Origin of the sequence: Bdellovibrio sp. ZAP7, from assembly GCF_006874645.1 — a bacterium.
GTDB lineage: Bacteria > Bdellovibrionota > Bdellovibrionia > Bdellovibrionales > Bdellovibrionaceae > Bdellovibrio.
The window spans coordinates 3,113,106-3,170,776 of the sequence record NZ_CP030082.1; the positions used below are offsets into that span (position 1 = coordinate 3,113,106).

Genomic DNA, 57,671 nt, shown 5'->3' on the forward strand with positions numbered 1-57,671 from the left:
ATTCTTTAAAAAAGGCGCGATCTTTAATAATCCCCGCAACCAGGAAAAGAACGGCCATCCCTAAGGATAACCAGCAAAAAGGAACCCACTCGCCCAAAAGGTAGCGAGTGATGGTCATACAAACCAAAGAGATCCCCGCCATTAGAAATGAAATTTTACTAATCTTGCTCATCACTATCTCCAACGGGAAGATTCAACCACACGCTCTGCCAGGAAGCAGAACAACACAATCAAGCTGCCAAAGAAAACCAAACCATTGGTACGGATGGTGCCTTCGACCAGGCTCGATAAATGCGTGCTTAAAGAAACGTGTTCAAATATTTTACGGGCAACTTCACTATCCACGACTTCAGCACCGATTCCGATAAACCAGATCGATACATTCAAGATCACTGACATCACGTAAGCAACCAAGCTGTTTTCAGTTAAAGCCGAGCAAAATAAATTCATCGCAGCGTAAACGCCGCCGACGATAAAGATTCCCAGGAAGGCTACCAGCAAGGGCCCCCAGTTCAGTTTTGCCAACGCCGCCGTCGCCAACGGATAAGTCAAAGCCAAGAATACAATCCCCGCCACGGCCCCAAGAGCTGCAAGATACTTGCCCAGGACGATCTGCAAAGAAGTCACTGGTGATGTCAGAAGCAAATCAAATGTGCGAAGCTTTTTTTCTTCGGCAAACAACTTCATCGTCAAAGCCGGTACCACGAAGATCAATATTAGATTCAAATAAGAAAGCTGACGTAAGAACACCCCATAGTGAATGTTCAATTGATTTGCGGGAATTCCCTGTTGCGCCACGTAGTTCATCAAGAGCTGCGCGAAACCGTAAAGCTGCAACGGATAAATCCAGCTAAAGACCAAGCTGACTAAAAAACAGATGATCCAATAGGTCGGATTGAAATAAAAACCCTTCAATTCTTTTTTAAGGATGATCATTGAACCGTTCATGACTCACCTCTTTCTTGGCCGTAAGTGAGCTTTAAGAAGACATCTTCCAAATCCATTTTGCTGGGGCTGAATTCCAAAAGCCCCAGGCCTTGATTCACCAAGCGCGAAGAAACTGCTGCCACTATGTCATCCCCACCGCGCACATCAATGCGCCACTCTTTGTGAGAAATGCCTTCTTGAACCGATATCACTTCACGGATATCTGAGAGTACGGCCTTCATATCAGGAACGTCCTTGGCGACACGAACAAGCAAGCGGTTTTGCCCTTGCTCCATCGAAGCCAAGTGTTGAATGCTGTCTTCAACTACGATTTTACCTTTGTTGATGATGATGATCTTTTCGCAGGTCGCTTGAACTTCAGGCAGGATGTGAGTCGAAAGAATAATCGTATGCTGACCACGAAGGGCTTTGATCAAATCACGGATCTCGGCCACTTGTTTGGGATCAAGTCCCACCGTCGGCTCATCCAGAATCAGAACTTCAGGATCAGAAACGATGGCCTGGGCAATTCCCACACGTTGTTTGAAACCCTTGGACAAATGTTGAATCAAACGCTTTTGAACTTCGCCCAAATTTGTTTTTTCAATCGCCAGGTCCACAGACTTTTCGATTTTATCTTTAGGAACCTGCTTCAAGGCCGCCACATAGCGCAGATAATCTCGCACATACATGTCACCATACACAGGTGGAGTTTCTGGCAGGTAACCGATACGCTTTTTTACTTCGATAGGATTTTCAAAAACATCGAAACCTGCGACTGAGGCCGAGCCATGGCTTGGCGCCATAAACCCCGTGATGATTTTCATGGTTGTGGATTTTCCAGCACCGTTCGGTCCCAAAAAGCCGACAACGTCACCTTTGTTAACTGAAAAGTTCAGATGATCGATTGCTCTGCGTGGTCCGTAATCTTTGGTAAGATCTTTTACTTGAATCATAGTGAAATTTTAGACTCCACCACGATTCAGTCAAGACTCCTCAAGATTGACGCAAAGAAAAATGAAAGGTCTTTTCCGAGTGATAAGTCACGCGACCCAGTTTATCTCCCTTGATGGGACGAACAAAACGACACTCCACCATCACCACAGCGACTTTTTGCCCCACCATAAGGGATTTGGACGACAAAGATTCCCTTGCCACCCAGGAGGCGACTTCCTGGATTTCAGCTTGGGAAATCTCCTGATCTCTTTGACGATGAATGATAGCGTGCGCTCCAGGATAATCTTTTAAATGCAGCCAGTAGTCCCATGCCTTGGCTTGTCGTAACAATGCCAAGTTGTCGGCAGCTGACTTTCCACAATAAGCTAAAGCCCCCGAGTCCAAAGTAAACTTTCGGCCTCTGGCATCTGCCTTATGCATTAAATCCACAAGGCCCGGCTTAACGGATTGCTTTTCGCGGTATTGGGATTTTTCTAACTTCGCAATTTCAACAATGAGCTCTTCCAAACGTTCCCGGGCACCGTCTTTTTTAGCCACCAGCTGCTTGGATTTTGCGAAAGCATTTTCGATATTCCAATTGATGGACTCGCGACGATTAACGAATGGCTCCAAATGAGCAGGAACTTCGAGCGTACGATGCGCGACCAGAAAATTTCCGGCTTCTTGCCATTCCAAATGCTTTTCGGCATTGATTTGCTTTTGAATTTCATCCAGAGCTTTGCGCTTTTTATCCAGGTCTTTTTGCTTTTGTTTTTCCCATTGCACCACAGGATCCAACGATGGTTTTTTGTCGTGCTTTTGCTCTGAAAGCCATTCTTCGTGTAGCTCCACTAAAGTTCGCGGCTCTGGAGGATTTTCTACGGGTGGGGCTTCTTTAAGATCGAGGGGTTTTTCCCACGCAATGGTTTTGCCTTGGGCTCGCACGATCAGGTTGCATTGCTTGGGAATCAGGCGAATTTCGAGCTCACACTTAAGCGTCGTATTGGCTAAAGTTAACACCGCAACCCGTCCATATTCTGTCAGTACTTTGAAATCATGGACGTAAAGATTTTTAGCGTTGGAATTTAGGAAAAGCCCCAGTGGCTTTGGCTTTGGCCCTTTTTTAAATGGACAGTGATTTTCAAAAACCAGCATCATGGGAGTGTTCGGAACAAGGTCCAGGATCAGCCAAAACTGTGTGCGATTGTGAAACGATAAAGCCAGACCCCGGTCATTCGCCAGGACCTCTTGCAACTGGGCTCCTTTAAGAACTTGCTCAAAGTGATTCACGAAGTTGTTCAGTTCTTGTTGGGTTATGGCTTTCATCCTGAATATTGTGTCATCCTTTGGGCCAAATTTCCAACTAGTACTTAGGTTCCAAGATGGCGTTCCGATAATTTCTTTATGAAAAATGATGCTTTGCTAAAGATCGTCGAAACTCAACTTCAAGAAACTAAGTACATGCGTGAGAAAACGTCTGATTTTATCAATCGCGTGGTGCAACTTTACACTTTGCAATTGATGGGTCAGGGCAATATCCCTTTAGACTACATGGAAGAAGTTTTGGCCGACGTCGAAGCAGAAGCGATCGAAATGTACCGCAAAAAAACCTACGGCTTCCTGACTTTGGAAGAATACCGCCGCCACAAATTCCGCCAAGCCGACGACAATTAGTTTTTCGTTATCAAGTTAACTTTTCAAAGCCAGGCCCACACCCCTGGCTTTTTAATTTTTCCCGCCCTGGGCCAACCCAACGCCCCACCATTTCGGGGTATCGGTCATGACACCTCTCTACCCAACTAACACCAATCGTTTTCGGGGTACCGGTCACCTCACACCCATCCGCCCCTGAACTCCACTCCACTCCACTCCACTCCACTCCCCCGTCAGTCCTTCGAAATTTGGGTACCGGTCATCACTCAGGTTTCTTGGGTTTATTGGGGTATCGGTCATATAAAAAGACTTCGCTAAAATACGGTTCCTCGTCCAATCGCCGGACACCTCGGTGCGGGAGAACACGCCCATTCCACCTTATTACTGCTTTAAAATTGCAACCGTATTCCAAGCATGACCGATACCCTGTCAGGAATCAGGACAGAACGGTTGAGCTCATGGGACCGCTCGTGAGCTTCGAACAATCGAGCCCACGGCATATTTGAATGTGGAGATACTTTTGAAACAACAAACTTTTTCTGGAATGCATACGCATTGGAAATATAGACACTGTCATGGAGGATCTTTGCGGAAATCTCTAAAGGGCCGAGGTGCGCGCCCGCTTTCCAGTAAGGAACCGATTCACCTGGTTTTTAAAGTGAATAAAACGGCGGTTCACGGTGGACTGCGCAGTCCTCGGACATTTTCTCTGATCAATAATCTACTGAGAAAATATTCGCGTAAATTCTTTGTCAGTGTTGAGCAACACTCTGTTCAAAAAGATCACATCCATATTCTTTTGCGCGGAGGAAAACGTTCTCAGCTACAGAGCTTTTTTAGAGTGTTGGCTGGGCAATTCGCGCAGAGATTGACCGATACCTTCAGCACCAAACATGAGGGAGAAAAAATCTGGAAGCATCGGCCATTTTCTCGTGTCGTCAAAGGCTACAGGGCGTACAGGATTGTTCGAGACTATATTCAGCTCAATGAGTGTGAGACTAAGGGCCGTCCCTATTCAAAATCGAGATTGCGGGGATTGACTCAAGAACAGCTCATAGAGCTTTGGAACTAGAAGTAGTTAATTCGCTTTTGTATTGTCAGGCGAAGGATTCGACTGGGGAGAAATGTAAACTCGGATGGAACTATTTTTTGAGAAATATTCAACGCACATGAGATGCCGCAAATATTCTCCATGAACTAGCCCGTATCTACTGCTAAGGCCGAAGAACTCGCAGCTACCGCGTACTACTACTCAACCTTCTCAACCACGGCGAAATACAGCGGGCCGAAACCACACCGATCTGGCATGTATGCTACGCCGAATTCGGTGGCTTCACCACCGACGCCCAATTCTGCAGGCAAAAGTTTAACTTCGCCTTTTTTCTTTTTTAATAGTTTGCGAATCACTTCGTCATTTTCGGTAGGACTGATAGAGCAAGTTGAATACACGATGCGACCGCCAGGTTTTACGGCCAACAACGCCGCACTCAACAAAGAATACTGACGAGTTGCCAAATGCTCTGTGCGACGTGGACTCCATTCGTCCTGGGCTTTGGGATTTTCCAAAATATGGCGTTCACCGGAACAAGGAGCATCCAACAAAACGCGATCAAAACTGTTTGGCTCTTTCAAACCGAATTGCACACCGTCTTTACCAGTGACCCACACACGATCACGCACCTGTCGGGGCACATATTGTTGAATAACTTTTTTCAAACGCTCGCGACGTTCTGGCGAAAGGTCGTTACAAAAGATTTCGCCTTCTTCTGCAATGGCTTCAATCATGATCAAACTTTTTCCACCCGGAGCCGCACACATATCCAGCAGGCGATCACCAGGCTGAGCATCCAGGGCGCGAGCCACCATGACACTGGCCGGGTCCATCACATAGGTATCCAGCAATTCATCAGAACGACGCTCAGGATGACTGCCCTCGCCCGCAGGAATCCAAAAACATCCCGGAAGCCGTTCCTTTGTTTCAAAACTTTTCCAACGAGTTGCGGTGTCATCTTGCTTCCCAAGATTATTGACGCGTGCCACTTGCTGTTCAGAATTTTGTAATGCCGCAAAAAGTGTGGACCAACGGTCACCATAAACTTTTTGGAAATGCAGATAAAAAGGATGTGTGGTTTGCATAGAGTTCGTTTTATAGGGCATTTTTCCCTCTGCGTCATCGGAAAAGTGTCTAAATGACTCCGATTTGGTTAGGCACGCTATTCGCATTAGTGATTGCTGGAACGAAGAAATCGTCATAACGACACCACTAACAAAGGAAAAGTTCATGAATAAATTTATGCTATCCCTGATCGCACTTTGCGCGTTTGCACACACTGCTCACGCTAATGATTTTGATGGTTATCAATCTGAAGAATCTGCTTACAGCCAAGAATCTGAAATGAGCCAAGACGAAGCGGCGATGATGTCTGATGACGTAGCAGCTTACGGTCGTGGTGGCGGCCGTGGTGATGGTCGCGGCCCCGGTCGCGGCGGCCCAGGTTGGGGTCGTCCTGATTACGGCCCAGGTCATGGTGGCCCTCGCCCTCGTCCCTATCCTCCAGGACATGGCGGCCCAGGTCACGGGGGCCCAGGTTATCCTCCTCCAGGTCACGGCGGTCCCGGTCATGGCGGCCCAGGTTACCCTCATCCAGGCCCTGGTTACCCACCACCTCCACCGCACCAACCAAGCGTTGAGTATGTTACTTGTGAATCTTACGGCAACCGCTACAACACGTGCTACGTGAACCCATACGGTATCCGCAGAGTTTACTTGGCGAGACAAATCTCCAACACTCGTTGCGACGCTAACAGAACTTTCGGTCTTTCTGGAAACTACATCTGGGTTGATCGTGGTTGCCGCGGAGTCTTCGCAGTCGAGCGCTACTAATTATTCAAAATTTCCAAGGATAGTGTTCCCCACAATACTAGTCCCTGTGAAAATTCAAATAAAAGCCCCGTGCCAAAACACGGGGCTTTTTACTTTTATTGCCACACTTGCATTAAACTTCTGACATCATATTTGCCAAATTACGTGACCTTCATTACGTTAGAATCCATCACGGCTCTGGAGTATAAATTTGTGCGGATATGAATTGGGAATGAAAATGTCCCACACTTATAATCAAGATCTTGTAGCCTTGTCGGTTTTGATTGCGACAGTGGGCGCCTATGTTGCCCTCAACATTGTACTTCGCATAAAAGAATCTTTAGGAAAAAATAATCGCCTCTGGTTACTGGGCGGAGCCGTTGCGATGGGCCTGGGAATTTGGAGTATGCATTTCGTCGGCATGCTCGCGATGCAAATGCCAGGAATAGCGATTGGCTATGATCTGCCTCTTTCGATTATTTCTCTATTCGTTGCGATTGGTGCTTCGTTAGTTGCGTTCTATATCGTCAGTCGAGTTCAAGTTTCTCTTATGGGTGTGATCTTTGGTGGAATCTCCATGGCCGTGGCGATCTCCGGAATGCACTATATTGGAATGGCCTCGATGCGGATGGCGGCGCGAATTGAATGGCACTGGGATCTGGTTGCCCTTTCTGTCTTCATCGCGGCTTTTGCATCGTTTGCAGCACTTGGGGTTTCTTTACTTTTTAGAACCACAAAACGAGTGACTCTATTGCATATTCTCTCAAGTCTTTTAATGGGAGCCGCCGTCTCCGGTATGCACTATGTTGGTATGTTCGCCGCGGACTTTATTCACGAAGAACAACCACTTCCCCCTCACCAAGGAATGGTTTTAGGAACGCAGACTGTTGCTTATGTTGTGACTGCCACCACGTTCATGATTTTGCTTGTAGCGTTGATTGCCTCAGGCTTTGCCCGGGTTCTGATTCGTCGTTCGAATGAAGCTAAAGACGCCATCAACAGCCGGGATATCCTTTTGAAAGAAGCGCAGGAACTTGCCCACCTGGGAAGCTGGGAAAGATCGATCCATGGCACTGAGGTCAGCATATCTGAAGAAATGTATAACATTTATGGTCTTGATAAAAACACTCACGTCACAGCTGAATTGCTTTTAAGCTATACGGACGCTGTCAACCGCGAAAAAATCAGAACGGCCCTCGAGAGCGCCATTACAACCAAGTCTCCGCATAATTTTGATCATGTGATTCGCCTTAACGATGGGACGACAAAATACGTTCAAACCCGTGTTCAGGTCGCTTTGGATGATCAAGGTGAAGTTGTAAAAATATTCGGCACGACCCAGGATATTTCCGACCTGAAGACCATTGAAAATGAACTTCTGAAAACTCAGGCGGAATTAGAATCCCGGGTTCAAGAAAGAACTGCGGATCTGGAACAAGCTCTGATCCGCGAGAAGAAAGCTAAAGAAATCGCCGAAGAAGCGACAAAAGCTAAAACGACTTTCCTGGCAAACATGAGCCATGAGATTCGCACTCCTATGAATGCGATTTTAGGATTTGCAGAATTATTAAGTTCCGAAGATCTAACCACGGAACAAGAAGAATACTTAAATCGCATCCAAGCGAATGGTGAACTTTTACTGCGAATCATTGATGATATTCTTGATTTAACAAAGTTTGAAGCGGGCAAAATGCCCATTGAAAAAAGCTTGTTGTCTTATACTGAGCTGGTGAACGAAGTCGTTAGTTCACTGTCATTGATGGCACTAAAAAAACATATCAAAATCGAAGTCGAAAAAACCAGCCAGATGCCCGACAACATTTACTCAGATCCCGTGCGCTTGCGTCAGATCCTTGTGAATCTGATTGGAAATGCCGTGAAGTTTTCGAATAAAGGTCCGATAAAAATCAGAATTTATTCCCAAAAACTCGAAGGTAAAACTCTGATTTCTACAGAGGTGCAGGATTTTGGTATCGGGATTTCCGAAGAAGGTCAGCGTCAGATCTTTCAAGCTTTCGGACAGGCTGACACCTCCATCATCCGAAAATTCGGGGGCACGGGACTCGGATTGGTTTTATCTCGTCATTTTGCTCGTGCTTTGGGCGGCAACTTATCGCTTCTTGAAAGCAAGGAAGACGTCGGAAGCACCTTCCTATTCACCATAACTTCTTCTGACGAAGAGCAAGCCAAGGCAACAGCGCCAAACAAAGCGCTGGCACCTCAAGCCCCTGTGAGCTTGGCGGATTTTGAGGGGAAAACTATCAAAGTCTTGTTGGCCGAGGATTTAAAGGATAACCAAATTTTAATTGGAATTTATCTTCGCTCAAAACATTTCATCGTTTCTTACGCCAACGATGGTTTTGAAGCTGTGAAAATGGCGACCGAAAATGATTACGATATCATCTTGATGGACGTGCAAATGCCAGGAATGGACGGCCTGCAAGCGACCAGAACTCTGAGAGCTCAAGGATATAAAAAGCCCATCATCGCACTGACCGCCCATGCCCTGCGCGAAGAAGTAAAAAAGTCCCTAGACGCGGGCTGCGACGCCCACCTGACTAAACCGATCAATCGCCCCGATCTTCTCGGAGCAATTAAAACTTTTGTTTCTTGAAAGGTCACCCCTTAGGGCTATATTTAAACATTCCCCGCCCCCCATACCCATACTCCGTTAAGAGCGCTCAAAAAGGTACAAATGCAAGGCGGAGATGCGAACCGTAGCGCAGGCGTGCCCCAGGCACGTCGAAGCGAGGACTCGCACCGATAGAAATCGCAGGAAGCGATTTCTACGCGACAGCCCGAAGGGGTTGGGGCAGGAGCCCCAACCACAACGCAGCAGTTGTGCCTTTTTCAGCGCTATTACTTAATTGGGAAGGCGCAGATGAACTCTGTGCCTACATCTAATTGGGATTTTACCGCGACGGTGCCGCCGTGGCTTTGCATGATGTGCTTAACAATCGCTAGGCCCAAACCTGTGCCACCGGCGTCTCTTGTGCGACCTTTATCGATGCGATAGAAGCGTTCAAACAAGCGATCCAAATGTTCAGATGGGATACCTGGGCCGTCGTCGATCACGCGCAAGATAATGTATTCTTTGATGTCGCGTTCCCAACGGATTTGCACAGTCTTATTGTTTGGAATGAACTTCACCGCGTTTGATACGAGGTTGCGCAGGACTTGTTCCACTTTACGCGAATCCGCTTTGAACGGAGGAACTTCGCCCACCACACGGATGGCGATGCTTTTTTCGGCGGCCAGGACGGCCATTTCAGAAACCACGTGTTCTGAAATTTGCAGAGGATGAATCAATTCTAATTTCAATTCTGAATTTGAAGATTCCATGGACGTCAACGACAACAAGTCATTCACCAAATCCATCAAGCGATCAATGTTGCGAGAAACGATATTGATGAACTTACCGGCCTGCTCCGTTTGGCCGTTGTTGATGTCTTCTTTCAAAGTATCAACATAACCTTTGATTGATGTCAGTGGTGTGCGCAATTCGTGAGAAGCATTACCGACGAATTCGATGCGGATTTGCTCGGCACGTTTCAGCTCCGTGATATCATGGAAAATACCCACGATACCGTAAACCTCGCGGGTCTTCTCGTTGCGGATCGGATTGACCGATACCGAGAAAAAGCGCGGTTGGTTGTCGATCAGGGTTGGCAATTTCACTGTGAAGCGTGTGCCCTTACCTGTTTTGATCGTCGTCGCAAAACCTTCCAGAACATCAGATGAGCGAATCGCATCTTTCAGGCGCAGATTTTCAGTGGAAAGCTGCGGACCTTTCAAAAACTGCGCCGCAAACTGAGAATTGAAATAAAGAATTTTTTCATCAAGGCTGACGCTAACCAAGCCTTCCGACACAGAACTCATGAAAGCCTGGGACTCCTCCTGCGCTTGCAGGAAGTTCGCCTTACGACGTTTCATCTTTTTATGGATTTTATCCAAAGCGACTTCAAGCTCTGACAGGTCATCCGCATCGTCATCCAAAAGATCATCGGCATCTGATGCCGAAAAGATCTCGCCATAAGCGCGCTTGTTGGAAATACGCAAAGCTTTCAAAATAACTTTATGAATTGGACGAACAAAACGGAACGCGATGATCAAAGATACCAAAAGACTGAACATGAAAAAGTTCAGCAGGAAGTCCGTGTACACGAAATCAGCCATGCGATGTTGCGAATCCAAAGAAGCCGCAATAACGAAGGCCAAGATATTAAAAACAACGACTTGAAAGAAAAATAACTTCCAGAAAAGACGTGACGGAAAACGGATGAAACTCTTCATCATGCCTGTTCCATTTTCACCCGGTAGCCCACGCCACGGATGGTTTCAATGCGATCGCCCCATTCGCCTAATTTTTTACGAAGTCCAAAGACGTGAGTGTCAATCGTACGACCAACAACACTGATGCCCTCGCCCTGAATGTTTTCAATCAGCTTTTCACGAGTCAAAACCACGCCATGATTTTGCACCAATGTACCTAATAGTTTGAATTCAGACGGCGTCAAATGCAGAGGCTCATTTTTATAAGAGATCTCGTAGGTTTTAAAATTCATTTTCAAACCGTGGATGTTGATTTCGCTGTCATCTTTGATGACTTCGTCAGCCTTAGGACTTGCACGACGAAGCAATGCCTTTGCACGCGCAATCAAAACGGAAGGATTGAAAGGTTTCGTCAAATAGTCGTCAGCGCCGCGCTCAAGACCCATAACGATATCTTGAGGCTCGGTTTTCGCTGTCACCATAAGAATAGAGGCGTTTTGATTTTTAGCTTTAATACGATCCAGGATGTCGACACCGTGAAGTCCTGGAAGCATCCAATCCAACACGAATAATTGGTAGTTTTTGGCATTCATTTCAGCGAGGGCTTCTTCGGCAGAGGCACATTCAGTCACGCGGTAACCTTGACGTAGCAAATGCAAAGCCATCAGTTCGCGGATCTCTTGTTCGTCCTCAACCACCATCACCTGAATTGAATTTTCAGCCAAACTTGCCCCCATGTCGAACATCTTTCCCGGTAAATGCGAAGATCACGTCTTCCGCAATATTAGTCGCATGGTCACCCAGGCGTTCCAAATTACGTGCGATCAAAATAAAATCCATGCTTGCTTCAACGTCGTCTGGATTGCTTTTCATGTGTTTAATAGCGTCGTTGAAAACTTTATTTTTCAACGTGTCGATCTCATCATCCATCAGCAAAATGTTTTTTGCTTCGACAGCGTCACCACGAACAAAACAATCCAAAGAACCCTTCACCATGCGACCTGCGATTTCAGACATTTTCTGAATATCACCGGTTTGCGCCTGGATGGGTTTACGACCCAAATAATCTTTACCGGAATAAGAGATATTCACAGTCTGGTCACCCATGCGCTCAAGGTCGTTGTTGATTTTCAAAACAGAGATAATCAAACGAAGATCTTTTGCCACCGGGCCTTGTTTTGCCAGGATGTGCATGCAGTGATTATCAACGCGAATGTGATCTTCGTTGATGCGCTTTTCGATTTCATGAACTTCTTGAAAAGCATTCACATCACGGGAAAGCAAAGCGGCTGTGACTTGAGAGAGGGCTTTTTCAACATGACCACCCATTACCAAAATCATTTTCTTAAGGTCTTCAAGTTGAGTGTCGATGGCACGTTCCATACGTATTCCCCGTTTGTTGGTTGTATAAAGGTTTTCAGAGTAAAAGACACCGCTTAACACGGCTCTCAAAGCAAAACTAACAGAATCTTAACAGATCACGAAGTCGCCCTGGTCCCTTAGAATAGGACTTGGGCGGCTAGCTCTACTTTAGAGGCATCGCGGATGCCTTTTCCATAGTTATCAGCATACCACGTGTGATCCACAGCCAAAGCAGTTTTTACATCTTCAGTGACTTGGTAAGCAAAAGACACGATTCCCGTTTGAAGGTTTTTATCAGGCTCTCCCACCGCGGCGTCCAAATAATCATAGCGAAGCATCACTTCAGATTGAGGGCCCACACCGAAAATCGTGAAGGCGCTGCCACCAAATCCATGAACTGCTTGCCCCGCCAAGCTTACGACATCGACACCGTCGGCCATTTTGCCGTCCGTGATGGCCCCTGCCGGATCATGCGTGTCCAAAAGCTCGATGCCGATTTTAGTTTTGCTGTCTTCAGGTTTGTAAAGGAATGAGGCCTGAATACGTTCTTTCGCCGCAACTTCATCCCCATATTGTTCGTAAGTTCCGTGGATGTATTGCAATGTGATGGCAAACGGATTCCAGCTTGTAAAACGCAGGAACAACGCGCCCTCTTTGTGAGGTCCCGCTGAATCCTGATCGCGCCCTTCACCGTTTACAACTGACAAAGACCACTCCCCCAAATCCCCAGGGAGTTCAGACATAAAACCCGCCCCCAGGTCCGAATAAGTCTCGTACTTCCATTTTTCTGTCAGACCGTAGGCAGTTTCACCCAAAAAACGATAATTCACGTCTTCGTACTGAGCTTCCAACCACGGTTGCGGCACCACACCCATGCGCAGAGCAGATACACCTTCAAAAATGCTGACTAAGTCCAAGTAGGCTTCACGGGTATTGACCATGAAACTTTCTGAAGTTTCACTGCGCTTTTGTGCGCCTTCAAATGAGACATACAAAAGATTGCCCTCTTTCAAAGGCACACTGAAATTCAAAAGCAACGAAGGAACGCGAAATTCACTCTCACCCGCCTCGCCTGTCGGCAGCAAATGAACCAAGGCATTCAGGTCAGCCTCCCCGGAAATTTCTATATCCGTCAAAGCCCAAGCTTGCCCACAAACAAAAATACTCAACAAGGTGATAAAAAATGATTTTTTCATGTCTATGATGCTCGCATTTTTATATACTATTGCCAAAGGAGAACTTTAGCCGTGTCACGTCGAGTTTCAGCCATCGATATCGGGTCCAACGCCATTCGTATGATGGTCGCTGATATCAATGAAACAGCCCCCTTTATCCGTGTAAATAAAAAGCAGCGAGCTCCGGTTCGCCTGGGGCACGATGTATTTACGACGGGCACGATCACTCCTGAAACCATGGAAATCGCCAAAGCCACCTTTCGTCGTTTTGCTGAAACCAACGCAAAGCTGAAAGTCGAAAAATGCCGTGCTGTCGCGACCAGCGCCTGCCGCGAAGCCAAGAATAAAAAAGAGTTTCTGGAAACCATTAAGAAAGTTTCCGGAATCGATATCGAGATCATCGATGGCACCGAAGAAGGCCGCCTGATCCATCTTGCCGTCCGCAAAGAAGTCCAATTGGATAGCAAAAAAACCATGCTGATTGATATCGGTGGCGGCAGTGTTGAGGTGACTTTTTCTAAAGGCGGCAAGCTTTTAGCAACCAAGTCTTTCCCGATGGGTACGGTTCGGGTTTTAGAAAACTTAAGCAAACGCCGCATGAACGAAAGCCATTTAAGTATTATAATGGGAGAGTTTTTGTCAGACCTGGGACCCCACATTTATCCCAACACTGAGAATGATCCTGTGGATTTCGCGATTGGGACCGGTGGTAACCTGGAGTGCATGGCGGAGCTTAAAGTTCGCTTACTTAAAAAGACTCCCAATACATTTGTAACTCTTTCAGAACTTGCAGAAATCATCGCTCGCCTGAAAGCCATGTCGATTAAAGACCGCATCGATAAACTCGAGCTGCGACCTGACCGCGCCGACGTGATTATGCCCGCCTCCATGCTGGTGGAAACCATCATGCGCCAAGCAGAGGTGGAAAAAATCGTTATCCCCGCGGTTGGCCTCCGTGATGGCCTTATTTGGTCGATGGTTTAAGACTTTCAAAATTTAGAACATAACCTTCCAAAACATCTAATTTTCATTTGTCGCTCAGCGCGATAGATCCCTTTTCAACGAAACTAACTAACTTGAATCGGAGATCACATGAAACTAGCTATTTTTTCTATGAGTCTGTTCCTTTCTTTCACAAGCTTGGCTCAAGCAAAAACTGTTGCCGTTCAAGGCGACGCTGCTCGCTCTATTATGGAAGCACTTTACTCTGCTGGCTTCCCAGTGAAACACATTGATGACGATCAGTACGGCACAAACCCAATGACGGTTAATGTATCTAACTTAACTTGCCGCTATTCAGCTGCTGATGGTCCTGATGAATGGATGAGTGCAGTTGAGTGCTACACACAAAATGACCAAACAGCTCGTCAAAACTCTTTGGCTTTGGCTAAAGCTTTGGCTCCGTTCGCTGCTTTCGAAGGTGCTGCGGGAAGCCGCTACCTAACTGCAAACAATATCCAGTGCGTGCTCAACTACAATGAACGCGCCTATCAATGTCAGTTAGACGTTGATGATTTTGAATAGTTTTTGAATCGGTTTTTAATCGAAAATCTTCGGCGGGATGGAGTACATCAGCTCTGCTCCGCCGGCGCTTGCCTGAGCAAAAGATTCCAGCTCCAACGACAGGACACCGCTTTTTCTAAGATCAATAAAGCTCTCAGCCTTACCCGTTAACATATAACTTGCGAAGACACTTAAATGCGGCTCATGCCCCACGATCATGATTTTTTTATGATTGCGACCTTGAGTGCGAAACCATTTCAGCAGAGCCTGCGGAGGACTTTGCGGAACCATTTCAGGAATCTCGATCACTTTTTTTCCAGGATAAAATTGAGACAGAATCTGCGCGGTTTGAGCGGCCCGAGTAAACGGACTGGTCACGATCACATCAACGTCTTTGATAAAGTCCTTCATCCGCATGCAAACTTTCTGCATGCGCTTACGACCCTTCAAAGTCAGGGGACGAAACTGGTCTCCCAATCCTTTTTTTGCAAAGTCTTCCCTTTCTTCAGCAAGGGCGTGACGGACGATGATGATTTCCATTTTACTCCGCGGTTGAATCTTCGACCAGTTTACCCCGTGTTTTCGCCAATTGCATCAAAGTTTGATGAACGCCGATTTCATCTGCTTTAAAAGGTTTCTTCGTATAGCTGCCATCCGAGTTCATCAACCACGCTTGTCGGTTTTCTTTCAGATAAAATTGCAGGATTTCCCACAATTTTTCTTTAAGACTGCGATCCAGCACAGGCACAATCGCTTCCACGCGTGCATGCAAATTACGATACATCCAGTCCGCCGAACCCAGGAAGAAATCCCCATCAACGGGGTCTTCCTTACCATTCCTGAAATAAAACAAACGAGAGTGCTCCAAAAAGCGACCAATGACGGAAATGACTTTGATGCGCTCACTCATCCCCGGAACACCGGGACGAAGACAGCAAAAACCACGGACGATCATTTCGATGTCCACGCCTTTTTGAGACGCAGAATAAAGAGCAGCACCGATATCGTTTTCTTCAAAGTTATTAAACTTAGCTACGATGTTGGCAGGCTTCCCGGCTTTCGCATGGGCGGCTTCACGATCAATCAAAGTTCTAAATGTTGAGAGCATATTCACAGGTGCAATCAGCAGGTGCTGATAACTGCCTTTTAAGCTGATACCAGTCAGATAATGGAAGAAATCCACCACATCATTGGTGATTTCCTCACGCGCGGTTAACAATCCCAGATCCGTATAGAATCTGGAAGTCGCCACATTGTAATTACCTGTGCCGATATGAACGTAACAACGAAGTCCTTCTTGTTCCTGGCGAACCACCAAAGCGGTCTTAGCATGAGTTTTTAATCCCACAACTCCGTACACGACGTGAACACCCGCGTTTTCAAGTTCATTGGCCCAATAGATATTACGCTCTTCATCGAAGCGCGCTTTCAACTCTACCAGACACACGACCTGCTTGCCCTGAGCGGCTGCGCGAATCAAAGAACGAATGAAGGGACTGTTATCACCCGTGCGGTACAACGTCATTTTAATCGCTAAGACCTTGGGGTCTTCGCTGGCAATACGAATGAACGTTTCCACCGAAGCAGAAAAACTTTCAAATGGATTATGAATCAACTGATCATTCGCACGAATAGCACTGAAAATCCCCGTACCTTCTTCCGCAAACGCCGGAGAAACAACAGGAATGTACGGTTCGAATTTCAATTTTGGAAGTGGCAGATCCGCGATCATACCCAAATCAGCATAATCAAGCTCACCAGGAAGTTCGTAAATATCTTCCTCGTTTAGCTCGAGCTCTTCCATCAAGAACTTCAACATCCACATGTCTGGATTTGGCCCGTGCTCCAAGCGCACGACTTCGGCGAAACGACGCTGACGAAGCTCTTCTTCGATTGCTTCCAATAGATCTTCAGCGTCCTCTTGATCTTGATCTGAATCGGCATTGCGAGTCAGACGGAAAGCCATCGAATCAATCACTTGCATGGAAGGAAACAGATCCGACAGATTTGCCTTGATCACTTCCTGAAGACTGACGAAGCGATTGATGCTCGGGTCAATGTCGACACGAATCCATTGTGGTAAAACTTTGGGAACTTTGACTCGGGCAAAAAGTTTTTCCTCGGAGTTGGGATGTTTTAAAGTCACGCCCAAGGAAACCGAAAGATTTGAAATGAATGGAAATGGATGCCCAGGATCCACCGACAGAGGTGTCAGAACCGGGAACACATTCTTGCTATAATACTTTTTTACGCTTTCACGTTCCTTTTCAGAAAGATCTTTCCAACTTAAAAGGAAAATGCCTTCATTTTCCAACGCGGGTTTCAAAGTTTTCGTAAAGCAGCTGCCTTGATCTTTGATCATGGGCTGAACCACTTCACGAATCTCCTGAAGCTGAGCCATCGGTGTTTTACCGTCCGATGATTTTGGAGAAACTCCGTAAGCCACGTGGCGTTTTAAACCACCCACGCGTTTCATGAAAAATTCATCCAGATTCGATCCGGAAATGCTTAGAAACTTAACTCTTTCCAAAAGAGGATTGTTGCTGTCTTCGGCTTCGGTCAAAACACGGCGATTGAAATTCAACCACCCAATCTCGCGACTGGTGAATAAACTTTCAGATGACAATGGATGCTCGACAACTTTGACCTTGCGAGTAGCAGCTTTCTTCTTAGACGTTCTGGTCGGCGACTTCGCCTTCGGTGTGTTCAAAGAATCCTCCTTGACTCCCTGGAGGTATATTTCACAATAAAGCATTATTTTTGGCAATGTCTTCCTAGAGGAACAACGACGTGCAAAATACCCCCAAAGAATGGCAAGTTCTTAAGCAGATTCGCAATAAGGTCCAGCGTCATAATCCCAACACGGTGGTGCCGTTGGGTGATGATGGCTTTGTCTTTAAAAATTTCCCAGGCCTCTCGGTGATTGCTCAGGACATGATGGTGGAAGACGTCCATTTCCGTCTGGATTACGCCTGTGCATTTGATCTGGGACACAAAGCCTTGGCAGTTAACTTAAGTGATCTTGCCGCGATGGGAGCACAGCCGCACTTTGCACAAGTGTCGTTAGCTTTGCCGAAAGAAATAACCGAATCCTGGCTTGACGAATTCTATCAGGGTATGACAACGCTCGCAGACCGTTTTGGAATGGAAATCGCTGGCGGAGATTTGTGCGCTTCTCCTCGCGGAGTCATCATAGATGTCAGCGTGCATGGATCTTGCGACAAACCTCTTACCCGACATGGCACTCAGCCTGGAGATATCTTATTAGCCAGCGGTCCGTTAGGAATTTCCACAACCGGATTGCGCGCACTTCATGAAGATCGCCGCAATGACTTTCCACAAGCCGTGGAAAGACATCTGCGCCCCATGCCTCGCTTGGATTTGCTGCCAGAACTTCGCAAGTATGCTGATAAAATTCACGCTTTGATGGATTGCAGTGATGGTTTGGTGAACGACGCTTTGATTTTAGCAAACAAACCCTATAACAATGGCCAAGCAACATCGGCTGTGGGAATTCACTTATTCCCCGATCAATTTCCTTTGGAAGATGAAACAATTCGCATGGCCCATTTAGCCAAGGCATACGAATATGCGCTTTGGGGTGGTGAGGACTATGAGCTTTTGATGACTCTTTCTCCTGAACATCGTGGGCTTTTCCCGCAATGGACAGAAGTTGGCCAGTTCACTGAAAGCCCTGGAGTCTTTTTAATTCATGGTGATGCTAAGGAAGAGATCGAGTCTTTTAAGGGCTGGAAGCATTTTTAAATCGAATAGGTTTCAGGATCATTTTGAGACAGTATTTTTCCCGACCTTTCGTTAAGAGACCCCGCTTTTTGTCCGAATAGTTTTACATGACATCACTCGCACGCTATCACGGTAGATCTCCCCGCTTCATTCTTCAGACCGAAGATGAAAGTATCGTGCGCGTAGCCGGTCCCAAGCAAGTTCCTTGGGAAGAAGGCACTTCCATTAAAAATGTATCTTTGACGGGTCTTGCGTTTACGGCGCCGGATGATCTGTGCCCGATCCTGGGTGAGGTAGTTAAAATTCAATTCACTCCCCCGGGCTCGCGCCAGATGGCCTGCTATGGAATTGTCACTCGTCTTGATAGTATTTCGAATGCGACAACTTTGGTGGGAGTGCATTTCTATAAAATGGAGATGACTCAAAGAATCGTTTTAGCTCAAGGTCTTGCCCGCCGTTTTAAAGAAAACCAAGAGCGCGGGCAAATCGATGAAATGCTGAATAAGCAACCGGGCCCGATGAGCCTGCTACACTTCCCACAACTGATGATGATGGGTGTGATCGCCGTTCTTTGGGGCGCGGTTATTTTCGGTGCTTTGAAATTCCAATACGAAGACTTGTTTTCGTTCTTTACACGTTTCTTCTAGAAAACTTCTCCACTAGAAACTTTCAAACTTCTCTTTCAATCTTTTCGCCGCGAAATCGATGAACTTTTTAGTTTTCATCGGAATTTCTTTTTGTTCAGGCGAAACCAAACTCACCGGAATTTCCTGACCACGCAAACTGCGATACATGTGAATCAATCGACCCGAGCGAATATGCTCGGCCACGATGAATTCCGGCACCATGCCGATGCCTCGCCCCTGCAGGGCCATTTGCACAATCATATTTGGATTGTTGGCTGAAAATACCGGATCCACTTTCACGGTCATCTTCTTGCCGTCAGCTGTTCGCCACAGTTCCAGTTTGTTTTGTGAATTTAAAGACAGGAATGGCAGAGTGCTTAGGTTTTCCAAGTCATCGGCTTGACGATAGCGCTCTAAAAATCCGGGACTTGCCACCATGACACTTTTTAAAGTCGCCACTTTTTTAACTCGCAGATTGCTGTCTTTTAAAATACCGATACGAACTGCGACGTCGATGGATTCTTTGACCAGATCTACATAGGCTTGGCTTAAAAGCATTTCAAAACGAACGCGAGGATGCTGTTTTGCAAAGTCTGCCAGGATATCTGGAAGCAAAAGCACACCCAGATCATCAGACGCCGTCAATCGAAGCCAGCCCGATACATCTGCAACTTCCTCACTTAATTCTGCAGACAAGCTTTCCAAACCCTCTACCAAACCTCGAGAACGCTCATAATAAGCTCGACCCGCATCGGTCAGTTGAAATTGTCTCGTCGTGCGATAGACCAGCTGGATACCCAGGTCTCTTTCTAAGGCAGCTAATCTGCGACTGACTCGGGATTTGGGCTGATGCAGCACCTCGGCCGCTTTGGTAAAGCTTCCAGCTTGAACAAGTTTAACGAAAGTGCGGATTTGATTCAGATCTAATTGTTCCATATATGCAACAGTATATCGTGAATATGTCTCCTACCGCAACACTCCTTTCGGCCCGATACTGATTAAGTCCGAAACACAATAAAAGAGGAGAACCCTATGAAATTAATGACCGCTGCCTTTATTACGTTACTTAGTTCCGCTGCTTTTGCCAAAACCATCCCAGCTGGAACTTACACAATTGACCCTGCCCATTCAAAAGTTGGCTTTGAAGTTCCCCACTTGGTGATCGCTACTGTTGAAGGTCGTTTTACAAAATTTGACGGCTCTATCACAATCGACCCGAAATTGGAGAAGTCCAAAGCGAATTTGAATGTCGACGTAAGCAGTGTGGATACTGACAATGCTGACCGTGACGGTCACTTGAAGAGTCCTGACTTTTTCGACGTCGCGAAAAATCCTAAAATGTCTTTCGTCGTTAAAAAAGTTGTCGGAACGGCTGATGACTTGAAACTGATTGGTGATTTGACTTTGAAAGGTAAAACTAAAGAAGTGACTTTGGCTGTGAAATACCTGGGTGACGTAAACGATCCATTCGGTAATCACAAAATCGCATTCACGGCGACGGGTAAAATCAATCGCCAAGATTACGGTCTAAGCTGGAGTAAAGCGGTTGAAGCCGGCCCGGTTGTAGGTGACGAAATCACTCTTACAATCCGTGTTGAGGCGAACAAACCGGTTGAAAAGAAAGGTTAATTTTATGAAACGCATGCCTGTGATTTTTGCTGCTCACGGTTCCCCAATGAATGCTTTGGCAAAGACTCCATTCACGGATGCTTTGTCAGCATTGGGTGAAAGTTTGCCGCACCCACAGGCCATCCTTGTGGTGTCGGCCCACTGGGAAACCGAAGGAACGAAAGTTCTTTACAATGCGACACCACAAACAATCCATGACTTTTATGGATTTCCGAAAGCCTTGTTCGATGTTCAGTACCCTGCCCGCGGTCCTTTAAGCTTGGCGCAAGCCACGCAAAAATTGATTCCGGGTTCAGAGCTGAGCGACAAATGGGGCCTTGATCACGGAACCTGGTCGGTGTTGGTACACATGTTTCCGAAAGCGGATATTCCTGTGTTTCAACTCAGCCTTGATGTGAATGCTCCTCCGGAAAAACACATTGAGCTTGGCCGTCACTTGCGTTCTTTGCGCGAGCAAGGTGTTCTGATCATTGGAAGTGGCAACATCGTTCACAACCTGCGCACCATTCAATGGCGCGATCCCAACGCAAAATACGATTGGGCGGTAGAGTTCGATGCCGGCATCAAAAAGGCTTTGGATTCACGTGACGAAAAAACCTTGGCTCAGTACATGGAAAAATTCGGATCCGCCGCGGAACTCTCCGTTCCCTCGCCCGAACATTACTGGCCGTTGCTTTACACTTTTGGAGCTTCGGATGAAAAGGATAAAATATCCTATCCGTTCGAGGGTTTTGAAATGGGATCACTTTCTATGCGCACTGTTATGTGGAGCGCATAAGTCTAAAAACAAAACGCGCTGATTTTTAGTCAGCGCGTTTTTATATAGATGTTGGATGATATCTTCTATTCAACCGCCGTGCACACAGCTCGCAACATGTACGGATCATTAGGGCCAAAGCGCTCCTTCATTATAAGACCTGCATTTTTTAGCTCTACAAGGATAACCTCTGCCGGATAGATACGTCGTTGAGGACACCATAGCTCCCCCTCGAATTCCGTTACTCCTGCAAGATCACCTTTTGTGGTCTTGTGCCAAAGAATATAATCATTATCATAGCGAAGCCCCCCAGTAAAATCGGAGCCTTTTTGGTGAACCATTGTATCCAACATGAAGATACCACCTGGTTTTAAGCATTTTGCGATCGCCTTAAACGTGCGATCTCTATCTTCTTCTAAAACGATACAATGCATGCAGTGGCTATCGTAAATAAGATCGTATGACTTTTCTTGACGTTCAAGGTCTACGACGTCCCCTACTTCGAATGATATATTGCGATTGAATTTTGCGGACATTTCATTTGCAAGTTCAATGGCAGAAGGCGCGATATCAATTCCCGAAGTGATGAAACCTAACTCATCAAAAAAATGCGCCGTGGGCCCACTTCCACATCCTAAATCCAGGGCCGTTTTCGCGTTTGTCTGTGGAAAATATTTCGCAATAACAGGATTTAGCATTACTTCAGTCTCTGTACATCTGAAGTCTTCCAAATTCTTTTTCTGCCAACCCACGTGATTATTTTTTCGAATTTGCACATAAGCGGTTTCATGGTCGAAGTAGTAGCGATTGTTAGACATGGGTTTATTTCATCTGTAAACGAGTTCGTCGGTCAACAATGAAATGTTTTCCAGCTGATGACTGCCTCGTATCGCACTGACTTTGTGACTTGTTGCGGAATCGCAGCGGAGGTAAAGATGCGTTAATTCGGGCATGAAAGAAAAAAAGCCCGGTCTCCCGGGCTTTTCTTTATTTTTAGTGTGCGTCGCCGACGGCGGCGAAGGCTTGCTTTGTTTGCTCTCGGACTTTGTCACGTTTTCTGAATCTATCAGAGATCGAATACGCGGCTGGTACTACGAATAAAGTTAGAATCGTGGAAACCAAAACCCCACCGATCAAGCACAACGCCATCGGGCGCATTGTTTCCGAACCAGCACCCGTTGCCATCGCAGAAGGAACGGCTGCGGCGATCGTTGCGATCGATGTCATCAGGATCGGACGAAGACGAATTGGACATGCTTCCAATAAGGCGTTGTCGGCATTCAGTGCACCGCGATCACGAACCGTGTTCGTGAACTCAACCAACAAGATCGAGTTCTTTTTCACGATACCCATCAAAAGCAAGAATCCGATCGCTGAGTACATGTTCAAAGACTGACCTGTTAACAACAGGGCAAAGAATGCACCCGAGAAGCTCAGTGGCAACGCCAACAAGATCGTCGCGGGATCGATGAACGAGTTAAACTGAGAAGCCAAGATCATGTAGGCAATCACGATACCCAAGATGAACGCCAAGAAGAAACTTTGGATGGATTCTTTGAACGTTTTCGAAGAACCTTGTTGCTCGATCATGTAACCCGGCTCCAAAGTCTTTTTACCGATTTCTAAAATCTTGTCCATCGCTGCTTGCTGAGAAGCTCCGGCTTTTAAGTTTGCGGTGATCGTAATCGCACGTTGACGATTCATACGCGAGATACTTTGCAATGCCTTGGTCGTCTCTTGCGTTGTCACGCGAGAAATGGGAACCAAGTTCGCGCGGTTGTTTCCAATCAACAACTTTTTGATCTCGACCATCGCGTCTTCTTTGTTATCCAACTTTACTTTGATGTCGTAGCGGTGACCACCGTCAGGATACTCCCCGGCTTTCACTCCCCCGATCAAAGCATTCACTGTTGTACCAACAGCCGCAATACTGACACCGTGCTGAGCAGCTGAAACGCGATCTGGTTTCACTTGGATTTCTGGCATACCCAAAAGGTAGTTGGAATCGACGTCGACCATTAAACCAGTCTTAGTCATTTCATCCATGATTTTTTGCGAGTAACCCGCAAGTTTTTCCCAGTCAGAACCCATGACAGTAAATTCAATCGGATAACCACGACCGCTTGAGAAACCACGTTGTGACATATCCATCAATACCGGGCGCACATCTGGGATTTTCGAAAAGGCTTCACGAGTCACCTGCATGAAATCCGTTTGGGTCATGCGCTTACCCGTTTTTGGATCTTTCGGACGCTCTTTGAATTCTTTCATCGTGATAAACATCATCGCGGTGTTGGCATCAGAAATACCACCACCGAAACCACCGATACTGGCAAAAACTTGCTTTACTTCAGGGCGAGCACGCAACCATTCCTCTGCTTGTTTTACTTGTGTATCCGTGTAAGCCAAAGAACTTCCCACCGGTAAAATCAATCGCGCTAGGAAAATGCTTTGATCTTGCGCTGGTGACATTTCTTTCACCAGGAATTTAACCGAGATGAACGACAAGGCCACGAACACTAATGAACCAATGATGACTTTCCAGCGCATTTGCAAGGTTCTGCGCAACCATCTTTCGTAGCCCACTTTCAAAGAATCCATGAAAGCTTCAAACGCTTTACCGATTTTAGTTGTACGCTCGCCGTGGTGAACAAAACCAGCACAACGCATTGGTGTGATCGTCAAAGACTCAACCAGGGACAAGAAGACGGCAATCGAAATCGTCACCCCGAATTGCATCAAGAACTTACCGATGATCCCCTTCATAAAGGCCACCGGAAGGAAGATCGCGATGACGGCTGCTGTTGCTGCCATAGCGGCAAATGAGATCTCACGAGCCCCCAGGATCGCGGATTCAATTTGTCCGTGCCCTTCTTCGTTATACCTAAAGATATTTTCAAGAACCATGATGGCATCATCGACGACAATACCGATCGCGAGAGTCAAACCTAGCAACGTGAAAGTATTCAAAGTGTAACCCAAGAAATACAAACCGATAAAGGCCCCCAACAAGGACGTTGGAATAGAAAGTAAAACGTTGAACGTAGCAGACCAAGAACCCAAGAAGGCCCAACAAACCAAAGACGTCAAAACAACGGCCAAGATCAAGTGATGCGTCAACTCGCCCACGGATTTTTCGATGAACTGAGTGCTGTCAAAGTTCACATGAATTTTCATACCTTCAGGCAATTGCGACTGAATTTCTTCTGCCTTAGCCTTCACCGCTTTGGCCACGGCCACCGCATTCGTGCCACGCTGTTTACGAATACCCAAACCCAATGCTGGTTCGCCGTTAAAGCGAGAAATACGAGTGATGTTATCAAGACCCATGCTGACATCAGCCACTTGGCCGATTTTCACCATGTTCGTTGAATCTTGAATCAAAGAACCTGCGCGACGGCTGATCACGATGTTCTTAAACTCTTCGATGGTTTTTGCTTCACCCATCGTACGCACGTTGAAATTGCTTTTCTTGGTTTCAATGTAACCACCGGGAACTTCAGAGTGCTCGGACTTGATCGCATCGATCACGTCGTTCACTGCGATGTTATAGCCAGGAAGTTTTTTAGTATTTACGAATACACGAAGCACTGGATCGGTGTAACCACCCAGGAAAATATCGCCCACACCATCCACCGTGGTAAAACGATCTTTCAAATAGTCGCGTGCGTATTTCATTAAAAATTCAAGGTCGCCCTTGTCGTAAGTAAGTGCCAACCACAAGATGGGTTGGTCATCGGGATTGGTTTTTGAAATAGTCGGTGCATCGACGTTGTCAGGAAGTAATCGCTGCGCACCTGAAACTTTTGCCTGAACATCTTGCAAAGCGAGATCGATATTGCGGTCCAAACTAAATTCTACGGTAATTGTTGCAGACCCAGTTTTACTGCTGGAAGTGATACTTTGGACGCCTTCGACACCCATCAAAGCACTTTCAATCACGTCAACAACCTGAGTCTCCATTACTTCTGGAGCCGCACCATCCAACGTTACGCTGACCGACACTGTGGGAAAATCCACGTCAGGTAATTGGCTTAAACCCATTCTTGAAAACGAGATCAAACCGAAAATCATCAATCCAAACATTAACATCCATGCGAAGACTGGGTTCTTAATGGATATATCCGAAATGCGCATTCCTTCTCCTTGGAACAAAGACTCGATCAGTGTAACTCAGCACATCCTAACCAACCATGAACATCTTTCAACAAAAGATAACTCAAGACTTTGATTTTACTCAGCCTTCATAAGGCCACCTAAGCAATACTTAGGTGGCTAATCAGTGATTGACATGACTGGTCTGGCGGACTATTTCTTTTCGGCAATAGTGCCACTTCTGGAGGCTTTCATGTCGACTGCTCGTTACGCGAGTTCATTCTTGTTCGCTACTCTAACGTTCGTTTCCGCAATTGGTTGGTCGCAAGCGACTTCCACATCCCTAAGAGATGCTGCTCTTGCAGAAACTTCTGCCAAAGGTACAGCTCAAAAATATGCATCCGATGCTCAGACAACTGGAATGTTGGTTTTGAAAGATCCAAAACCAGAAATCGTCACACGTCCTTGGCAATACTTCGCAGGTTTCACAGCTCAGCAATTCCAAGCTAAAGGAACAGTGACAACTGAAACTGCAGGAACTTTTGATTTGAGCCAAAATGATCAAACATTTATGCCGGGCCTCACATTCGGCGTGATGACACCTGAATGGAACCTAAAAAATATTTTGATCAGCGGTGGCGTTCGTTTCGATGCTTCCATGGCGACACAAAATGCGGCGGTAACATTGCCTTCCGGCGCAACAATTGATGACGCACGTTTAAACACGACGATGGCATCACTTGGACCGGTTTTGAATATTAGCCACGCGAAAGTATCTTGGTTGGCACTAACGTTCACTCCGCAATATGGAAACTTGAACTACACGCAAACTTCTTCAAACGATTTTGCGCACTTCTCCAAACAAGCTTCTTACTTGGCGATGAACTATGGGTTAGACTTCCGTTTGACAAAAAAATGGTCGGTTTTCACTGAATGGTCACAAAGAGAATTGCGTGATCAAAATCAGGAAATCGCTCTTGAAAAAGACAACTTTGAATTAGGAACTAGAGTGTCATGGTAAAAAAAATCATTCTTCTTCTTTGTGCAACTTCGACTGCTTGGGCGCAACAACCTGTTGCCGCGCCTAAAGTCATCACTCTGACACAGAAAAAAGTGGCAGAGTTGGCTTTACAGCAAGGCTACCGCACCAAAGAAGTAAACCTTCAGTATCAACAATTTAAGCTTCCCTATGCTGAAACTCTGGCTAGGTACGATTGGCTTCTTAATGCAGCCACTGGTTACGAGCAGGACAAGCAAGCGCAACTTTTAACATCACCTACGCTGGATCCACACAACAAGATCGAGCGCTATAACACGACGTTCTCGTTGCAAAAGCCTTTCACGACAGGAACATTGGCAACGCTTGAACTAAACCGCCTGTCCCTAAACGCAGACTATGATTCAGCAATCGCAACGCCTCCTCCGAGCAATCAAACTTTGGATCGCGCAGGGATCATCCTTGAGCAAGCGATCTTGGGTAACTTCTTCGGTGTGGCTGACCGTGGGACTGTGAATGCAGCAGAACAAAACTACCAAGCTTCCGAAATCCTTCGTGCGAATGATTTAGAAAACGTGGTGTTGGAAGCTGTTCGCCAATTCTGGCAGGCATATATCGCTCAGGAAAACTTCAGAGAGGCCGTCAGCGCTCGTGACCGCTATAAAAAACTTGTGGAGACAGTTCGCAGAAAAACTTCTTTGGGTTACTCCAACCCAGGAGACTTGCCGCAAGCTCAAGCCGAACTTGAAACTCGCGAACAAACTGTGAAGCTGACTTCGACAGATTACCTAGCTTCTGTTGAGAATCTTTTGACGGCACTAGCTCTAGATCCAAAATCTGAAGTGAAATTTGAAATGAGTGCCGCGCTTCCGGCTATGCCAAGCTTGCCTCCAAAAGCCACTGAAGATTTGCGTGCGATCCGTTCGCAAAAATTGAAAGTCTCTGCCGCAGAAGAAAGCTTAACCGCTTCCAAGTCTTTGTCTTACCCGACTTTGAATGTTGTGGGTAAAGCTTATACGACGGGCGTGGGTGAAAAATCGGAGGATTCTTACTCTGAAGTGACTGGCGGCTCTCGTCCTGATTACTACATCGGTTTGAGATTTGCTTACAACTTTGGATCAGACATCCAAAACGAACGTATCGTTTACAACAAATTGAATCGCGATCTGGAACAAACACGTTTGCAACGTCAAATGGTGGAAGTTGTGGACGCGAACACACAAGCTGAGCGTAAGGCTCAAGCGGCTTACTCGATTGCCCAAAGCGCCGAGAAGCAAAAAGGCTTCCGCGAGAAAGCAGTCACGGAATTGAACCGTTCCTACTCTCAAGGAAGAACTGATATTAATAATTTGATCATTGCTCTGAACAACTCATTTACAGCGGAGATTCAATACATCACTGCAGTAGGTAACTACCACATCGCTCTAAATGAGTGGGCAGCAGCAAGGGACGAACTTATTCCTGACGAACAGCCGTCAGAAGACAAGAAATAGGCAGGGGATTTTATGTTGAAGAAAATTATTTTAACTTTGAGCGTATTAAGCCTGGCTGCTTGCGCGTTCAACAATGACGAGTCAAGCGCTAACAAAAGAAACAAAAAGCTAGCTGAAGAAAATGCTCGCGCTGCCGCGATCTTTTCCAAAGTGGAAGGTTCCTACCAAGGAAACTTGATCCGTGAAAACGGTGCCACTGAAGTTATTGAAATTAAGCTGGTTGGACTTTCAGTAGAAACTGGCGCCAAGAACGACGATGGCTCCGCAATCAACCAATACCTTCAAACAGCGGTATACACTCGTATCTCCCCGTCATCTGCATCCATGACTGGCTTGTCAGCCAATTATACTGCTGAACTGGGAACACTGACGATTACGAACCCTGCTAAAGATATCAATAACGATGACGTTCATTCAATTACGGCAACTATTAAAGACGGCATCATGAATGGTGTGGTTGTATCTAAAGCTGGCATCATCGGTCGCATGTCTTTGAAATTCGTCATCGGTGGTTCATCGAACGGTGGCAACGGTTCTGACGAACAATACTATGACCGTCTTCGCCAAAAATACGCGAAGATCTCTGGTATGTACTATGGTTGTGTGATCACAACGAAGGACATGACTCAAAGAGGTGTTCCGAACTACAAAGCGAAAATGACTTTGTCCGTGTTCGAAGAGAAAGTTGTCGGAAAAGACAAAACAACTCGTCCCACTTTGGTTGGAACATTCCTAAGAAATGACGACCCAGACGAGTTCTTAAGAGCGGCTCTTAGCGGCGAATACCGCGACGACTTGGTTCCTGCAGCCCTTAACCTTGACGGTAAGTACACGGGCCAAACAAATGGCTATGTGACTGTATTCAAAGGCACTCTTTCTGCAGACGGCGACTATGTTGCAGAGTACTCCAGCAACAACTTCGGTTTTGAAGGCAAAATGTACTTCAAACGCGGCAAAACATACCCAGCGAAATGCGCCAACGTTTCCCGCTAATATCGAAAAGATCTAAAGCCTAAAAACAAAAACCCAGCTCTCAACAAGCTGGGTTTTTTATTTTCCCAAATTCTCCCAGCAAAATTAGAAGCGAAATCCTAAGACAAAATTCCGATCTGCGGTGAAGGCGGCAAGCCAAAGCCTGCATGCAGCCGACCTCCGTGGGCGCCACGACGGCGCGCACTCGCCGCAGGCGAGCCACGGCTGAGCCCGGACGGCGTGTCGGCGGAACTGCAGGCTTTGGCTTGTCGCCTTCACCGCAGTACCGAGAACCAAGTTGTTAGGATTTGCCTTCTAATTGCGACCATCGGTCGTAGAGGCGTTCGATCTCTTTTTGCAGAGTCGCGATCTCGGTGTAAAGCTCTTGCACCTTCTTGGCGTTGCTAGCGACTTCAGGAAGCATGCTTTGGGTTTGCGCGGTCTGAAGCTTTTCCTCAAGACCCGCAATCGTCGCTTCCATATTCTCCAGCTCGAACTTTTCTTTGAAGCTTAGCTTTTTAGGTTTCCCGGAAGCGGCTTTCGCCTCTTGCTTTTCTTCCTGTTTTTTAGTGGCTTCGATCTCTTTTAGATCCTCAAACCACTCTTCCCATTGCAGGAATCCGGCAAAACGTTCCATCGTCATATTGCCATCTGGATTTTTATGAAGAGCGATGATGTCTTTCGCCACCTGATCCATAAAGTAACGGTCATGGGTTACCAAAATCACGGCACCATTGAATTCGCGCAAAGATTCTTCCAATACCGCCAGAGTTTGCACGTCCAAGTCATTCGTTGGCTCATCCAGAATCAAAACTTGCGCTTCATTCAACATCAATTGAGCGATACGCAGACGGGCTTGCTCCCCACCTGACAGTTTTTCGACTGGCATATCCATTTGTTGGCGATTGAATTGGAAGCGCTCCAAATAGCTGCGGGCATAGACGTAAGAACCTTGATAGTGAACATAGTCACCATCAGGACAGATATTTTTCAAAACGGATTGCTGGGGATTCAAAGTCTCGCGGTTTTGTTCAAAGTACGCGACTTTCAAATTCTCGGCGCGCTTGACCTCGCCCATGTCCGGCTGTTCTTGCCCAAGCATGATGCGAATCAAAGTGGACTTACCACTCCCGTTATCCCCCAACAAAGCCATGCGGGTTTTTGGATTTATCAAGTAAGTAAAATCCTTAAACAACAGACGGTCATCATAAGCTTTGGTGATATGAGAAAGCTCGATCAGCTTTTGAGGATTGCGATCGGCATCTTTAAATTCAATTTTTACTGTGCGGTTGGCGTTTTTCGAAACCAAGTCCGACACGTCATCTTTCAATGTGTGGGCACGATCGATACGGGCTTTTTGCTTCGTCAAACGGGCCTTCGCCCCACGACGTAGCCACTCGGTCTCACGACGAAGAGTGTTCTTCATCGTCAATTCTTTGGCTTCTTGACCCGCCATCATCAATTCTTTGGATTCCACATAGGCCGAATAATCGCCCAAGGTCACAAACAGATAGTTCGGATTTTTAGGATCCAAATCAAAGATCTTGTTCGTCACACGCTGTAAGAACAAGCGGTCATGGGTGATAATCAAAGTTGCAAATTGAGCTTTGGCCAAAAATTCTTCCAGCCACATGATACTTGTTACGTCCAAGTGATTCGTCGGCTCATCCAGCAACAAAAGCTGCGGATTGCGCACAAGTTCGCGAGCCAAAGCCACGCGTTTTCTCCAACCACCGGAAAGATCTTCCACCAGGAACGTGTCACCGAACTGAGAAAGCTCCAAACGAGCCATCCACTCATAAGCAGGTCCGATCACTTCGTTGTAATCGTTGTCCGCCATAATCGCATCCAGGATCGAAACGCCAGGATCAAAGGAAGGCGTTTGTTCCAGGTAACCAATCGTCAAACCTTTGTTCATGGTGACTTCACCACCGTCAGGCTTCATACGACCTGCGATGATTTTTAGAAGCGTAGATTTACCAGCCCCATTCGGTCCGACTAAACCAATGCGGTCGCCTTCATCAATCCCCAGACTGACGTTTTTAAATAGAGTTTTTCCCGCGAATGATTTTTCGAGCTTATAGGTACTAAGTAATGGCATGGAGCCAACCTACGCTGAAACGTGTCAAGATTCAAGCGACATACCGCTCTAACACCCCGCTCGAAACAAAGAGCACTTGGAACGGGCAAGATTTTCTTGGGCTTCGGAGATCGTGATCCACGTCGAAATGCAAAACAGTAAGACTAGCAATCCTATCACACGTCCTGTGCGCATAGTTCCTCCTGATTTTATCGCTTTGCACTCATTCTGCGCAAAAATGTGAGGGAAACCAACCACAGGCAGTTTGTTTTGATAATTCGCAATTATTTTTAGAATAACTGTGTCGGCTGACTATTCGACTTCCAGATGTCGCTCTTCCAGCATTCGTAGGTAATCTTCACGATCAATCAAACGTCCCCCGAATTGCGCCACCACCGGCGTGACCATTTGCACATCCATCCACTCATGTCCAAGCTGAGTCAAATGTTCAACCAAAAACCACAGAGCTAATTTGGAAGCGTTGGGTTTTTTATAAAACATACTTTCACCGCTAAAAACACCTTCTACCAGGACACCGTAAATGCCACCGATCAAAATATTGTTTTCGCGAACTTCAATGGACAAACCGAAGCCGGCTTTATTGAATTCATGGTAGGCACGTTTCATCACCGGTAAGATCCAAGTGCCATCCTGCCCCGGCCGAATCTGATTCGCACACTCGCTCATGACGTGATCAAAATCTTTATTAACCGTATAGGTGATCTGCGGATTTTTACGACGAAAGCGTTCCAAACTTTCAGGCACGTGAAACTCTTTGAAAATTAAAACCCCGCGTTTTTCAGGAGAAAACCACAGCATCGGAAAGCCGACCTGGGGCCAAGGAAAAATTCCTTTGGAATAAGCCGTGTACAAGGTTCCGACATCTAATTTTCCACCGACGGCCAAAATTCCTTCGGCCATCGTATCGCGCGGATCTGGAAAATCGACTGATGAGTGGAACCTTGCCAAACTTTACTTTCCTTTTGCTTTATACGTCAGGCGATAGATCACTCCTGCTTTGTCGTCAGAAATCAGGACTGAACCGTCTTCCATAACTTCGACATCCACCGGGCGTCCAAATACGTCGCCACCTGCTTGCAACCAACCTTCCACCAAAGGTTTTACGTTGGTGATCTTGCCATCTTTCACTTGAGCAAAGCCTACCATATAACCTTGAGGGATCGTGCGATTCCAAGAACCGTGTTCAGCGTAAATGATACCGCCTTGATACTCGGAAGGAAACATTTTCCCGTTATAAAAACGCATTCCCAAAGCGGCGACGTGAGCACGCAGTTCGGCCTCGGGAGCTTTAAAGGTTTTGCAGTCTTTACCTTTGCCGAATTCTTTGTCCTGAATGTTTTTGCCATGACAGAATGGGAAACCAAAATGCTCCCCCACTTTTGTCAGATGATTGATCTCGTCCGGCGGGGAATCTTCGCCGTACCAGTCACGACCGTTATCGGTAAACCATAAATCTTTGCTGACCGGATCCCAATCAAAACCCACAGTATTGCGCACACCTTCGGCCACGACATCTTTGCCAGTTCCATTGACGTCCACACGGTAAATGCGCCCGTACTCTGTACCCAAATCACAGATGTTGCACGGAGCTCCCACGGGAACATAGAGTTTGCCATCGGGACCAAAGCGAATGAACTTCCAACCGTGATGCGTGTCTTTTGGAAACTTTTGCGGCAATTCACGAATGAATTTTTGTGGTCCGTTGATTTTCCCAGGAATTGCGTATTCCAGTATACGCGGCACTTCCGCAACGTAAAGCTTTCCATCTTTAACGGCGACACCATTTGGGGTATCGAGCTTATCAGCAAAAACCTGAGCCTTGCCGTTTTGGACCAGATAAACTTTGTCTTTCGCGCGATTGCCGACGAAAAATCTTCCGCCTGGCGCTTGGGCGATCGAACGCGCATCGGGAACCGTTGCCCACACTGAAATTTCAAATCCCGGAGGAAGTTTTAATCTATCGAGCGGCAACTTTTCGGCAGCGTGCAGATTCAGGGCGGTGAAAAGAGCAGCTGCTCTGATGAGGGCTTTTGAGAACGATAACAACATAGATCCTCCTTAAAAAATCCACAAAGGCTTAATCTATACGACCTCACACACGCCGAGAAGCGCGGCCCGTCTATTTTTGATTATCTACACAGATGTCGCACTTGCCGCACGGAATTTCGTGTTTGTGTCCGAAGTAATGATAGATGTAATTCATCCGACACTCTTTATCTTGAGTGGCCCACCGAACCATTTCTAACAATTTTGAATTTTGTGCCTTCAAAATTACCGGACCATTTTCAGCTGCAAACTGCTCGGCTGTTGGAGCTTGAATACATTGATATGGGAATGGATCATCGGATTTTTGCAGGCAACCCCAACGTTCCAAAATACTGACGGCGGCCTCGGGACGGAAATCGCGGCGGTTGCGGAAATTCATTTGTTCTCTTAGGAAATCAAATTTTTCCTGATTTACACGCAAGCGATTTTGTTCGATCAGATCATATATTTTAGAAATGAATTCTGGTTCTGGATGAGACCACTTCAAAAATTCCATTTGAATACTGACGTCATCCTGATCATACAAAAGATGACAAAAAGATTCCTGCCCATCACGACCCGCGCGACCGACTTCCTGAAAATAACTTTCGAGCGCACTGGGAATTTCCGCATGTACCAACAAGCGCACATTGGGTTTATCAATGCCCAAGCCAAATGCGGGAGTCGCCAACATCAAAGGTGCATCTTCATTAATAAATGCTTTTTGATTGCGCTTGCGATCCTGCGGCGAAAGATCGCCGTGGTAAACCAAATGCGGAACTCCCGCGCGATTCAATTCTGCCGAAATTTTACGCAACGTTTGAATCAGCGAGCAGTAAACGATACCGGAGCCCGGTTGTTGATAACGAAGTCCCACGATCGCGCGGATTTTATCGTCAATGCCGTATAAATCGTGAACTCGCAAAGCCAAGTTCGGTCTTTCAATGCCCGCCGAAATAATCTCGGCATCCGGAATATTTAATTTAGTCAGAATATCTTTTTGAACTTCCGGTGTGGCCGTTGCCGTTAACGCCAGTGTCGGAGGGTTTCCAAGCAAAGCTCTGAACTCCCCCACTCTGGAATAATCGGGGCGGAAGTCATGCCCCCACTGCGAAATACAATGGGCTTCGTCCACCGCCAAAAGTTGGATTTTACGGCCTTCGATGGCTTTTAAAAATTCAGGTTTGCGAAAACGCTCGGGAGTCACATAAAGAAGTTTATAATCGCCCTTAGCCAACCGGTCTTGACGGCTTTCCCGCTCATCTCGCGTTAAAGCGGAGTTTAGACAAGTGGCCGAAATCCCAAGGTCTTTGGCCTTAAACACTTGATCCTGCATCAAAGCGATCAACGGAGAAATGACGATTACTAGGCCTTCTCGGATTTTCGCAGGGAACTGAAAACAAAGGGATTTTCCCATGCCCGTGGGCATTAACGCGAGGAGGTTTTCGCCTTGCCATACTCGGCCTAAAATCGCTTCTTGTTCGCCGCGAAAAGTGCTAAATTCGAAGTTCCTAATCAGGAGATCGTGGAGGTCCATCATGCCACCAAGCTTACGCTAACCCAGCCTAAACAGGCACGTTCCGAGCCATTGAGGTTGCGCCGTGTCAATGTTATATTCTGGGCCCCATCATTTGCATCTATATGTAATCGATGATAATTCGAGTACTTTCAAATTAGTAACTAAGTCTTAAACGACCAATTAAGAAGGGTAATATTATGTCCAAAAAGTGGAATATTGATATGGTCAGAAACATCGGTATCTCGGCTCACATCGACTCGGGAAAAACGACGACTTCTGAGCGTATTTTGTTCTATGGAGGCCGTATCCACGCCATCCACGAAGTTCGTGGTAAAGACGGTGTTGGTGCAACAATGGATTCCATGGATCTTGAGAGAGAAAAAGGTATCACTATCCAGTCTGCGGCGACGCAAGTTCACTGGAAAGATTATACTATCAATTTGATCGATACACCGGGGCACGTGGACTTCACAGTTGAAGTTGAACGTTCTCTTCGCGTACTTGACGGTGCGATCCTTCTTCTTTGCGGCGTTGCCGGCGTTCAATCTCAATCCATCACTGTTGACCGTCAAATGAAACGTTACAACGTTCCTCGTTTGGCATTCGTTAACAAATTGGATCGCCAAGGTGCGAACCCATACCGTGTAACTGACGCTTTGATCGAAAAATTGCGCTTGAACGCTGTGATGATCCAAATCCCAATCGGTTTGGAAGATCAACACAGAGGTCACGTAGATTTGACTGACATGAAAGCTTACATCAACGAAGGCGATAACGGTGAAAACGTTAACGTTACTGAGATCCCACCAGATCTAGTTGAAACAGCTCAAAAATACCGTCAAATCATGATCGGTAAATTGGCTGACGTTGACTCTGCTATCGAAGAAAAATTCTTGATGGAAGAAGAACCAACGACTGAAGAAATTCGTGCAGCTATCCGTAAAGGCACTATCAGCTTGAAACTAGTTCCAGTTCTTTGCGGTTCCGCATTTAAGAACAAGGGCGTTCAACGTTTGATGGATGCAGTTACGTACTACCTTCCGTCTCCTGCCGAGAAAAAAGAGCAAGCTCTTGATCTTAACAAGAACGAAGAAAAATTTGACTTGTTCCCAGATCCAGCGAAACCGTTGGTTGCTTTGGCGTTCAAACTTCAAGAAACTCCATTCGGTCAGTTGACATACATGCGCGTTTACCAAGGTAAAATGGGCAAAGGTGATTTCATCATCAATCAAGTGAACAAGAAATCTGTTAAGATTCCTCGCTTGGTTCGTATGCACTCGGACAAAATGGAAGATATCGACGTATCTTACGCTGGTGACATCGTAGCATTGTTCGGTATCGACTGTGCTTCTGGTGACACTTTCTGTGACGACAGAATCCAGGCATCTATGCAATCTATGCACGTTCCAGATGCAGTTATCTCTTTGGCAGTTGCTCCTAAGGACAAAACTGCTGCGAATAACTTCTCTAAAGCGTTGCAAAAATTCCGTAAGGAAGACCCTACTTTCCGCGTTGCTCGTGACGAGGAATCAAATGAGACTATCATCTCTGGTATGGGTGAGTTGCACTTGGAAATCTACGTTGAGCGTATGAAACGTGAATTCAACTGTGAAGTTATCGTTGGTCAACCTCAGGTTGCTTACCGTGAGACGATTTCTGCAGCAGCTGATTACGATTACACTCACAAAAAGCAAACGGGTGGTTCTGGTCAATACGCGAAGATCGTGGGTAAAATCCTACCTCTTCCTCCACAAGAAGACGGCGCAGTCTTCAAATTCGACAACAAAGTTGTCGGTGGTCGTATCCCTAAAGAATTTATCCCTGCTGTTGAAGAGGGTTTCAAAGAGCAAACTGTTAAAGGTCCATTGATCGGCTTCCCGATCGTTGGTGTTGAAGTTCAGTTGGAAGACGGCGCATACCATGACGTCGACTCTTCTTACATGGCCTTCAAAATTGCGGCGATGGCTGCTCTTCGTGAAGTTTATCCTCAAGCTAAACCAACAGTTCTTGAGCCGATCATGAAGCTTGAAACTGTAGTTCCAGACGAATATCAAGGTTCAGCGGTTGGTCAAATCAACCAACGCCGTGGTTCTATCGTTGGTACAACTGCATTCGACGGTAACTGTGTTATCGAGGCGGAAGTTCCATTGACAGAAATGTTCGGTTACTCAACTGACCTTCGTTCTGCAACTAAAGGTAAAGGTGAGTTCTCTATGGAATTCGCGAAGTACGCTGCTGTACCTCGTAACATCCAAGAAGAGCTTGTTAAGAAATACCAAGCTAAGCGCGCAGCTGAGCAAAAGTAGTTCTTTCTCTTACTTAGAGATTCAAAGCCCTGGTGGAAACACCGGGGCTTTTTTTTGCCTTTTTCCCGGGGAATCGGGATCGAGTCGGTGCCCATTGAAGAAGGCTGTTCTTCGTGCGGCACGCCTTCCAGGCTCAACGGTGCCCGCCTATGGCGGGTTCGCGCATCCATGCGCCACCGAGGCCGCACTGCGCACAGCCTTCTTCAATGGTCCCCGCCTCGCACGACTTTTTCGGTAAAAAGGTAAAATACAATCCCCGGTGTTTGCGGGGATTTTGGTTCTGCGTTCGCGGTGCGAACTGCATTTGTGGTTTTGGGAGAATGGGACTCGTTCGGCGTCCTGGGGAGTTCGTCACGCTTTTGTTTAGCGAAGGCGAAGCTTAGCGGATTAGCGGTTGGTGTTGGTGTAGAATACTTGGGTGGCGTAGCCGTTGTAGAGGCCTATGCCTAGAGATTTATAATTTGGGCTTAGGATGTTGTCTCGGTGGGCGGGGCTTACCATCCAGCCTGTTACCACACTCTCTGGGGCGTAGCCTTGGGCTATGTTTTCTGCGCAGCCGGATTGGATGTTGAAGCGTTTGCATCTTTGGGCGAAGGTTTCGTTTGAGCGGTCGTGGCTTAGGTAGTTTTTGTCGCTCATGTCTTTGGATTGTTCATAGGCCATTTCGGTGCAGGCTTGGCAATATACGAGGGCTGCTAGGCCGTTGGCTGCGCGTTGGGTGTTTGTGGCTTTGAATACCAGGCATGTGTTTGCATCCATGTTGTAGCAACCGTCGCTACCCGCGCTTGGTAAAGTTACGCTGCCGCCACCGGCGCCCTGGCTGGAATCTATTCCTAATACGGAGGCTGCTTCGAAGCCTCCGTTACAGGCTGCTAGTGATAGCGTCAGTGCGATGAGTGTGAGAACTTTCTTGTTCATAAAGTTAAGGCTAACTAAAAAATAAATTACTAGGTCGAAAATCGTTCATTTTCTCAGGGCGAGGCTATGCCGTCCACGACGTTGGCAGTTTCGGAATAGTTCGAGGACATATCCCGAACAACAATCTGAAAATCTCAAAGTGAGATGCTCCCAAAGCTGTTGTTTGGGTCAACAAAATATCCAAAACTCCGATAAGTAATCATATGTACGTGAGTGGTTTTGTACGATTTCTTTCTCTACTCATATTCTTGGCATTTTGCGTGGGTTGCACCATCGATGCAAACCTGTACGATGGGCTTATCACTTTACCTTCAGTCGATACGCCGGCACCCGGAGTTTATTCTTCCAAAGCCTCTCGATCCCTTTATCCCAGCAATCGTCGTGTTCGCAATACTGCAACCACTCTGCAAGATGGTCGCATTTTGGTAATTGGTGGCGTCTCATTAGACTCATCCATTGCTGCCCTCAAGAGCGTGGAGATTTTTGACCCCACGACTTCTCGGTGGACCGATGCTGCACCCCTTGCGCAGGCTCGCGCTCGTCATACAGCGACTTTGCTTGGTAATGGTAAAATTTTGGTGGTTGGTGGATCTGATCAATCGACCTACTATGCGACGGCTGAACTCTTTGATCCGTCAACGAACACTTGGAGTTCTGCAGGCACAATGACCGTGATGCGTTCAGATCATTCCGCGACACTGTTGCAAGACGGTCGTGTCTTGATTGCTGGCGGCGCCACCAGTGCAGGGTCTTTCACTGCCTCCATGGAGATTTATGATCCAGCAACAAGTTCTTGGAGTTCAGCCGGAACAAATTTACCCGAGCCACGCATGAATCACGCCGCTGTTTTATTGAACAGCGGGAAAGTATTTTTTGTAGGCGGGCAAAACCCACCGGTGGTTTTAACTACGACCGCAATTTATGATCCCATGGGCGCACCGACTTGGGGAGCTGCCCCTACCTTAACAACAGGTAGGGCTTATTTGACCGCCTCACTTTTAAAAGATGGTCGAGTGGTCGTAATCGGCGGTATTGCGAGCACTGGCAATCCTTCCCCACTCGTGAATATCTTTGATCCCTCTTCACCCGGTTCATTTTCGTCTGGAACAAGTTTGTCCACCGCCCGCTACGGGCATACTGCAACTGCCGTGGACAATCAGGTGATCGTCACAGGTGGCTTTTCTAACAACAGTGCTTCCGCAGCTTTGGATGATTCCCTTATTTACAATGCGGGCTCAAATACTTGGTCTTCACTGGGCACTCTAAGAAATGGTCCGCGGACTTTGCACACAGCAAATCCTTCTGGCGATTACTTATATTTATTGAATGGCAGAGACGGAAATTCCTCTCCCGTTAACATGTTTGAAAAAATTGATATCAGCAAATTTTCTTGGAAACTTGAAGGCAGCATGGCTACTGATCGGGCTATCCATGTAACTCTCGCACTACCAAACGGGAAAGTTCTTGTAGCTGGAGGGCTCTCCAATCCGTCCAACACCGCATTTACGTATTTAGATTCCAGTGAAATTTTCGATCCAGCCACGGGGTTATGGAGCGCGGGCCCGACTCTGCCTATGAAGAGAATGTGGTCTACGGCCACCCGTCTTAATGATGGACGATTTCTGATTGTCGGTGGAGTTGATGAAACAATGACAAGAATAACTTCCACGCTTTTCTACACCCCGTCCTCGAACTCATGGACCGCAGGGCCTCCGATAGCAATGGGACGTATCGGCCATAGCGCCAGTCTCCTACCAGACGGTCGAGTCATCATTATGGGCGGAAATGAAAACACAGGAATCTTTCCACCTTCAAATAAAACGGAGATTTTTGATCCTACGACCAATCAATGGACTGCAGGTCCCAATATGCTAACTGCAGTCTCAGAACACACAGCCGTGACCTTGAATGATAACACAATTCTTCTCGTGGGTGGTCTTACGACCACCACGCTGAACTCTGCTTCAGCTGTCGTTCAACTTTACAATCCGACAACGAATTCATTTACAGCAAAAGCCTCCCAATCCGTGGGACGTTATCAAGCAAGTGTTGCACTTCTTCCTTCAGGCAAGGTGCTCTCCAGGGGCGGGATAGACTCCTCTCAGACAATTCTTGCCAGCAGCGAAATTTATGATCCTAACACCGACGCGTGGACTGCGGGACCCAATCTCAACATTGGTCGACGCGCACACAATTCAATATCTTTGCCGAGTGGAAAAATCTTAATAACAGGTGGCGCAACTAGCAATGTCTCTCCTTTAGCTCCCGCCGCCAGCAACGAAATCTATGATCCTGTTGCGAACACTTTCACGGCCGATAAAGTGAGCTTCACGAATGTGCACTCTTTAGGTACCTTGGTGAAACTGCCGGATGGAAAAATTCTGATGGCCGGTGGGGTCGATCCCAATTACACTGTCGCTACGACTGAAACTTATACAGAAGGTCAACTGAATGTCTCTTGGATAAGCAACACGTATTTGCTGCAAGGGCGAGGAGCAAATACATCGACCGTGCTTAAAAGTGGCAAGGTCCTTTTCACGGGGGGCCAACGTCTTGCGGAGGCCGCGGTCCTAACAGAGACGTCGGTTATTTTCGATCCAGACACAAATACGATGATCGCGGGTCCCAATATGACAGAGTCACGTGCTTATCACACGGCGACTTTACTTCCATCTGGCAAAGTTTTTATCGCTGGCGGCATAAACATGACGACAGGTGAATCTTCTACGGGGGAAATTTACGATCCCACCACCAATGCCTTCACTCTTATTACACTGCCAAGGGCGCGTTACCTTCATTCCGCTTTTGTTTTACCTAATGGACGCCTTCTATTAACAGGTGGAGTGAACAGCTTGGGAAATCCTTTGGAAAACGATGTCTATGATCCAACGACGGGAACTTGGAGCAGACTCGCAGACCGCCCCTCGCCTGATGCGATTGAAGTTGTTTATCCTTTGAATGATTCCGAGTTCTTACTCTTAGGAGCTTTCGGAACTAAGAAATACAACTCCACCACGGACACATGGACTTCCCTTGCCACTTCGCCTATCAGTCGAACATTTCCGACCGTCTCCCGATTGAAGTCGGGTCTTATTTTTGTGGCGGGAGGAACCGACGGTGGTACCGGAAATCCCTCTGACGCCGTTGAAATCTATAATCCCGATACCGACACGTGGACATCAGTTGCGAGCTTAGATGTTCCACTTGTTGCAATGACCTCCCAAGCTTTACCTGATGGCAAAGTGGCGATCATCGGTGGCAATCAAAGTATCTCGCAAAGTCTCGCAGAATCAGCTGTTAGAATTTATGATCCGTCGAACAACCAGTGGAGTTTCGGTACTCCACTGAGCGAAGCACGTTTCTCTCATTCATCAGTGGAAATGTTAGATGGGCAAATCGTTATATTTGGCGGGGCAAATCTGACCTTTGGTATGCTTCCATTTTGGGAAACTCTAAACTACTAAAGAATACAATCCTCGTTGCTAGTACATCAATTTCAAAGTGAGCATCGCGGAGGCAATCGTACCGGTGCCTTTGGTGGTGCCGGCGGTGGTCGTCGTGTTAAGTTCTGTGGTCGAAGAGCGTCCAACATATTCGATGACTATATGCTCTCCGATAAACCATCCCACGCCCAGCATCGCTCCCATGCCGCCTTTAGCTTCGTAACTGCCCAGGAAGGTGGAGGCCGGTTTAAAATTCACCGCGCCATAATTCAACGCCAAGGGGATATAAAAGGAATCCCACCGATAAAGAGTACCGCCATAAATATTATGCTGCTGGTATTGAGAGGCCGCTCCAAAACTGGTCGTGCTCATACCATTATAGGTCAGCTTTTTTAATTCCCTGACGCCCCCGTATTCCAGGCCGCTGATAGCTCCCCAGGAATTTTTCGGGGCGTACCAGATATGAAGACTGAATCCCGAGGCTCCAGAGTACTCCATGTCGTAATTTCTGGTGGTCGTCGTTCCCGAAGTTGGAGTTTCTTCGTTTTTCAAAGCCACTAAAAAATTAGGGCTGTAACCGCCTCCAATACCGATCTTCCAGGCAGACTCCTCGGCGTGCACTTTTAAACCAGCAAGGAGAATCAGAAATACAAATACAAACTTCATAGGCGACTCCTTTTTATAGATAAACATTTGTTTGATTATAATAACACGATAAAAAATGTTGTCTGGGCGATGGTCTGGAAAAGTTAAACTTTGTCTCGTTTTACGCCGATGGAAACTGTGGAGAAAACATCATGGATCGTGATCAACTTATCGAAGAAATCAAAAAGCAGATTATGGAAGAGCTGAAGGGTGCAGCGTCCCCGCTCACCGACAAAATCTCTTCTGAACAAAAAGCCGAGATGGTGGAAATGAAAAACTCTGTGGAAAGTTCCGTAAAGGAAAATCCGTGGATGGCGGTGGGCATTGCAGCCCTTGCAGGCTTTATGATTGCCCGTCTTCTTTATCGCAGGGAGGATTAGTTATGATGAAATTTATCTTACCTCTTTTGTCTTTCCTAATAGGTAACGCCAAAGGCTTTATCAAAGAACCGGCGGAAGCATTTTCGCAACAACTCGCCATGCGAGTGCGTTCGTTGACGACTTTGTTGGTGGCAGTCATTGGCTCCCTGGCTTTAGGTTGCGTGGGACTTTCCCTGTTTATCGCTTCGATCGCTTCACAATTGGACAAGAATGAAGAATTCCATGTCTCTGGTGGAATGATCGTTTATCTGTGCCTGACTGTGGTTTCGATTGGCGTTTTGATTTATTCATTAAGCAGCAAAACTTGGATGAAGAGTCTGGGTTTTGAGGAAAAACCGTCGCAAGCAGCTTCCACCGGCAAACGCGCTTCGGGTGCTTTGGAAAATGCGGTGGCTCTTTTAGTGATGGATTATATCGACGAAAGGAAATCTCGTCGTGACGAACGTCCCCACTCTCGCGATTAATTATTTCTTAAAGCACAAATAAAAAAGGCAGCCTCGATGAGCTGCCTTTTTTATTTTAATTCTGTCCGGGAATTAGTAACCGTTACCACCATAGTAACCGCCATCTTCATCATACCCGCCACCGTAGCCGCCGCCATCATATTGACCGTCGTTATCTTGACGACTGCCGTCTTCATAAGGACCGTTGCCACCATCAAAAGAATCACCGTTGCCGCTGCACTCGTAAGATTCTTCTCTTGGGTCGCAACCTTCTGCGGGTTGAGCTGCGAATGCAGATGTGAATGGAGCAAAGATCGCAGCCATCATCAAAGCCATAACCAGATTTTTCATTCGTAACCTCCAAATTAAGAACCCCTGCTTATCACAGGGGACACACTTGGACTAATGAAATATAGTGAATCTTTAGAACGGAAAAAAAAACGCTGCAGAAATTCTCAAATGTTAACTGTTATCGGGCCAAACCATTCATAAATTCTAGAACCCGGTCGGATAATTCACGCGAGTTATTGATTCTTTGCACGGCACTTCCCGCTTCTTCTTTATCCGCAGCAGAAGGTTCATGATACTTTTGCAGATAACTTTCCACTTTAGAACCGAACACATGCCAATCAACTCCATCTTTGTCGGCACTTGGAAACTCAGTCAACACACCCATGCCACGTTTTGCATACAGACGCGAGCCTTCAGTTTTAGGATTAAAGGTATAAAGTGCCTGCCCACAAACAGATAAGTCGCAAGAGCGATTCTCTGGAAACATAGTTTGAATGGTTTCAGCAAATACTTCGTTTAATGCCTTCGCACGCAACTCTGCGCTCTTTGCCATAAAGAACTTCACCGGCTCATAGATTTCTCCGGCCTTCAAATAAACTGGTTGTCTTCCTACGAACTCACCATTCACCACGCGAGGTCCCACTTGTTGCATCGTGATGCCTTCCACAAGTGCAGGACGAGGCATTCTAAAACCTTCACCTAGGTATGCTTCCATTTTCAATAGGGGAACTTTATTCTCCCGTATCAAGGACGGATCTACGATACGATCCGATTGCGCTGTGGGATAATCGTTAAAGATCGTCGAACCAAACTTACCTGTGTACTCAACCCATTTGCCAGCGTCAGCATTAAAGATCTGGGCTTTTCCATAAGACGCGCGATTCAGCCCCATGGCCGCCAGCAACTCGCCAGAGTCTTTCTTCCGAACCATAACATAGTCTGTTGAGTTTAAAGTTTCCAGAACTTCAGAGAAGTCCGCCTTGATAAACGATTCACCCCAGTGACGGCGTTCGACGTATTCCGGGTAAATTTCTGAGATCAACTCGATCACCCAGCTTTTTTGCAACTCTTTACCTTTTGCAATCGCTGCCGAAGAAACTTGAGCCTTGCTTGCGAATTTGGTTCCGACCACGATCACAACCATGTCTCCACGATCATATTCTTCGCGAAAAGCAATTCGGCCCAGATTTGTACCTGATACGGATTCCACTGGAACTTCAGTGACTCGACTTTCTTTAGTGTAACTACGACCCCGAGCTAAATTCACGCCCGCCTTCATCTCCGCGCGATCGCTCGCGTCCCATTCTAAACGACGGCTATCAAATATCGCGTCGTACTCGGGATAAGTTTTACCAGATTTAATCACGGCCACGATTCGATCTAAATACTTGTGCAAAGCTTTGGAATAGGTAGCTTGATTTGGAAATTCATTTCTGCGCGGCAGATCGGGAACTTCAAACCCGCCACCCCACTCGGTTGTGCGGAAGGTGTACGGCCCCCCTTGTGGCGAGTGAGAAGAGATGTATTCATAACGAGTACTGGCCGCGGCTACCTCGGCCTGAATATCTGCCTGAATAAACCCAGGCAATTCATCGTTACGGCCAAGATTGGATTTCGCAAAATATTTACTTCCCATGGTGTAGAGACGACTGTCTTCACGTGGAGCTTGTACAAACTCACGAGGAATACTGCCCATGGGCTGCACAGGAGTTTTAGCTACTGGCATTGACTTGAGATAGCCGGTCCAAGATTTTGGTGGAAATGCAGATGAGTTCTCAGTGGCGTCGACAAAGATTCGACCACAGCTTTCAGCCCCATGGGAGAACGATCCCCACAGTAGCACCAGTGATACCCCCAGCAGGGTTCCTATGAATTGTCTAACAGCTGTATAAAGGCTAAACAATGCCACTGGTAAAAACCTCCAAATTCGATTTAAAACCCACCTGGTTAAAAGTGGTTTTCTCCTCTTATGGAGTTCAAATGGCATGCCCCTTCAGTGCACTATTTGATAACACCTGCCACGATCATTTTGGCCGCCCTAACGGCGTCTTGCTCAACCTGTTTGTATTCTGACTTCACTCTTTCGGAACAGATTTCGATGATGGCTCCGGTGATAATTCTTTGCACTGATTTGGCAGCGAAACGCAAATCCTCAGGGTTCAATTTCTCGCGCTTGTCAGCGGAGATCTGTAACTGAATGAAGGATACAATTCTATCCGCTCCAATGTTCGTCAGGTTCTCGTGAAGCTTGCGATAGCGATCCTGCTGCGACGACACCATAAAGAACAAGATCCACGCTCTTAAAGCCACGGGTTGTTCATGCGCCCAAGCCACCGCAGCACGAACGTATTCAGAGAACTGCACGTCAGGATCATTACTCTGAGAGAAGGCCGCAATAACGGCCGCCTGATACTGCCCGCGAATCAATTTCATCGTCGTTTCAAAGAGAGCTTCTTTGTCTGGAAAATAGTGACTGACCAGGCGGCGGCTGGTTTTCGCTGGGGTTGCCACATCGTCAAAGCTAACGTGTTCATAGCTGATGGCTGCATAAGCCTTAATGGCGCCTTCTAATATCTCAAGGCGACGCTTGTCTGCTTTAGAGAGCTCACGTGGGAACAATTCGGAATAGATCTGTCGCTGTGTCGATTTTTTGTCCATACCTAAACATTTTATACCAAGTTCACATAAAGTTCATAATTATTCCCAAATTGTGAATTTAAAATTCCCATTTTGGGAAATTGAGGGTACAACACAATGCATCAAGTAGCGAAAAACAATTATTAAAGGAGTTTTTATGAAGGTTCTTAAAACATTAGTTACATTGGCGATTTTGTCTTCTTCAACGGCTGCTTTGGCTCAATATGTACCTGCTCCGGCTCGAGCAGCTTGTTCTTTGGATGCATTAAGAGCAGCAAGCTTTATCGATGATTCCAGCTGGGGTAGCGACAGAAGTGAACCTTTGCGTGTTATTTCTTCGAAAGGTTCCTATAACTCTGCGACTTACCAAGTTTACTCACCGTTAAGCGGAGTAACATATACTGTCGAAATTTACCAAGCTAGAAAGTCTTTATCTTGTGTAATCACTAGCATCGTCACGGAATAATAAAAAAGTCTAAATAAGGAGACTGAAATGAAATCACTAATTATCGCTTTAGTAACTATGACTATCAGTACTTCAGCATTCGCAGCAGCGGCATCTCACGTCAACGCTGTGGCCTGTGGAATTGCCGTGAGCGAAAACGAATTTGTTGCGGAATCTCGCGCTTATTCAAATCCGGCCAATGACCAATATCTTAGCAATCCAGGAATTTTGGGAACTTTGCTTTTTGAACTAACAAAATCCGCAAAATCACCAGTCCTTAAGCGCGGCCGCCAATATTGCGTATGGGGCAAATTCATTGTTCCAGCAGATGGTTCAGAAGGTTCAGTTGAACCCTACAGTGTCCAAGAAAAATAATGATTAAAAAAAAGCCCGGTGATGAACCGGGGCTTTTTATTTGGAGTGAGCTATTTAACCGGAGCCACTTCATTCAGGAAATTCATGAAAACATCCCAGGATCTGTGATCGGCTTTTTCATTGTAAGCGACACCTTTGCTGGGATCATTGCCCGCGTCTTTTTGAGTGAAGGCATGAACTGCACCGGAGTAGGAGATGAATTGGTAATCGACTTTGTTTTCGTCCATTTCTTTTAGGAACGGCATCACTTGCGGATTTACATAGTTATCCATAGCTCCATGGAGAATCAATGTCGGCGCTTTGAAATTCTTAGCATCTTTCGGAGTTGGATTTGAAAGATCACCATGGAAACTTACAAAGCCCGCCGCTGGAACTCCTGCACGCCCCAACTCAAGTGCTCCCATGCCGCCAAAACAGTATCCGATCACAACGATGTGTTTTGGATCGACCTTTTTATTTTTCTTAAGCCAATTGAACGCGGCCATCTCGCGGGCGCGATAAAGTTTGCGATCATTTTTGTATTGGCCTGCCAGCTGTCCTGCGCCTTCCGTGGTGGTGGGGCGAATGCCTTTACCATAAATATCCACCGCGAAAGCCACGTAGCCTTTTTCAGCCAACATTTGCGCGCGCATTTTTTCGTTATTAGATAAGCCCATCCATTGGTGCACGATCATCACGGCAGGTCTTGGTGTCGTCACAGAGTCGTCATAGGCTAAAAAACCCTCAAGCTCAGTTTTACCTTCTTTATAATCGACGTTTTCAGTTTTAACGGCAGCCGATGCGGAGGCCGCCATCAGGATCAGAGCGATGCTGGATATAAGTGCTTTAAACATTCTAAACTCCTCTTGGTATATGACAAAAGTCTAAGTGGATAGGGTCAAGAGGTCAAAAGTCCCACCTCAGCTGTGATAAAGAACACCTGAGGAATCTAGCCCTGCGCGTTATAGACAGCATCCTTCAGGCGCATGCTATTATTATCGCAATGGAATACCACAGGCTTTGGCCAATCAAATTCTCCCTTTCAATCTCAACATTAGTTAAACATCTATGTCGTTACTTGTCCTTTTAGTTATATCTACTTTAACAATCTCATTCGTTTGCTCGATGTTGGAAGCCACGCTGCTGACTTCGACTTCGGCATATATCGCAGTCCTGGTTCGTGAAAACCGTCGCAGTGCCAAGCTTTTGGAACATCTAAAAGATAACTTGGACCGCCCGATTTCCGCGATCCTGACTTTGAATACGCTGTCACACACTTTGGGTTCGGCGGCGATCGCCTATCAAGTGCAGGCAATCTATGGCGTTGAAGCGGTGACTTTTGCGTCGTTTATTTTGACGTTTGCCATTTTGGTTCTCTCGGAAATCATCCCGAAATCCATTGGCGCGGCTCATTGGAAATCTTTGATTCCTTTCACGGCGTACACTATTCAGCTGATGATCATCTGCCTTTATCCCCTGGTGCTAATGTCCGAATACTTGGGACGTATGTTCCAGCGTCGTGACGAAGAACCGGAAGTCACTCGCGAAGAAATCCTGATGACTGCCGAAATGGGTGTTGAAGAAGGGACTTTGAAAAACAAAGAATCCAACATCATCAAAAATCTTTTGATGCTGGATAAGATTTATGTGTCTGACATTATGACTCCGAGATCTGTGTTCTTTGCCCTGGAAAAAGACCTGACAGTCGAAGAGGTTTTTAATAAGTACAAGCCTCTGCGTTTTTCTCGTATTCCGGTTTATCACGGAAGCCTGGATAATATCGTGGGCATGACTTATCGTTATAAAATTCACGAAGCTCTTTCCAACGACCAACATGAAAAAGTCGTGGGCGAGCTGGTCACTCCGATCTCTTCTATTCCAGAACGTATGACGGTGTCTCAAGTCCTGGATTATTTTATCAAAGAAAAAGAGCACATTGCCTTGGCTGTTGATGAATACGGTATCGTCGCCGGCCTGGTAAGTCTGGAAGACGCTGTTGAGACACTTTTAGGTGTGGAAATCGTCGACGAACTTGATTCCGTGGAAGACATGCGTAAGTTCGCTTTAGAGCAATGGCAGTTGCGCAAACAAAAACTGCGTAAGAGCTAATCCCCATGATCATCTATTACATTCCCTGTCCCGAGCAAAAGAGTGCTGAAAATATCGCTCGCACTCTTTTGCAGGAAAAACTTATTGCCTGTGCGAATATCATTCCTGGAATAAGTTCGATGTACTGGTGGGAGGGAAAAATAGAGACAAGCTCCGAGTATATTCTGATCCTGAAAACTCTTGAAAGCTCTGACGCAAATAAAAATTTAGAATCCCGCGTGAAAGAGCTCCACCCCTATGAAGTTCCCTGTGTGATGGCTCTCCCCGTCGCATCAATCAACGATTCTTTTAAAAACTGGCTTGAACAAAGTCTTAAATAAATCCAAAGTTAACTTCCGAAGGTAACACAAGATTACTCCCACAAAGCCGGAGTAATACCGGAGGAAATATGACTCGTGCGGAACTCGCTAAAAAAATCTATGACGTCGCTCACTTAACCGGAGAATTTAAACTTCGCTCCGGTCAGATTTCCAACGAATACTTTGATAAATACCGCTTTGAAGCACAACCTGCTTTGCTTCGTGAAATTGCCAAACAAATGGTGCCGCTGATTCCTGCAGACACAGAGATACTTGCAGGTTTAGAAATGGGAGGCATCCCTATCGCCACGGCCTTGTCCCTCGAAACGGGCATTCCTTGTGCTTTTGTTCGCAAAGAGGCGAAAGATTATGGCACCCGTCAATTCGCCGAAGGTTTGGATTTAAAAGGTAAAAAAGTTTTGGTGATAGAAGACGTGGTCACCACAGGTGGTCAGGTCGTTCTATCAACAGCAGACTTGCGCAGCATTGGCGCAAATATCACCCATGTTTTATGTGTTATTCACCGTGGTCCACAATTCCCTGAGCCTAAGCTTCAGGAAATTGGTGTAACATTGTCGCCGCTCTTTATGAAAGCTGATTTTAACTAAAGCAAAGTTCCATCAAGAAAATCCCCACTCGTCATTGGCGGCGGCTTGATGGAGCGCTTTCCACCCCAGCCGAACACAGTCTGCACCAAGTTACGAGATGTGTCCGGCATATCACGATTCCCAGCCATCCATAGACTCTGCGAAAACAATTTTTTTAAAGATCGGACCGTTCGCACCGACTGTCCCTGAGAAATAAAATTCTTTTGGGCTTCGGCCATAACCGTCGGATGTGTTGCCCAAATATCAATTCTTCCAGACTGAAGTTTTCGGTAATTACCAAGGTCTTCGGTCATGCCTTCAACTTTGGAATTCTTCCCCGTATAGCGCAACAGTTCTTGCTCACGCGCGCTGCCACTTAAAACACCGATACGGTACTTTCTTAAATCCTTAAGATCTGTGATTTGAATATTCGAGTCGACGGCATACAACCAGCAATCGACATCTGCTAAGTGGACAATCCAATTGAATTTGTATTCTCGCTCGAAAGTACGAGTGAACGGAAAAAACAACGCATGAGGATTTCTTTCGACTTCCAACAGAGCCCTTTTCCAGGGCACCCAAACGACTTCGAAATCTTTTTCTTTTCCGGATTTTTTAAGAGTGGCGGCGATCAGTTTGCCAAACTCGCCACCAAGACCATCCACACCATCCGCTTTTTTGACAACAGTTGGCGGGGTTTCGACTGTATATATTTGGATTTTAGATCGCCCGGCCTCGGGTGAGGCGGCCGCCATGAATCCTGCTAAAACCATAATATTCAAAAACATTATTTGTTTATAGCTCAGGACTCATTTGTCTACACCTTATTTCTCGGCAACGACATAAGCGATCCATGATTCGCAAGACTCACCGTGGTCGACACGCGTGAAATTACCGTCACCAGAACCATCTTTTGCAGTTCCTTCCCAGTAAACGTGACTTTTAGCAAAACCCACTTCATGCATGATCTCGCGAATTTCGGAAATACTCCACAAGCGCCAGTCATATGTAAAAACCTGTTCAATTTTCTTACCACCCACACGGAAGTGAATATGAAAAACAGCGTTGTTCGTCACAGGGTCAAAGTTTGTCTGATCCCAGTAGTAAGTGAAATCTTTGTGCTTCATTCTGTCTTCGATAGCGTCGTAGCATTGACTGCCACCGAACACATCCAGCAAGAAGATACCGTCTTTGCTCAACGTTTTGTAAGCGTTCGCAAAATAATTTTTCAGCATCCATCTTTGCTTAAAACAGAAGTAAGAAAAGTTCATCGCAGCGATGATGTCAGCCTTTTCCAGACTAGGATCCATCACGTTGCCTTCGATAACCTTCATACGTTTTTGCTGCTCAGGTCTCAGCTTAGACAGATAGTGCGCTTTACCGTAAGCAATTGGCTCTGGATCCAAATCCACGCCAATTGACTGATGTTTCGGATCCAGCTTAATCCACTCTGTTGAAAGCGCAAATGTACCGCAGAAGTCTTCACGGAAAATTCGCGGAGCTTTTTTCTTAAGCTCCTTGTAAGTATTGCGAATGAAAACTACATCGTTTTCAGCCGACTGCACAGCTTTGCTGTACAGTTCGTATTTATCAAACTGCGTTTTTCCAGTTTTCTTTGAAACTTTACGACGAACTTTTTTTCTGTGACCGACTCCCTTCAACATGACTACGGAACCTCTGCAACGATTTCACGAATCGCTGTTTCGATGTCGTGGTGTTGAGGAACAGAATTTTTCTCTAGGTTGGGATGCAAACCGATACCTGGCAAGTTTTTACCTGCAAGGACGCGAGGACGCGCCATCAACGAATAGAAGCACTCTTGAGTTGTTCTGTAAGCCAAATGCTCACCGAAGTTCGTTACTTCAGTGTCTTCGTTTACGAACAATACACGACCTGTTTTTTCAACAGAGGCTTTAATCATCTGCCAGTCGTATGGATAGATCGAACGCAAATCGATCACTTCCACCGAAATACCTTCATCTGCCAATTTCTTAGCAACTTCGTCACATAGGTGCACCATGCGGCTGTAGGTAACTACAGTGATGTGCTCGCCCGCGTGAGTAATTTTACCTTTACCAATTGGCACGATGTATTTCTCAAGCTCAGGCCACTTAGCTTTCCAGCCTTGAGAGTTTTGTACGGGCTTATCGATCATTGATTTCAAAGTTTTTTCGTCCTCTGGTTCACCAGGGATCAACTCGTCACCTTTATGGCGCATCAATGCTTTAGATTTCAAATAAAGAACCGGATTTGGATCTTCAATGGCTGCCAACATCAAACCGTAAGCATCCAAAGGATTCGAAGGCATCACAATCTTCCAACCTGGCAAACGAGATGCCCAAGCGTCGAAAGAGTGAGAGTGGTAAACGGAACCAAAGATCCCGGCTCCCACCGGAGTCATCACAACCATTGGCAATTGAACTTGACCGTTTGTGCACCACAAAGTGTTGCCGGCGATTTTCAAAAGATCGATCGTGTTGAAGATATAATCTGCGAACTGGATTTCAGCCACGCACTTATCACCTGTCATCGCGATACCCATCGCCATACTGATGATACCACGCTCGTCCAGTGGAGTGTTCCAGGCTGTTTTTAGCCCTTGAGTCGCCGTGAATACGCCCCCCAGTGGAGCGCCCACGTCCTGACCGAAGATGTCTTTAACGCCCATGTGTTTTTCACCGTAGTGAAGGGCCATTCTGATTGCTTGAGCTACGCTTGCCATTAGAATTTTCTCCAATCAGCATTTTCATTATTCACGAACACATGATCCCACACTGTTTCTGCAGCAGGACCTGCTTCACCACGAGCTTGTTCTTGAGCTTTAACGCCCTCTTCCTCGTAGATCTCCCAAATTTTTTGCGCAGCCTTTTCAGTCAAGATACCAGCAGCGATCAATTTCTCTTGGAACTTGTAAACCGGATCGAACAGATCTGTTTTACGGTTCGCACCGTCTGCAGACGAGTGACCGTACAAGCGTGTCGTTTTTACTTCTAAGAAAGACGGCTTACCCGTTTTGCGGATGTAATCCATTTCTTCTTTCAAAGCTATGTATGTCTCAACTGGATTAGTTCCATCGATCACGCGCGAGCGGATGTTGAAAGCTTTCGCACGGTCCGCGATATGAGTCTCGCCATGTTGACCTTCATACGGAGTGGAAATACCAAAGCCATTGTTTTGCACAGTGATCAATACTGGCAATTCTTGACCTTTACGAGATGACCATACCAAGCATGTTGCAAATTCGCCCTCTGCCGTACCTGCGTCACCACCCGTTACGATCGAGATCGATTTGTGACCCGCGCGTTTTTGTGCGTGCGCTGTTCCGCAAGCGATTGGGTATTGAACTTCGATAGGAGAAGTTACAGGAGCCACGTTCCACTGAGGGAAGCAATAGTGACCTGCGAAGTTTCGCCCCCCTGTGGAAGGATCTGTCGCACGATTCATCATCAAGCGAACGGCTTCGATCATTGGCATACCTAGCGCAACCATCGTTGGCGTACAACGGTAGTGCAAATGGAACCAGTCGTACTCAAGGCCTTTACCTTTACGGGCTAGTAAACCCAATGGAACTCCGAAAGCTTCCTCGCCCGGACCACCGATCCAGAAGTAACCTTCACCGGCTTTGTAGATTTTGATAACACGCTCTTCAAGAACGCGGGATTTGACCATCAGGTCGTGCATGCTCAACAAAAGTTCTTCAGACAAACCACCGAAATCAGATTTTTTCGGTGCAGCTTTTTTTGAAGACTTCGCAGCGGATTTAGTCGCAGCTTTTGCCGGCGCTTTTGCTTTTGCAGAAGCGGTTTTTTTGGCAGCTGGTTTTACAGTGGTCTTTTTAGACATGTACTCAGTTCTCCACGGTTTTTAATCACATAAATCAAGGCCCCTATCTAAGCGAGAACAGGTCAAATTGTCTGCCTTTTTCACCCCAATTGACGCAAATAGTAAAAATCCCTCAAAAACCTGCTGTAGGAAGCGGCATATAGCCGATTTGAGCGCTAAAATTTATGTCATTTTCTCGCCAAGTGATGCTTCAAGCTGAGAACTTCAACAGTGCTTCAACACTCCCAGGCCAGAATGTACTAATTGGAGGACGTTATGGCTTACAGATACGAATCAAGTGCCGTCTATGAAACTAAAAGAGTGCAAAATCTGACGATGCAAGAAATCAATCAAGCTATTTGGGAGTTGGGTCAAAAAGCTGACGAGTATGCGCGAAAAGCGTGTATCAGCTCTAAAAAAGCAGCCGCAGCCGTGATGAAAGCAAAACAGGTTTTTAGCAAATGACCTAAAACGTCGCGACCGTATCAACGATTTGTTTGTACTGGTCGGCCTGCGTGACGGAGTAATTCATCGAACCATAGGTAAAAGTGAAAACTCCGTTTTCAGCCTTGGCGTTAAAGGAGCCCGAAACACAACTGAATCCCGTAGCCGTTCGACTTTTCTGCGAATAAGGACTTGCGAAGCATTCTTTGATCGAACCTATCATGAAGCTGGATTTCGGTTTTCCTGCAAGTTGGCTTTTCAAAGATTTAAGTTTTTCTGCGACACATTTTTGACTGACTGGTGCGTTGGCAGAAACTTGTGAGCAATCCTGGGAGGCGGTGCACTGGCCGGTTTTAGCATCAAAGAGGCCGCCAAACCCCAGGCACGCACTTTTTAGTACATCTTGATAGTTATTGCCATCACCACCGTTGCATTGACTGATCAGACCGGCCTGATTGACTGAAATAGGAAATGAAATGGTCTGCGATTTTGTCTCGTGGATTAGTTCCTTGTGAGGGCGGTCAAAAACGATTTCAAGATTCGCATTTAAGGGAACCACTTCGTCAGGGGAAGTGAAAGTATGATCTTTAAAATCCTTCCAGCTTTCTTCTGTCGCGAACAAACGCAGGGATTTTACGCTGTGTTTTTCTTGTTCTAACTTCATACCATTTTTGATGATCTCAGCACCATTACCGTCTTGAACATTATCCACCAACAGCACCCCTTTCTCGTCCAAGGTTCTTCCTTTAAAGGAAGCATCACAGGATTTTCGAGTGTAGATACTGACCATTGTATTATTCATAAGATCTGATTCACTCAGCTTATTAGCCGCCAGAGCATTGGAATCTTTGGAAATCTTAAGTACCGTTGCAAGACCTAACGTAACTAAGGCCACGAGGGCGATAGCAGCCAACAGTTCAATGATCGAGAAACCGTTATGCTTCATTCTCATTTTGCCCCCACAGTGATTTTCATCAAGCCATCGGTTTGATATTTTATGACAAGCTCGAAAAGGTATTTCGCCAAAACCGGATCTGATAAAGTGTAATTGGTTGCACCTTGAGTGTACGAAAATTCCGTCGGTGTCGCAGAAAAGTTAGTACTGCCCAACTGACATGTGGTTTTATCAGTGGCCACCACCGCGCCTTGTGAGTTCGCCAGACAGTCTTTGATTGTACCTTGCAGGCCCTTTACGACCGCCGCTGTTGGAGTACTGTTTAAGTCTTTTAGCTGATCAGAAAGTCCCGCTGTTAATTTATCAAAGCACTCTTTCGAGACTGCCGAGTTTGCAGGAATACTGGCGCAGTCTTGTTTAAAATTACATTGTGAAGTTTCGATATCAAAAACGCCGCCCAGTTGTTCACAAGCGACCTGCTGGGCATTCGCCACCATATCTGCCTGGGACGAAAGACATCCCACCACCACACCCGCGGCATTTAAATAGACCGGAACGGAAACCGCCAAGGAGTTTGATTTAGAGGAGATCTGTTCTTTTTGTCTTTCCAATTCAATTTGAATATCGATATTCGCAATATAGTTATTGGTACCTAATCCCGACTGCGCATCTTTGAAATGCTTCCAATCTTCTTCACGAATTTTGGCTTGCACTGTTTGCACCAACAAATCATTTACGGGCGATTTAATCCCTGGAGCCAGCAATGGTTTGTTAGATAAGTCCACAAACTTTTCAGCCGACGTACCGCCCGTTTCGCTGAAGCTCATGTTCTTAAAATTCTTTTCGCAGATTTCAGGATTCGTTAAACTTTGCTGCCAGGATAAATTCAAATTCGCAGCGGAGTTGCGCATCTCTACTAAGTTTGCGCCTTTGAAGGATGTCTGAAAGATCGCTCCCAGTGCGCCGACAAGAATCGCCACGAGGGCCAAACTCACCAATACTTCTATTAATGTATAGCCCGATTTACTACTGATGTTTCCCATCGTCATATTTCTCTTTTCTGAAACAACCAAAGTTTGATTTAGAAATATTGTTCACTTTCCGAAAAGAATAACAGTGAGGGTCGCTCATGAAAACTGTTTCAAAACACACGTTTCTAGTGAACTCGGAGAATGGTTCAATCCTGGTCAGCGTTCTGGTCCTATCGACTATCATGTTGGTCTTTGGATTATCGCTGATGACTTCATTAAACGATTCCTTCAATCTCAACACGCTCGCACTTACAAAAGTCAGTCAGATGAAGATCGAAGGCATGGTAAAGTCAGCACTTCAAAATGGGAATTCTTGTAACAAGAATTTTACCGACGCCGTCTTGGATCAAAACGGTCGTCTCAACTTGAGCAGTATTAAGGGACAAGCAGACGAAAGCTTGCTCGAGGCAGATCAGATACTGGGAACACGCGACTTAAAGATTACAACAATTGCTATTGAGACCGCACCTGCTGATTGGGCAGCCTATACAGTCAATAAAAGTTCTGCCACCGCGCCGTTGGCATTGGATGCAAAAATTCGAATTCGCTATCAAAAGCTAAAAACGTCCGTTGGCTCGAATCAGACTTTCACTGATATACCGTTGCATTTTCTAATCGATAAGAATCAAAAAATAGTTTCGTGCGATACTTCAGATTCTGCGGGACAAACACTGTGCCTGCAGTTGGGTGGAGCTTTTGATACCGCCAGCAAGAAATGCTCATTTAATATTAATTGTGCGAATTTAAATGAAGCAATGTTGCCGTCCGGTACTTGCGTGATGAATCAGATCACAGACCTGCAAAACAGTATCGACTCTGCCGTCGAACAGAAACAACAAACGGATTCGAAAGAAGCTGAAATGCCCGAAGTACCAAAACTTGCGGCCTCTGCATACCCCCAACCACCGCAATGGAAATCCTGGGAAAACATGGTTAAGTCCTGCGTGCAGACTCCCCAAGCGGCTAAATTCACCGGATCGACCCTGTCATGTTCGCTGGGCTCGTTTACTATCACTGCGGGGCCTACCGAAGTTAAAATGAGTATGGGAGCTATGAACTATCAAGGCGGTCCTGATGATGCGGCCTTTATCATGGACCAGGTTCGCCAGATAATTCTGACCTATCTTGCCTCGACTCAATAGAAATCTTATTCTATTGGCATCATGACCAACACATATCCATCCCTCGTTTTTGGGCTTAATACGCTTTGGACTTTGCTTAAGTATTCAGCCGCACTCTTCGCCCTGGGATTCGTGCTTCATCACATTTCTATTATTCTGCGTACGAAAATTTCACAGTGGCTGGGACCGAATGCGTTCATGCTGATTTTCTCTCCGGGAATCATGATTCACGAAATCAGCCATGCCGTTGCAGCTTTTCTCTTTCTTCATCAAATCGAAGACATCAAACTTTTTGATTGGAAAGCCAAGGACGGTTCTCACGGGCACGTGGTCAGCAGACCTCGTTCCGTCATCTGGCCTTTTAAAGTCTGGATAAAAATGGGCGAGCTTTTTATCGGCATTGCTCCTTTGATCATTGGCCCCTTGATTTGTGCTGCTGTTTTTTATTATTTTATTCCAGGTGGAAAACTCTTTACTCACACCCCCCGTTTTGCAAACTTCCCGGGTTTCTCTTGGGGGCTGATTGCATGGTGGTACTTGGTGATCGCCGTCTTTTCGCAGATGGAGCTCAGTGATGCAGACCTTAAAGGAACTTGGAAGGGTTACCTTTGGATTATCTTCACCTGTCTGGTCATCGCAATGTTCCGCTTTTATTGGGCGAAAATTTAGTCTCTAGTGCGGAAGAGCGCATGACCTTCTCAGAGGCTGGTCCGGTCTGTCATTTCAACTTTTGAATTCCACGAGCTGACATTTCTGCTTCGATCGCGTCACTTAAGCGCTTGTTGTACATCTTCCAGTTGTCTTCAAACTTAATTTCCGGATGATCGATCTTGTAGGAATTTTCTTTCGCAA

At 46.3% G+C, this 57,671-nt stretch carries 56 protein-coding genes (2 of these 56 cut by a window edge); 25 read left to right on the plus strand and 31 right to left on the minus strand.

The window, feature by feature from the left end:
- The 4 genes in view from DOM22_RS14985 to DOM22_RS15000 are tightly spaced (at most 40 nt apart) and all read right to left on the minus strand, a layout consistent with a single transcriptional unit that may run on beyond the window.
- Positions 1-172, minus strand: the start of a protein-coding gene (locus tag DOM22_RS14985) for a GldG family protein (RefSeq protein ID WP_142701158.1). 1,364 nt of this gene lie to the left of the window's left edge; the window shows 172 of its 1,536 coding nt (coding positions 1-172); it begins with the start codon at positions 170-172; its stop codon lies beyond the left edge, outside the window.
- 2 nt (positions 173-174) lie between these two features.
- Entirely contained in the window at positions 175-948 is a 774-nt protein-coding gene (locus DOM22_RS14990; protein WP_142701159.1) for an ABC transporter permease, read from the minus strand.
- Positions 945-1,883: an ABC transporter ATP-binding protein gene (locus DOM22_RS14995; protein ID WP_142701160.1), complete on the minus strand. Its 939-nt coding sequence runs from the start codon at positions 1,881-1,883 to the stop codon at positions 945-947. Before DOM22_RS14995 ends, DOM22_RS14990 begins: the two co-directional genes overlap by 4 nt.
- Before the next feature lie 40 nt (positions 1,884-1,923).
- Positions 1,924-3,189: a DUF814 domain-containing protein gene (locus tag DOM22_RS15000; RefSeq protein WP_142701161.1), complete on the minus strand. Its 1,266-nt coding sequence runs from the start codon at positions 3,187-3,189 to the stop codon at positions 1,924-1,926.
- 78 nt (positions 3,190-3,267) lie between these two features.
- Between DOM22_RS15000 and DOM22_RS15005 the strand changes: the two genes are divergently transcribed.
- Positions 3,268-3,537 (plus strand): DNA-dependent DNA polymerase, encoded by a 270-nt coding sequence (locus DOM22_RS15005; protein ID WP_142701162.1) that lies wholly within the window; start codon positions 3,268-3,270, stop codon positions 3,535-3,537.
- Between the two features lie 499 nt (positions 3,538-4,036).
- Positions 4,037-4,588, plus strand: coding sequence for a transposase (locus tag DOM22_RS15010; RefSeq protein ID WP_142701163.1), 552 nt, complete (start codon positions 4,037-4,039; stop codon positions 4,586-4,588).
- A gap of 176 nt (positions 4,589-4,764) precedes the next feature.
- Here DOM22_RS15010 and DOM22_RS15015 read toward each other — a convergent pair whose 3' ends face one another.
- Positions 4,765-5,673: an RsmB/NOP family class I SAM-dependent RNA methyltransferase gene (locus DOM22_RS15015; protein WP_246845673.1), complete on the minus strand. Its 909-nt coding sequence runs from the start codon at positions 5,671-5,673 to the stop codon at positions 4,765-4,767.
- A 124-nt stretch (positions 5,674-5,797) separates the two neighbouring features.
- On the opposite strand from DOM22_RS15015, the gene DOM22_RS19950 reads away from it, so the two are divergent.
- Together DOM22_RS19950 and DOM22_RS15025 are read left to right on the plus strand one after the other, a co-directional pair.
- Positions 5,798-6,400, plus strand: coding sequence for a DUF3011 domain-containing protein (locus DOM22_RS19950; protein ID WP_210415638.1), 603 nt, complete (start codon positions 5,798-5,800; stop codon positions 6,398-6,400).
- 211 nt (positions 6,401-6,611) lie between these two features.
- Positions 6,612-8,993, plus strand: coding sequence for an MHYT domain-containing protein (locus DOM22_RS15025; protein WP_142701165.1), 2,382 nt, complete (start codon positions 6,612-6,614; stop codon positions 8,991-8,993).
- Positions 8,994-9,238: 245 nt separating this feature from the next.
- Here DOM22_RS15025 and DOM22_RS15030 read toward each other — a convergent pair whose 3' ends face one another.
- The 4 genes from DOM22_RS15030 to DOM22_RS15045 form a co-directional block, all read right to left on the minus strand.
- Positions 9,239-10,675 carry a cell wall metabolism sensor histidine kinase WalK gene (locus DOM22_RS15030; RefSeq protein ID WP_246845674.1) on the minus strand — a complete coding sequence of 479 codons (1,437 nt, stop codon included), beginning with the start codon at positions 10,673-10,675 and terminating at the stop codon, positions 9,239-9,241.
- Entirely contained in the window at positions 10,672-11,376 is a 705-nt protein-coding gene (locus DOM22_RS15035) for a response regulator transcription factor (RefSeq protein WP_246845675.1), read from the minus strand. Before DOM22_RS15035 ends, DOM22_RS15030 begins: the two co-directional genes overlap by 4 nt.
- Positions 11,369-12,034, minus strand: coding sequence for a phosphate signaling complex protein PhoU (gene phoU, locus DOM22_RS15040; protein WP_142701166.1), 666 nt, complete (start codon positions 12,032-12,034; stop codon positions 11,369-11,371). Before phoU ends, DOM22_RS15035 begins: the two co-directional genes overlap by 8 nt.
- A gap of 116 nt (positions 12,035-12,150) precedes the next feature.
- Positions 12,151-13,209 (minus strand): hypothetical protein, encoded by a 1,059-nt coding sequence (locus tag DOM22_RS15045; protein ID WP_142701167.1) that lies wholly within the window; start codon positions 13,207-13,209, stop codon positions 12,151-12,153.
- A 51-nt stretch (positions 13,210-13,260) separates the two neighbouring features.
- Here DOM22_RS15045 and DOM22_RS15050 point away from each other — a divergent pair, with 51 nt between their 5' ends.
- Together DOM22_RS15050 and DOM22_RS15055 are read left to right on the plus strand one after the other, a co-directional pair.
- Positions 13,261-14,172 (plus strand): hypothetical protein, encoded by a 912-nt coding sequence (locus DOM22_RS15050; protein ID WP_142701168.1) that lies wholly within the window; start codon positions 13,261-13,263, stop codon positions 14,170-14,172.
- A 108-nt stretch (positions 14,173-14,280) separates the two neighbouring features.
- Positions 14,281-14,712, plus strand: a complete 432-nt coding sequence (locus DOM22_RS15055; RefSeq protein WP_142701169.1) for a hypothetical protein — start codon at positions 14,281-14,283, stop codon at positions 14,710-14,712.
- 15 nt (positions 14,713-14,727) lie between these two features.
- Here the strand turns inward: DOM22_RS15055 and DOM22_RS15060 are convergent, their stop codons facing one another.
- Together DOM22_RS15060 and ppk1 are read right to left on the minus strand one after the other, a co-directional pair.
- Positions 14,728-15,231, minus strand: a complete 504-nt coding sequence (locus tag DOM22_RS15060) for a histidine phosphatase family protein (protein WP_142701170.1) — start codon at positions 15,229-15,231, stop codon at positions 14,728-14,730.
- A gap of 1 nt (position 15,232) precedes the next feature.
- On the minus strand, positions 15,233-17,401 hold the full coding sequence (gene ppk1 / locus DOM22_RS15065; protein WP_142701171.1) for a polyphosphate kinase 1: 2,169 nt from the start codon (positions 17,399-17,401) through the stop codon (positions 15,233-15,235).
- A gap of 80 nt (positions 17,402-17,481) precedes the next feature.
- On the opposite strand from ppk1, the gene thiL reads away from it, so the two are divergent.
- Together thiL and DOM22_RS15075 are read left to right on the plus strand one after the other, a co-directional pair.
- Complete coding sequence (gene thiL / locus DOM22_RS15070) at positions 17,482-18,456, plus strand: thiamine-phosphate kinase (RefSeq protein ID WP_142701172.1); 975 nt, start codon at positions 17,482-17,484, stop codon at positions 18,454-18,456.
- A gap of 86 nt (positions 18,457-18,542) precedes the next feature.
- Positions 18,543-19,082, plus strand: a complete 540-nt coding sequence (locus DOM22_RS15075) for a PilZ domain-containing protein (protein ID WP_142701173.1) — start codon at positions 18,543-18,545, stop codon at positions 19,080-19,082.
- 12 nt (positions 19,083-19,094) lie between these two features.
- Here DOM22_RS15075 and DOM22_RS15080 read toward each other — a convergent pair whose 3' ends face one another.
- Positions 19,095-19,997 (minus strand): LysR family transcriptional regulator, encoded by a 903-nt coding sequence (locus DOM22_RS15080; protein WP_142701174.1) that lies wholly within the window; start codon positions 19,995-19,997, stop codon positions 19,095-19,097.
- A 96-nt stretch (positions 19,998-20,093) separates the two neighbouring features.
- On the opposite strand from DOM22_RS15080, the gene DOM22_RS15085 reads away from it, so the two are divergent.
- Together DOM22_RS15085 and ygiD are read left to right on the plus strand one after the other, a co-directional pair.
- Entirely contained in the window at positions 20,094-20,690 is a 597-nt protein-coding gene (locus tag DOM22_RS15085; RefSeq protein WP_142701175.1) for a YceI family protein, read from the plus strand.
- 4 nt (positions 20,691-20,694) lie between these two features.
- Positions 20,695-21,468: a 4,5-DOPA dioxygenase extradiol gene (gene ygiD / locus DOM22_RS15090; protein ID WP_246845676.1), complete on the plus strand. Its 774-nt coding sequence runs from the start codon at positions 20,695-20,697 to the stop codon at positions 21,466-21,468.
- Positions 21,469-21,533: 65 nt separating this feature from the next.
- On the opposite strand, the gene DOM22_RS15095 is transcribed toward ygiD, so the two are convergent.
- Both DOM22_RS15095 and DOM22_RS15100 read right to left on the minus strand, forming a co-directional pair.
- Positions 21,534-22,265, minus strand: coding sequence for a bifunctional 2-polyprenyl-6-hydroxyphenol methylase/3-demethylubiquinol 3-O-methyltransferase UbiG (locus DOM22_RS15095; RefSeq protein ID WP_142701176.1), 732 nt, complete (start codon positions 22,263-22,265; stop codon positions 21,534-21,536).
- A 175-nt stretch (positions 22,266-22,440) separates the two neighbouring features.
- Complete coding sequence (locus DOM22_RS15100; protein ID WP_142701177.1) at positions 22,441-25,584, minus strand: efflux RND transporter permease subunit; 3,144 nt, start codon at positions 25,582-25,584, stop codon at positions 22,441-22,443.
- Positions 25,585-25,795: 211 nt separating this feature from the next.
- On the opposite strand from DOM22_RS15100, the gene DOM22_RS15105 reads away from it, so the two are divergent.
- Genes DOM22_RS15105 through DOM22_RS15115 form a run of 3 tightly spaced genes read left to right on the plus strand, consistent with a single transcriptional unit; the run spans position 25,796 to position 29,025 of the window.
- Positions 25,796-26,563 carry a hypothetical protein gene (locus tag DOM22_RS15105; protein ID WP_246845677.1) on the plus strand — a complete coding sequence of 256 codons (768 nt, stop codon included), beginning with the start codon at positions 25,796-25,798 and terminating at the stop codon, positions 26,561-26,563.
- Positions 26,557-28,032 (plus strand): TolC family protein, encoded by a 1,476-nt coding sequence (locus tag DOM22_RS15110; protein ID WP_142701178.1) that lies wholly within the window; start codon positions 26,557-26,559, stop codon positions 28,030-28,032. Before DOM22_RS15105 ends, DOM22_RS15110 begins: the two co-directional genes overlap by 7 nt.
- Before the next feature lie 12 nt (positions 28,033-28,044).
- Entirely contained in the window at positions 28,045-29,025 is a 981-nt protein-coding gene (locus DOM22_RS15115) for a hypothetical protein (protein WP_142701179.1), read from the plus strand.
- 280 nt (positions 29,026-29,305) lie between these two features.
- Here DOM22_RS15115 and abc-f read toward each other — a convergent pair whose 3' ends face one another.
- The 4 genes from abc-f to DOM22_RS15135 form a co-directional block, all read right to left on the minus strand.
- Entirely contained in the window at positions 29,306-31,105 is a 1,800-nt protein-coding gene (gene abc-f, locus DOM22_RS15120) for a ribosomal protection-like ABC-F family protein (protein ID WP_142701180.1), read from the minus strand.
- A 291-nt stretch (positions 31,106-31,396) separates the two neighbouring features.
- Entirely contained in the window at positions 31,397-32,053 is a 657-nt protein-coding gene (gene aat / locus DOM22_RS15125; RefSeq protein ID WP_246845678.1) for a leucyl/phenylalanyl-tRNA--protein transferase, read from the minus strand.
- 3 nt (positions 32,054-32,056) lie between these two features.
- Entirely contained in the window at positions 32,057-33,154 is a 1,098-nt protein-coding gene (locus tag DOM22_RS15130) for a sorbosone dehydrogenase family protein (protein WP_142701181.1), read from the minus strand.
- A 70-nt stretch (positions 33,155-33,224) separates the two neighbouring features.
- The gene (locus tag DOM22_RS15135; protein ID WP_142701182.1) at positions 33,225-34,670 is read right to left on the minus strand and encodes an ATP-dependent DNA helicase RecQ; all 1,446 of its coding nucleotides are present in this window, start codon (positions 34,668-34,670) and stop codon (positions 33,225-33,227) included.
- A gap of 176 nt (positions 34,671-34,846) precedes the next feature.
- Between DOM22_RS15135 and fusA the strand changes: the two genes are divergently transcribed.
- Positions 34,847-36,955, plus strand: coding sequence for an elongation factor G (gene fusA / locus DOM22_RS15140; RefSeq protein ID WP_142701183.1), 2,109 nt, complete (start codon positions 34,847-34,849; stop codon positions 36,953-36,955).
- A 387-nt stretch (positions 36,956-37,342) separates the two neighbouring features.
- Here the strand turns inward: fusA and DOM22_RS15145 are convergent, their stop codons facing one another.
- Complete coding sequence (locus tag DOM22_RS15145) at positions 37,343-37,873, minus strand: CAP domain-containing protein (RefSeq protein WP_142701184.1); 531 nt, start codon at positions 37,871-37,873, stop codon at positions 37,343-37,345.
- Positions 37,874-38,133: 260 nt separating this feature from the next.
- On the opposite strand from DOM22_RS15145, the gene DOM22_RS15150 reads away from it, so the two are divergent.
- Positions 38,134-41,337 carry a kelch repeat-containing protein gene (locus DOM22_RS15150; RefSeq protein ID WP_210415639.1) on the plus strand — a complete coding sequence of 1,068 codons (3,204 nt, stop codon included), beginning with the start codon at positions 38,134-38,136 and terminating at the stop codon, positions 41,335-41,337.
- An 18-nt stretch (positions 41,338-41,355) separates the two neighbouring features.
- On the opposite strand, the gene DOM22_RS15155 is transcribed toward DOM22_RS15150, so the two are convergent.
- On the minus strand, positions 41,356-41,982 hold the full coding sequence (locus DOM22_RS15155) for a hypothetical protein (RefSeq protein WP_142701186.1): 627 nt from the start codon (positions 41,980-41,982) through the stop codon (positions 41,356-41,358).
- A gap of 131 nt (positions 41,983-42,113) precedes the next feature.
- On the opposite strand from DOM22_RS15155, the gene DOM22_RS15160 reads away from it, so the two are divergent.
- Together DOM22_RS15160 and DOM22_RS15165 are read left to right on the plus strand one after the other, a co-directional pair.
- Positions 42,114-42,341: a hypothetical protein gene (locus DOM22_RS15160; RefSeq protein ID WP_142701187.1), complete on the plus strand. Its 228-nt coding sequence runs from the start codon at positions 42,114-42,116 to the stop codon at positions 42,339-42,341.
- Between the two features lie 2 nt (positions 42,342-42,343).
- Positions 42,344-42,805, plus strand: coding sequence for a hypothetical protein (locus DOM22_RS15165; protein WP_246845679.1), 462 nt, complete (start codon positions 42,344-42,346; stop codon positions 42,803-42,805).
- Positions 42,806-42,877: 72 nt separating this feature from the next.
- Here DOM22_RS15165 and DOM22_RS15170 read toward each other — a convergent pair whose 3' ends face one another.
- From DOM22_RS15170 to DOM22_RS15180, 3 genes are all read right to left on the minus strand, one after another.
- The gene (locus tag DOM22_RS15170; protein ID WP_142701188.1) at positions 42,878-43,135 is read right to left on the minus strand and encodes a hypothetical protein; all 258 of its coding nucleotides are present in this window, start codon (positions 43,133-43,135) and stop codon (positions 42,878-42,880) included.
- 118 nt (positions 43,136-43,253) lie between these two features.
- Positions 43,254-44,984 (minus strand): hypothetical protein, encoded by a 1,731-nt coding sequence (locus DOM22_RS15175; RefSeq protein WP_168196674.1) that lies wholly within the window; start codon positions 44,982-44,984, stop codon positions 43,254-43,256.
- 92 nt (positions 44,985-45,076) lie between these two features.
- The gene (locus DOM22_RS15180) at positions 45,077-45,733 is read right to left on the minus strand and encodes a TetR/AcrR family transcriptional regulator (protein WP_142701190.1); all 657 of its coding nucleotides are present in this window, start codon (positions 45,731-45,733) and stop codon (positions 45,077-45,079) included.
- Between the two features lie 136 nt (positions 45,734-45,869).
- On the opposite strand from DOM22_RS15180, the gene DOM22_RS15185 reads away from it, so the two are divergent.
- Together DOM22_RS15185 and DOM22_RS15190 are read left to right on the plus strand one after the other, a co-directional pair.
- Positions 45,870-46,178 carry a hypothetical protein gene (locus DOM22_RS15185; RefSeq protein WP_142701191.1) on the plus strand — a complete coding sequence of 103 codons (309 nt, stop codon included), beginning with the start codon at positions 45,870-45,872 and terminating at the stop codon, positions 46,176-46,178.
- Positions 46,179-46,205: 27 nt separating this feature from the next.
- Positions 46,206-46,532: a hypothetical protein gene (locus tag DOM22_RS15190; RefSeq protein ID WP_142701192.1), complete on the plus strand. Its 327-nt coding sequence runs from the start codon at positions 46,206-46,208 to the stop codon at positions 46,530-46,532.
- Between the two features lie 50 nt (positions 46,533-46,582).
- Here DOM22_RS15190 and DOM22_RS15195 read toward each other — a convergent pair whose 3' ends face one another.
- Positions 46,583-47,365, minus strand: coding sequence for a dienelactone hydrolase family protein (locus DOM22_RS15195; RefSeq protein WP_142701193.1), 783 nt, complete (start codon positions 47,363-47,365; stop codon positions 46,583-46,585).
- A gap of 214 nt (positions 47,366-47,579) precedes the next feature.
- On the opposite strand from DOM22_RS15195, the gene DOM22_RS15200 reads away from it, so the two are divergent.
- The 3 genes from DOM22_RS15200 to pyrE all read left to right on the plus strand — a co-directional run bounded on the left by DOM22_RS15200 (position 47,580) and on the right by pyrE (position 49,527).
- Positions 47,580-48,620, plus strand: coding sequence for a CNNM domain-containing protein (locus DOM22_RS15200; RefSeq protein WP_142701194.1), 1,041 nt, complete (start codon positions 47,580-47,582; stop codon positions 48,618-48,620).
- Positions 48,621-48,625: 5 nt separating this feature from the next.
- A complete protein-coding gene (gene cutA / locus DOM22_RS15205) occupies positions 48,626-48,940 on the plus strand; it encodes a divalent-cation tolerance protein CutA (RefSeq protein ID WP_142701195.1) in 315 nt (104 codons plus the stop codon).
- Positions 48,941-49,008: 68 nt separating this feature from the next.
- Entirely contained in the window at positions 49,009-49,527 is a 519-nt protein-coding gene (gene pyrE / locus DOM22_RS15210) for an orotate phosphoribosyltransferase (protein WP_142701196.1), read from the plus strand.
- Here the strand turns inward: pyrE and DOM22_RS15215 are convergent.
- From DOM22_RS15215 to DOM22_RS15230, 4 genes are read right to left on the minus strand one after another with little or no spacing between them, the layout of a single operon-like run.
- A complete protein-coding gene (locus DOM22_RS15215) occupies positions 49,524-50,294 on the minus strand; it encodes an ABC transporter substrate-binding protein (RefSeq protein ID WP_142701197.1) in 771 nt (256 codons plus the stop codon). The two genes, pyrE and DOM22_RS15215, sit on opposite strands and share 4 nt — an antisense overlap.
- A 36-nt stretch (positions 50,295-50,330) precedes the next feature.
- Positions 50,331-51,170 carry a class I SAM-dependent methyltransferase gene (locus DOM22_RS15220; RefSeq protein ID WP_142701198.1) on the minus strand — a complete coding sequence of 280 codons (840 nt, stop codon included), beginning with the start codon at positions 51,168-51,170 and terminating at the stop codon, positions 50,331-50,333.
- A 2-nt stretch (positions 51,171-51,172) separates the two neighbouring features.
- Positions 51,173-52,228: an alpha-ketoacid dehydrogenase subunit beta gene (locus DOM22_RS15225; RefSeq protein ID WP_142701199.1), complete on the minus strand. Its 1,056-nt coding sequence runs from the start codon at positions 52,226-52,228 to the stop codon at positions 51,173-51,175.
- A complete protein-coding gene (locus DOM22_RS15230) occupies positions 52,228-53,349 on the minus strand; it encodes a thiamine pyrophosphate-dependent dehydrogenase E1 component subunit alpha (RefSeq protein WP_142701200.1) in 1,122 nt (373 codons plus the stop codon). The genes DOM22_RS15225 and DOM22_RS15230 overlap by 1 nt, the downstream gene beginning before the upstream one ends.
- A gap of 255 nt (positions 53,350-53,604) precedes the next feature.
- On the opposite strand from DOM22_RS15230, the gene DOM22_RS15235 reads away from it, so the two are divergent.
- Positions 53,605-53,793 carry a hypothetical protein gene (locus DOM22_RS15235; protein WP_142701201.1) on the plus strand — a complete coding sequence of 63 codons (189 nt, stop codon included), beginning with the start codon at positions 53,605-53,607 and terminating at the stop codon, positions 53,791-53,793.
- A gap of 1 nt (position 53,794) precedes the next feature.
- On the opposite strand, the gene DOM22_RS15240 is transcribed toward DOM22_RS15235, so the two are convergent.
- Both DOM22_RS15240 and DOM22_RS15245 read right to left on the minus strand, forming a co-directional pair.
- Positions 53,795-54,724 (minus strand): prepilin-type N-terminal cleavage/methylation domain-containing protein, encoded by a 930-nt coding sequence (locus tag DOM22_RS15240; RefSeq protein ID WP_142701202.1) that lies wholly within the window; start codon positions 54,722-54,724, stop codon positions 53,795-53,797.
- Positions 54,721-55,710, minus strand: a complete 990-nt coding sequence (locus DOM22_RS15245; protein ID WP_168196675.1) for a type II secretion system protein — start codon at positions 55,708-55,710, stop codon at positions 54,721-54,723. Before DOM22_RS15245 ends, DOM22_RS15240 begins: the two co-directional genes overlap by 4 nt.
- Positions 55,711-55,796: 86 nt before the next feature.
- On the opposite strand from DOM22_RS15245, the gene DOM22_RS15250 reads away from it, so the two are divergent.
- Together DOM22_RS15250 and DOM22_RS15255 are read left to right on the plus strand one after the other, a co-directional pair.
- Positions 55,797-56,840, plus strand: a complete 1,044-nt coding sequence (locus tag DOM22_RS15250; RefSeq protein WP_142701204.1) for a hypothetical protein — start codon at positions 55,797-55,799, stop codon at positions 56,838-56,840.
- A gap of 21 nt (positions 56,841-56,861) precedes the next feature.
- The gene (locus DOM22_RS15255; RefSeq protein WP_142701205.1) at positions 56,862-57,488 is read left to right on the plus strand and encodes a hypothetical protein; all 627 of its coding nucleotides are present in this window, start codon (positions 56,862-56,864) and stop codon (positions 57,486-57,488) included.
- Between the two features lie 49 nt (positions 57,489-57,537).
- Here DOM22_RS15255 and DOM22_RS15260 read toward each other — a convergent pair whose 3' ends face one another.
- On the minus strand, positions 57,538-57,671 hold the end of the coding sequence (locus tag DOM22_RS15260) for a hypothetical protein (protein WP_142701206.1). 949 nt of this gene lie beyond the right edge of the window; only the last 134 of its 1,083 coding nucleotides appear in the window; its start codon lies beyond the right edge, outside the window; its stop codon occupies positions 57,538-57,540.

Coding starts and splice junctions, on each gene's coding strand:
- phoU (WP_142701166.1), bottom strand. CDS start 12,034: ATGGAACGTGCCATCGACACTCAACTTGAAGACCTTAAGAAAATGATT.
- DOM22_RS15000 (WP_142701161.1), bottom strand. CDS start 3,189: ATGAAAGCCATAACCCAACAAGAACTGAACAACTTCGTGAATCACTTT.
- DOM22_RS15025 (WP_142701165.1), top strand. CDS start 6,612: ATGAAAATGTCCCACACTTATAATCAAGATCTTGTAGCCTTGTCGGTT.
- ygiD (WP_246845676.1), top strand. CDS start 20,695: ATGAAACGCATGCCTGTGATTTTTGCTGCTCACGGTTCCCCAATGAAT.
- DOM22_RS15170 (WP_142701188.1), bottom strand. CDS start 43,135: ATGAAAAATCTGGTTATGGCTTTGATGATGGCTGCGATCTTTGCTCCA.
- DOM22_RS15245 (WP_168196675.1), bottom strand. CDS start 55,710: ATGGGAAACATCAGTAGTAAATCGGGCTATACATTAATAGAAGTATTG.
- DOM22_RS15220 (WP_142701198.1), bottom strand. CDS start 51,170: ATGTTGAAGGGAGTCGGTCACAGAAAAAAAGTTCGTCGTAAAGTTTCA.
- DOM22_RS15075 (WP_142701173.1), top strand. CDS start 18,543: ATGACATCACTCGCACGCTATCACGGTAGATCTCCCCGCTTCATTCTT.
- DOM22_RS14995 (WP_142701160.1), bottom strand. CDS start 1,883: ATGATTCAAGTAAAAGATCTTACCAAAGATTACGGACCACGCAGAGCA.
- DOM22_RS15255 (WP_142701205.1), top strand. CDS start 56,862: ATGACCAACACATATCCATCCCTCGTTTTTGGGCTTAATACGCTTTGG.
- DOM22_RS14990 (WP_142701159.1), bottom strand. CDS start 948: ATGAACGGTTCAATGATCATCCTTAAAAAAGAATTGAAGGGTTTTTAT.
- fusA (WP_142701183.1), top strand. CDS start 34,847: ATGTCCAAAAAGTGGAATATTGATATGGTCAGAAACATCGGTATCTCG.
- DOM22_RS15110 (WP_142701178.1), top strand. CDS start 26,557: ATGGTAAAAAAAATCATTCTTCTTCTTTGTGCAACTTCGACTGCTTGG.
- DOM22_RS15095 (WP_142701176.1), bottom strand. CDS start 22,265: ATGTCTAACAATCGCTACTACTTCGACCATGAAACCGCTTATGTGCAA.
- DOM22_RS15160 (WP_142701187.1), top strand. CDS start 42,114: ATGGATCGTGATCAACTTATCGAAGAAATCAAAAAGCAGATTATGGAA.
- DOM22_RS15135 (WP_142701182.1), bottom strand. CDS start 34,670: ATGATGGACCTCCACGATCTCCTGATTAGGAACTTCGAATTTAGCACT.
- DOM22_RS15180 (WP_142701190.1), bottom strand. CDS start 45,733: ATGGACAAAAAATCGACACAGCGACAGATCTATTCCGAATTGTTCCCA.
- DOM22_RS15145 (WP_142701184.1), bottom strand. CDS start 37,873: ATGAACAAGAAAGTTCTCACACTCATCGCACTGACGCTATCACTAGCA.
- DOM22_RS15185 (WP_142701191.1), top strand. CDS start 45,870: ATGAAGGTTCTTAAAACATTAGTTACATTGGCGATTTTGTCTTCTTCA.
- DOM22_RS15105 (WP_246845677.1), top strand. CDS start 25,796: ATGTCGACTGCTCGTTACGCGAGTTCATTCTTGTTCGCTACTCTAACG.
- DOM22_RS15190 (WP_142701192.1), top strand. CDS start 46,206: ATGAAATCACTAATTATCGCTTTAGTAACTATGACTATCAGTACTTCA.
- DOM22_RS15225 (WP_142701199.1), bottom strand. CDS start 52,228: ATGGCAAGCGTAGCTCAAGCAATCAGAATGGCCCTTCACTACGGTGAA.
- DOM22_RS15055 (WP_142701169.1), top strand. CDS start 14,281: ATGAAACTAGCTATTTTTTCTATGAGTCTGTTCCTTTCTTTCACAAGC.
- cutA (WP_142701195.1), top strand. CDS start 48,626: ATGATCATCTATTACATTCCCTGTCCCGAGCAAAAGAGTGCTGAAAAT.
- DOM22_RS15235 (WP_142701201.1), top strand. CDS start 53,605: ATGGCTTACAGATACGAATCAAGTGCCGTCTATGAAACTAAAAGAGTG.
- DOM22_RS15195 (WP_142701193.1), bottom strand. CDS start 47,365: ATGTTTAAAGCACTTATATCCAGCATCGCTCTGATCCTGATGGCGGCC.
- DOM22_RS15060 (WP_142701170.1), bottom strand. CDS start 15,231: ATGGAAATCATCATCGTCCGTCACGCCCTTGCTGAAGAAAGGGAAGAC.
- DOM22_RS15155 (WP_142701186.1), bottom strand. CDS start 41,982: ATGAAGTTTGTATTTGTATTTCTGATTCTCCTTGCTGGTTTAAAAGTG.
- DOM22_RS15240 (WP_142701202.1), bottom strand. CDS start 54,724: ATGAGAATGAAGCATAACGGTTTCTCGATCATTGAACTGTTGGCTGCT.
- DOM22_RS15115 (WP_142701179.1), top strand. CDS start 28,045: ATGTTGAAGAAAATTATTTTAACTTTGAGCGTATTAAGCCTGGCTGCT.
- DOM22_RS15005 (WP_142701162.1), top strand. CDS start 3,268: ATGAAAAATGATGCTTTGCTAAAGATCGTCGAAACTCAACTTCAAGAA.
- DOM22_RS15230 (WP_142701200.1), bottom strand. CDS start 53,349: ATGTCTAAAAAGACCACTGTAAAACCAGCTGCCAAAAAAACCGCTTCT.
- DOM22_RS15045 (WP_142701167.1), bottom strand. CDS start 13,209: ATGAAAAAATCATTTTTTATCACCTTGTTGAGTATTTTTGTTTGTGGG.
- DOM22_RS15100 (WP_142701177.1), bottom strand. CDS start 25,584: ATGCGCATTTCGGATATATCCATTAAGAACCCAGTCTTCGCATGGATG.
- DOM22_RS15215 (WP_142701197.1), bottom strand. CDS start 50,294: ATGTTTTTGAATATTATGGTTTTAGCAGGATTCATGGCGGCCGCCTCA.
- DOM22_RS15165 (WP_246845679.1), top strand. CDS start 42,344: ATGATGAAATTTATCTTACCTCTTTTGTCTTTCCTAATAGGTAACGCC.
- abc-f (WP_142701180.1), bottom strand. CDS start 31,105: ATGCCATTACTTAGTACCTATAAGCTCGAAAAATCATTCGCGGGAAAA.
- DOM22_RS19950 (WP_210415638.1), top strand. CDS start 5,798: ATGAATAAATTTATGCTATCCCTGATCGCACTTTGCGCGTTTGCACAC.
- DOM22_RS15200 (WP_142701194.1), top strand. CDS start 47,580: ATGTCGTTACTTGTCCTTTTAGTTATATCTACTTTAACAATCTCATTC.
- pyrE (WP_142701196.1), top strand. CDS start 49,009: ATGACTCGTGCGGAACTCGCTAAAAAAATCTATGACGTCGCTCACTTA.
- DOM22_RS15030 (WP_246845674.1), bottom strand. CDS start 10,675: ATGATGAAGAGTTTCATCCGTTTTCCGTCACGTCTTTTCTGGAAGTTA.
- DOM22_RS15130 (WP_142701181.1), bottom strand. CDS start 33,154: ATGTTGTTATCGTTCTCAAAAGCCCTCATCAGAGCAGCTGCTCTTTTC.
- DOM22_RS15080 (WP_142701174.1), bottom strand. CDS start 19,997: ATGGAACAATTAGATCTGAATCAAATCCGCACTTTCGTTAAACTTGTT.
- DOM22_RS15085 (WP_142701175.1), top strand. CDS start 20,094: ATGAAATTAATGACCGCTGCCTTTATTACGTTACTTAGTTCCGCTGCT.
- DOM22_RS15250 (WP_142701204.1), top strand. CDS start 55,797: ATGAAAACTGTTTCAAAACACACGTTTCTAGTGAACTCGGAGAATGGT.
- DOM22_RS15015 (WP_246845673.1), bottom strand. CDS start 5,673: ATGCCCTATAAAACGAACTCTATGCAAACCACACATCCTTTTTATCTG.